We start from the raw sequence: 56,139 nt of genomic DNA, 5'->3' as shown, positions 1-56,139 counted from the left end.
ATTTTGATAACTACAATTCTAAAAGTATGAGCAATTCGTTTTCTATGGCGAAGAGCTATGTGTCAGCACTTTTGGGTAGGGCTATTGCCGATGGCTATATCAAGAGCCTCGACCAAAAAGTGAGCGATTTTTTTCCTGAATACAAAGAAGGTTTGGCGGCACAGCTCACCGTAGGCGACCTCTCTTCTATGGCGTCGGGTCTCGATTGGGACGAGTCGTACTACAACCCTTTTTCTATCACTACTCGCGCTTATTTTGACAAGGAATTTCGCGAGAAGATGTTGCACTTAAAAATTACATCACCTCCAGGGAAATCGTTTAAATACCTCAGTGGAAATACTTTCCTATTGGGAATGGTTTTAGAAAAAGCTACCGGCAAAACGCTTACCCAATACCTCACCGAAAGTCTTTGGCAACCAATGGGTTGTGAGAGTGATGCCCTTTGGCAATTGGATAGCGAGGAGAGCGGATTGGAAAAAGCGTATTGCTGTATTGCCTCTAATGCACGTGATTTTGCTCGTTTGGGGAAACTCTATCGCGACCACGGCAAGTGGAATGGCAAACAGTTGTTAGACTCCACTTTTGTAGCCACCTCAGTGCAACCGCGCTTTGCCGAGAGCCCGCAGTATGGTTATGGCTGGTGGTTGTTAGACTACAAAGGAATTCATTTCTTTATGATGCGCGGACACTTAGGGCAATATGTGATTGCCAATCTCACGGATGATGTTATCATTGTGCGCTTAGGACACCACACTGCCTCCAAACCTTCCGAAGAAATTATCTACCCTCAAGACATCTACGACTATATCGATGAGGCGTATAAGATGTTAGGGGTCAGGATTTAGGGGGTCAGGGGTCAGGTTTGTAGGGGCGTTTTACAAACGCCCACACCAATAAGTTTTGCAAACGCCCACACCAATAAAACCTTTCGGGCAGGGACTGCGATTTATTCACAATTTATTTTTGTTTGACTATAATTATGAAAGATTTACCTTTTGAAGAAGAAAAAGAATATATCGCGATGGTGGAGGCGAGTAAGTGCAGAACCTATATAGGTTTTATAGAGGCACTCAACGATGCCTTTTTCATTCATACCGGTCAGGAGCCTCATATCAATGATACGATGTGGCATATATTTTCATCGGATGTAGGGCATCGCAAGATAAAGATACTTTTTATGCGCAGTGGAGCCTTGAAAAAACTGACTGTTTATCACGAAATTACCGCCGATTTAGAACAGTGGAAACGCTATTGGGAAGCCGAAAATCCCAAAAACCAATTAGAATGGGAGTTTTGTTGAGGTAAGAGGTAAGAAGTAAGAGATATGTAGTTCCAAATTCGTGAAATTCTTTGGTTTTGGGCAAAAATAAAAAAATGGAAAGAAAATACAAAGCCAGTACTGCTTTAAGAGTCCTCTCTTTAGGAATTTTTCAACACGCTGTGAGTATTAAAAACGGGGTGTTGCGTACTACTTGTGGTTTTCTGTTTAGGATAAAACCTATCAAAATAGAGGATATTACTTATATAGAGTGTTATACTAAAAGAGTAAGGGTAAAAGGAGGGTATGTAAATAAAACCTATTATAAATTTGTTGTAAAAGGTGAAAAACATCGTTTGTTAAGGTTTTATCTGCTCGATGCCAAAGAAATGAAACAGCTACTAAAAGATATAAGGCAACTCAATCCTAAGGTTGAGTATTCTGTTGAAATACGGGCATTTATGAATACATATATTAAGCCCTATAAAATACATTTAGATTTTACTCCAGCCGACCAGAAACCCAAAGCAGAGTTATTAGCTAAAATGAGAAGACCTTTTATTTTGCAGCATCCTTCTGTGGATGTAGCTCATAATTGGCTGATGATTATTTTAGTTATGGCACCTATTTTCATAGGGTATTCAAGTACTTTAGGAATTTTGCTTGGATGTTTTGGAAACAGAACAAATTCTATGTTTATTCCTCCGATGGTAGCAAGTTTTTTTCCTCTTTTTAATGTGGGGATGGAGCTGTCTTTAGCTTTATATGGTTCTTCTGATGGCTGGCAAAAAATAAAGAAAAACCTTTACATAGCTGCTATTTGTCTCTTTTTAGGGCTGTTATTTGGATCATTAGGAGTTATAATCTAAAGTAAAAGTTTGTAAATTATCAATTGTCAATTGAAAAGATATAAAGCCAGTGCCGTTTTAAGAGTCCTCTCTTTAGGACTTTGTCGCGATGCGATTAGCATTGTGGCAGGGCGAATGCGCTCTACTTATGCCTTATTTAGCTTTAAACCAATGGAAGTAGAGAATATTACTACTATACGTTATAGAGAAGTAGAGCATTATGACAATGAAGGAGGAACTTTTGAAGTTACCTATTACGAGTTTTTAGAAAAAAAACGAAAAACCACGCTTGATTGTCTACTACGTGTTAGATGGCGATGAGATGCAACAATTGCTAAAAGACCTCAAAATACTGAATCCTAAGATTTATTACCCTCCTGAACTGCAGATGTTTATCAATACTCCTATTCAGCCCTATAAAATCCATTTTGATTTTAAACCTATCGACCAAAAAAATAAGGAAGAGCGCGAAGCAAAAGTAAGTTTGGAATTTCGCTTACAACACCCCTCAAAAGAAGTTGCTCATCTTTGGCTGACACTTTTGTTAGGTGCAATCCCTTTTTTTGTGATAATGCCATTTTGGATTTGGTGGGGACAAATATTTAAAGGGGGAAGTACCTGGATTTCATCGGTTTTTATAACACTTTCAATAGTTGCCTTTTCTATAGTGATGTTTCATTTAGGAATGGCTCTCTATGGTCTTTATGAAGGAAAACAAAAACTTTTGAAATACGTTTATATAGGTGGTTTTTGTTGGTTTTTTGCTTTGTTCTTAGAACTTCTAATATATTTTTTTTAGCAAAAAGGTGAAATTTGTAGGCTTTTAATAAAAATAGAATGAAAAAAGTATTATTATTCATAGTTTTAATTACTATTGCCAAAACTTATTCGCAAACCTCAACTGCGTGGCAATTGGTATGGGAAGACGATTTTAATCGCAAAGTTATCTTTTCAACGGCTGTATGGTCTAAAATCCCCCGTTGTGAAAAAATTGATTGGTGCAATACAATGAGCGATCACAAAAGTCTGTTTAAAATTAAAAAAGGTAACCTCATTTTGTCAGGCAAACCCAACCCACACCACAAAACCGACCCCAATCAGTACATTACCGGAGGTGTTTTTACCAAAGGCAAGATGTATTTTACTTTTGGGAGGATAGAAGTGCGCTGTAAGTTAGAGGGCGTACAAGGTTCTTGGCCTGCCATTTGGATGCTTCCCCAAAGTATTAAATGGCCTAAAGGAGGTGAGATTGATATTCTTGAGCGCCTCAACCACGATGCTTTTGTATACCAAACCGTACATTCGCCCTACACTCAAAAAGGCAATACGGAGTACCCTAAACACTCAGCAACAGCCCCCATTCGCCCAACTGACTACAATGTATATGCTGTAGAATGGGATAATGAAGCTGTACGTCTTTATGTAAACGATAGTCTTTCACTTACTTACCCACGCATACCCGAAAAAGAAACCGAAGGACAATATCCTTTCACACAAGAACCTTACTACCTGCTAATTGATATGCAACTTGGTGGTAGTTGGGTAGGAGATGTAAAACCCTTCAAAAAGCCCGTAAAAATGTACATAGATTGGGTGCGATATTACCAAAAAACTGATTGATTGTTATTGAGGTGTGAGAAAGTATCTGAAAAAAATTAAAAACGCCTTTGCCTCGCTACACTTTTTCAAAGGGGTGAACTACACGTACAGAAAATTTTAATAAGGTTTAATATATTGAAAATCAATGTTGTTTATATTGTATATTGTAGGGGCGTTTTGCAAACGCCTTTAAGAATGAGCCTATTTGGTCATTTGTTATTGGAAGAATTATCTGGCAGTTTGAAATTAATGGGATAAGCAAAGGTCACAGCAGTTGGGACGCCTTTCATTTTACCAGGGATAAGACAGGGTAAGCTATTAATAAGAAAAACGGCTTCTTCTTCCAATATTTCGTCAGTGCTACGTTTTCCTATTATGGTAACAGTGCCATCAGTATTGATACGAAAAACGATCATCGCTCTTCCTTCTATTCTTGCAGCAAGGGATTTTGGAGGATATTTTAAATGAATCTTTACATAGTTATCTAATTGCTTTTTAAAGCATTCAATTTGTCTGTCGTTAGGAACTTCTTTGCAGGCTTCAAACATAGGTTTTTCTTCTGCAATAGCAAATGGAATATCAATTGGAGGTTTTTCTTCTGAAGGAGTAGGAATCTCAATATGTTCTTCTTTGTCTGAAGGCACCACAATTTTAACTTGTGCATAGCCGTTGGCTACCACTATTAAGCATACTGCTAAAAAGATTTTTGATAAGAGTTTCATTGTTTATATATTTTCTCTCAAAAGCACAATAAATATGCCAAGATTTATTTGCAATTAGGTTTTTCTTTTATATAAAACAAAATGTATTAATCTCTAAAAAAAGCGGGTATATTGCAAAAAAATTAGCGCTATTCCAGAAAACTCCTTATCTTTGTCCCCTCTATAAAAATAAACGCCCGTCGTATATAATATGCAAGAACAAGAAACCCAAATATACGGCATTCGTGCCCTGATAGAAGCCCTTAAAGCAGGCAAAACCATTGATAAAGTCTTTTTGCAAAAAGGCTTACAAGGAGGCTTGTATAAAGAGTTAATGCCCCTACTGCAAGCAGCCCAAGTGCCTGTGCAATATGTCCCCGTTGAGAAACTCAACCGCCTTACCAAGAAAAACCACCAAGGGGTAGTGGCAAACCTTTCCCCCGTAGATTATCACAATTTTGAGGATTTGGTGATTTCGGTAACCGAAAGTGGAGCGACACCGCTTTTCCTCGTGTTAGACCACCTCTCGGATGTGCGCAACTTTGGGGCGATTATCCGCACGGCAGAGTGTACAGGCGTTTCGGGGATTATCATTCCTAAGCGCGGCAGTGTGAGCATCACTGCCGATACTGTCAAAACCTCGGCTGGGGCTGTGTTTCGCGTGCCTATCTGCAAGGTTGAAAACCTCGTAGATGCTGTGTATTACCTGCAAGGCAGTGGCATCAGGGTAGTGGCTGCGACCGAAAAAACAAACCAATTGCTATACGCTGAAGATTTTACCGTGCCTACCGCTATTGTGATGGGCGCTGAAGATGTGGGCGTATCGCCTGCTGTATTGAAGGTAGTAGATAGCAAAGCCAAATTGCCAATGGCAGGCGATATCAGTTCGCTAAACGTTTCGGTAGCTTGTGCCGTCTTCTTGTACGAAGTAGTAAAACAACGCCTCTAACCCCTATCCCCTAATTCCTATGAACCGCCAACAAACCCGAGGAGTTATACTGCTCCTCGTTCTTATCGTCGCGCTGCAATTCGCCTTTCGCAACTGTGAATTTCGCCATACTTTCACTCCCGTCGAAACTGCGTTGGGCTACCGCGAAATGGATTCGCTAAGGGCGCTCGCAACTGCCCTTAAAAAGGATACCATCTATCCTTTCAATCCTAATTTCATCACCGATTATAAAGGTTTCAAACTGGGACTCACTCCAGAGCAAATCGACCGTTTGCAAGCCTTTCGCGCACAGAATAGGTACGTAAATTCTGCTCGAGAATTCCAACAAGTAACGGGTGTTTCGGATAGTTTGCTCGCCAAAATTGCCCCTTCTTTCAAATTCCCCGACTGGGTGAACAATCGCAAAACAACTGCTTATAACTATCAGGATGCCTCATCTAAACATTTTCCCAAACAAGATATCAACACGGCTACTGCCGAAGCGCTGATGAAAATCTACGGCATAGGCGAAGGGTTTTCTAACCGTATTTTGAAATACCGCGACAAACTACACGGCTTTACCTATATCGACCAAGTGGCTGAGGTATACGGACTTGACAAAGAGGTCTACCAGCGTGTAGCCGAACGTTTTGAGGTACAAACCGCTCCCGTGATAGAGAAAAAGAATATCAATGCGCTCAATATGTATGAACTGAGCAAAATACCCTATGTGAAATACGGCGAAGGTAAAAAGATTGTAGGATTGCGATCAGAACTCGGTGCTATCAAATCTTTTGACGACCTTTTGCAAATCGAAGGTTTTGATAAAGAACGCATCGCCCGCTTGCAGTTGTATTTGTATATTGAATAGGCACTACATTTTGCCACTACACTTTGTCAAAGTCCTTGGACTTTGACAAAGTCTATCACAAAGTCTATCAGCATAAAACTAAAGAGGCAGCCCAACAATGAGCCACCTCTTTTAATTTTCAAATTTTCAAATTGCCTAATTGTGTAGCATATTTTTAGGGTCTAACACTTCATCTAATTTCTCTTTAGAGAGCAATCCGTGTTCTAATACCAAATCATAAACTGATTTACCTGTTTGTAAGGCTTCTTTGGCAATTTTGGTACTGTTCTTATAACCGATATGAGGGTTGAGAGCTGTTACAATACCAATGCTGTTTTTCACCATATTGAGGCACACCTCGCGGTTGGCAGTGATGCCTTCCACGCATTTAGTGCGCAAAGTATCGATAGCGCGTTCTAAGAATACGATTGATTCTATAATGCTTTGGCACAATACAGGCTCCATTACATTCAATTGTAACTGACCAGCCTCAGCAGCAAAAGTAACAGTAAGGTCGTTGCCTATCACCTTGTAGCACACTTGGTTCACTACTTCGGGGATTACAGGGTTTACTTTTCCTGGCATAATAGATGACCCTGGTTGCATAGCAGGAAGATTGATTTCGTTGAGTCCTGCACGAGGTCCTGAAGAGAGCAAACGCAAGTCGTTACAAATTTTAGAGAGTTTCACCGCCATACGTTTCAATGCCGATGAGTAAATCACATAAGACCCAGTATCAGGAGTAGCTTCTACGAGGTTGGCAGCGGTTACAAAAGCATCGCCAGTGAGTTTGGCTAAGTTCTCAGCACATAGTTTGGCATAGCCTTTAGGAGCGTTGAGCCCTGTACCGATAGCGGTTCCTCCCATATTAATTTCCAAGAAAAGATTGGCATTGCTTTGCAGGCGAGCGATTTCCTCTTCTAAGTTGGCTGCAAAAGCCTCAAATTCTTGACCGAGGGTCATAGGTACTGCATCTTGTAATTGGGTACGACCCATTTTAATTACATCGGCAAACTCTTGTCCTTTTTTGCGGAAAGCCTTGATGAGCAATTGCAATTTCTCAATAAGGGTCTTATTCATCATAATCACCGCCAATTTCACGGTGGTAGGGTAAGCATCATTAGTAGATTGCGATTGATTCACGTGGTCGTTAGGTGAGCAGTGTAAATAATCGCCTTTTTCATAGCCCATAAGCTCTAAAGCGCGGTTAGCAATCACTTCATTGGCATTCATATTCACCGAAGTACCTGCGCCCCCTTGAATCATATCCACCAAAAACTGACTGTCAAATTTCCCAGCAATCACTTCTTTACAAGCCTCGCTGATAGGTTTGAGGAGTGTATCGGGCAATAGTCCCAAAGCGTGATTAGTTTGAGCCGCAGCGAGTTTCACATAGCCGATAGCTTTTACAAAAGCAGGATAGTCACCCATTTTAGTACCGGTAATACGGAAGTTTTCAATAGCGCGTTGAGTTTGCACACCGTAATAAGCATCGGCGGGCACTTGCAAATCGCCGATAAGGTCTGATTCTGTTCTAAATTTTGTCATAATTATTTATTATTAGTCGTTAGAAATTAGGAAATAGGAATTAGAAAATCGCGGTAAAATTACGAAAGATTTCTGATATAAAAAAGAAAAAGAAGTATAAACTTTTGGTAATGAAAATCTATTGCCATACACTTAAATTAGGACATTAAACTATTTTTTATTACATTTGCCCCGATGATAGGTGTCAGGTTTCAGGTTTCAGCCTCGTCAGACTTGTCTGACCCGTCCGCCTCGTCCGATAAATCATAAACAACATTAAACATTATTTTTTAATCCCTCTTAACCAGATTGCCCCTCTCTCCTTGGGAGAGAGGGAACGGGAGAGAGGATAATACAAATTATATGAAAAAACTAATTTTTTTGGCACTCGTTGCCACAGCATTATGCGTTTCCTCTTGCGGGAAAGACGACGACAACGGCGGAGGTAGCACTTCGCTCACTGGGGATTGGTATGAATATGTGATTTTCAAAACCAACAATAACAATGATACGGCATGGAAATTTCCTAATACTTGTTCAGAGCAAACTCATTGGTCTATATCCGATAAAAAGATAAAGCACGAATGGTATGGACTTGACAATAGCAAAACCTGCCAACATACTTCTTCCTATTACGATTATACTTCCTCCAATGGTACATTTAATATGACCGTTGCCAATGATTCCCCTTATGGAACAAAAGGAAGTACTCTTTCTATAAAATATGAAATGAAAGGTAAAGAACTCATCATTCATTATAAATCAACATCTTATGATGTAACAAATGTCCTCCACAAAAAAGGAGAGGACTATAGTTATCTCGACCCTTTTATAGGAGTATGGAAAATGACCAAATATGTAGTGGGACAACAAGAATTTATTGTAAAGAATACTGAATGCTTATACGGTGAAATAGTAGCCCACTCTTTGGGAGCTACCCTATACTTTAATTATCCAGAAAATGGGCAATGTAATAAAACGATAAACACCTATGAGTGGGTAAAGGAAGGGGGCAAGTACTACAATGTGAGCAACCCTGCGAAAAAAACACTTTGGGACATCAATTTCTCCAACAATAACCGCTATATGACCTTTGCCATAGATGGCGATAACGGACGCACAGTAATGCACTTTACCAAAGTAAAATAGGTTTCAGACATCAGGTGTCAGGTCTCAGGGGTCTGACCTGTCCGCCTCGTCCGATAAATCATAAACAACATTCACTATTTTTATTTTGAAGTGATAAAAAACTATTTTTCAGTTGCTTTTGTGGTGAAATCTGTGGGAGAATTTAATCTATAGAAATCAATTGCACCAGTAGTAAATTTTAAAAGATAATTCAAAAAAATCCCCTTGCAGTAGCAACCGCAAGGGGATTTTTTAATTTTTAACTGTTAATTACTATTTTACTCCGTGCATCATCGCTTGAAGTTTCTTGTTGAGGAGTATCATTCCTAAACCGCAGAGGATTACAAATCCTGATACAGCAGCAAATACTACACTCGCACCGAGTTTTTCTACATAAGAAGCAATTACCCCTCCTATGGAGTTGGCAAAGAAGGCTGCCATCATCCAAACTCCCATCATAAGTCCTGCTAAGCGTGGAGGTGAAAGTTTAGTAACGGTGGAAAGTCCTACTGGCGATAAGCACAACTCACCGATGGTATGGGTGAGGTAAGTGAGTATCAACCACGCCAAGCTCGCTTTTACAGCAACATCTTTAGGGTCTACCCCTATAGCGCCACCGCGTTCGTACACAGCGCCAAGCATAAAGAAGAACCCTACCCCAAGAAGGATCATCCCTAATCCCATTTTGAAAGGTGTAGTGAGGCGTTGTCCCATTTTAGTACCCCAGAATGTTGCAAACACTGGAGCTAACAACACGATAAACAATGGGTTTACTGATTGGAACCAAGCGGTAGGAATTTCAAAACTACCTACCACACGGTTGATATAACTATCGGTGTAGAGGGTGAGTGATGAACCTGCTTGTTCAAAGCCTGCAAAGAAGAATATCGCAAAGAAGAAGTAGATAAAGATTACCGCAATGCGTTCTTTTTCTTCTTTAGTAAGTGGTTTATGTGCTTCAGCTTCTGAAAGTTCTACTGCTTTTTTGGTTGAGCCTTTGGCTTTCAAACCGAGGTCTCCTAAATATTTCTGTGCAAAGAAAATAAATATCAATTCACCGATGAGCATCCCTATAGCCGCTGCTCCAAAGCCGAATTTGTAACCGAACGACATTGCCACTTCACCTGTATTGGCATCAATAGCGGTTTTGGCAAAGATATTATCGGTGAGGAATCCGGTGATAAGAGGTGCCAAGAAAGCCCCTAAGTTGATACCCATATAGAAAATAGAGAAAGCTGAGTCAAGGCGTTTATCACCCGATTCATAGAGTCCTCCTACTAAGGCTGAAATGTTTGGTTTAAAGAACCCATTACCAATGATGAGCAGGAAGAGCCCTAAATAAAGTCCTGCGTGGCTCGTCCAAGCGAAGAGAGCTGCCTCACCCAAGAACATTATAAATCCTCCTAACAACACCGATTTGCGTTGTCCTAAGAAGTTATCGGCTATCCATCCGCCAATCAGTGGGGTGAAATAGGTAAGACCGGTCGCAAAACCATAAATCAAACTTGCGGTGGAAGGATCGAAAGCCAAACCGCCTTCAAGCCACGTTTTGGTGAGGTATAACATCAAAATACCGCGCATTCCATAGTAACTGAAACGCTCCCACATCCCTGTTAGGAACACCAAATAAAGCCCCTTAGGGTGCTTTTTCTTCTCATTTTCTACGTTTGTATCCATTTATTAATAAATTAAGGTTTGTTTATAAATTAATTTTTAATCCAATAAAGTTTTTCTTTTACAGATTGTCCCCCTTCGGGGGAACGGGGGCTTTGTTTATAAGTTTTGTTCAATAAAATTCGTCATTTTTGTGTATAACTGAAAGCGTGTGCTGCCGGTGTTGTCGTAAATACCGTGGTTCTTATCAGGATAGATGAGCCAATCGAAATCTTTTTGCAAACTCACTAAAGTTTCTATCAACACCATTGCGTTCTGTACGTGTACATTGTCGTCGGCACTACCGTGAATGAGCAGGTATTTTCCTTTGAGTTTGGCAGCGTGAAACAACGGTGAATTTTCGTCGTAACCCTTGGCATTCTCTTGGGGGGTACGCATAAAGCGCTCGGTGTAAATAGTGTCGTAAAAACGCCAATTGGTAACAGGGGCTACTGCTATTGCCATTTTGAATATATCGCCTTTTTGAAACAGACAGTTAGACGACATAAATCCACCAAAACTCCAACCCCATATTCCTATTCTGCTCTTGTCGATATAAGGATAATCGCCTACCAGCTGGGCGACATCAGCTTGGTCTTCAACTTCGTATTTACCCAGTTGCTGATAGGTACATTTCTTAAAATCTGCTCCTTTATAGCCAGTGCCACGACCGTCTACACATAGCACTATATAGCCTTTTTGGGTGAGCGATGCGTGCCAAAAGTCGTTCATATCCCACCATTGGTCGGCTACTTCTTGTGAGCCTGGTCCTGAGTATTGGTACATCAAGAGGGGGTATTGCTTTTTAGGGTCGAAATCCTTAGGTTTGAGCATATAAGCGTTGAAAGTACCTTTGGCAGTTTTCAGTTCCATAAACTCTTTTTCGGGCAAATTATAGGTTTTCAATCGCTGGGCGTATTCGGCATTGGTAACGATTTCTTTGAGTTGCTTGCCGCTTTTGGTGTCGTTCAGCGTATAACGTGGAGGTGTAGAGGCATTGGCAAAAGCGTGGATATACATAGTGAAATCCCCACTAAAGGTGCCTTTGTTCGTGCCTGCCTCAGTAGAAAGTGCGCGAGGGGCTTTGCCTTTGAGGCTCACAGCATAGAGTCCTCGGCGGGTAGAGCCTATTTGGGTAGATTGGTAGAACAATTGCTGTGTTTTAGGGTCGTAGCCATAAAAATCAGTTACTTCCCAGTTGCCACGAGTGAGCTGGCGCACTAATTTTCCTTTGGCATTACAATAGTAAAAATGGTTATGCCCGTCTTTGTCCGATTGGTAAATAAAACTATTATCGGGTAAAAATAGTATATCCTTGTTAATGCTTACATAAGTCGCGCTGGTTTCCTTCACTAAGGAAGTCGTTGCCTTCGTCTGGCTATTCACTTGTAAAAGTTGCCAATCGTTTTGGTGGCGGTTGAGGGTCTGCACTGTGAGTTTATGAGGGTCGTTTGTCCATTGCAAACGTGGGATATAATAAGCGTTGAGCGGTATTTCAGCCACCGATTTATCAGCCACAGTATAGATATGCAAACTCACCGCCGAATTGGCTTCCCCTGCTTTCGGATATTTGAAAGTATAAGGGGTAGGGTAGAGGTCGTAACCGTAGATATCCATTGAAAATTCGGGTACTTTGCGCTCATCCGAACGTATAAATGCTAACTGACTGCCATCGGCATTCCAAGCAAAGAGTTTCACAATCCCGAACTCTTCTTCATACACCCAATCGGCAGTGCCGTTGATAATAGCATTCTTTTGTCCGTCGGTAGTGATTTGGGTTTCTTCGCCAGTAGCGAGGTCGTATAAATACAAGTTGTTTTCGTATACAAAAGCCAATTGTTTGCCGTTAGGTGAAAAAGTAGGGACTTGTATGCGCTTGTCACTCACTTTTTTAAGGTCGCCAGTGGCGAGGTCGTACAGAAAATAATCGGCTATAAACGAATGGCGGTAGATGTCCTCTTTGCGAGTGGCGATAAGGAGTTTTTTCTCATCGGCTGAAAATTCATAACCTTCAATTCTACTCACTCTATCGTTAGCCTGAAACAGGGTTTGTACTTTGGTGAGAGTCGCAAAATCGTAGAGGTTGATTTCTTGAGCACGTTTTTCACGATTGTACTCTAACACAGTGTATTGAGGGGAGTGTTGCAACGCTTTGAGGTTGAACATACGCTCAGGGTAGAAAGTGCCCTTAGTCCAAATCTCTTGAAGTGTTTGGGCAGGCAATAGGTGATAAGTAGCAGGTAATAAGTAACAGATGATCAGGAGTGCGCAAAAGTACAAAGCCTTGCGCCCATATAAGTTTTTATGTAGTGTATATTTCGTCATTCGTAATTCGTCATTCGTAACTTGTTAAGGTATATTTCGTCATTCGTCATTCGTAACTCGTCATTCGTCATTCGTCATTCGTCATTCGTAACTCGTCATTCGTCATTCGTCATTCGTCATTCGTCATTCGTCATTCGTCATTCGTAACTGATTTGAGCCGTCAATATTAGGAATAATTTTTGAGATAGCAGCAATTTTTTGGTATCTTTTTTTCGGAAGAGGATTTTTAAAGCTGATTTTTAATGGATTACAAGTTTTGGATATATTGATAAAAAGTGCTATTTTTGTACTTCAAAACGAGCCGTCTTATCGCGACGGGTTAGATAAATTAATGAACGATGGGAACACTTACAATATATTTGAGTAAAAAGCAAAGTATTTTTCATACAATCGTATTTTTGTTACTTTCAGTAATGCCTTTGATTTTCTATATTATTACGTCCTATAGGTCAGAATATTTTTTTGAAAGAAAAAATATAGCAATAGGCTTACTAATGTTTTTCATAGCGTTTATATTTTTTAAGGCGTTAAAAGGAGAGTTCTTTTTTCTTCGATTAAAAAATCCCAAAATGATCTTCACTGATGAAGGTATTCTTTTTAATGAATATATTCAGGGAAAGGTGAAGTGGGAAGAGATTGCTCATATTAATTTTGGAAGGAGAGTTATGATGCGAAAGCCTTCTGAAAAATACAGTAGTATGATGATAGTTTTGAAAAATAAAGCTACGGTTAAGTTTAATAAATTTTCATCAACGCCTCTTGATAAACATTTTATAGAGATTGACACTGCGTTTTTCAAAGAGAATGTCAATGATGAAATAGAACGCATTATAGAATTTATTAGTACCCATTGCAGTAGGTACGAATGCTATAAAGTACCGCATCAAACAAAGTTTGTTTTCAAGTAAGGTCTCAAACTGCGAGCTCATAGCTTGTGTGCCTATATAGTACTCACTTTCCTTCTTTTGGCAATCTCAGTAAAAAATAGTACTTTTGTACCCCCTTTTAAACCTACTTTATAACATCTAAAATAATGAAATTCAATATAGTTTCCGATTTTGCCCCTACGGGCGACCAACCTCAGGCTATCGACCAGTTAGTAAAAGGTATTGAACGCGACGATAAGTACCAAGTGTTATTAGGCGTTACAGGCTCTGGAAAAACTTTTACTATTGCCAACGTGGTGGAACGCATCCAGCGCCCTACTCTTGTGTTGGCTCATAACAAAACGCTGGCTGCCCAGTTGTATTCTGAATTTAAGGCTTTCTTCCCCAATAACGCGGTGGAATACTTCGTCTCTTACTACGACTACTATCAGCCAGAAGCCTATATCCCCTCTACGGGTACTTATATCGAAAAAGACCTCTCTATCAACGATGAAATTGAAAAACTGCGCCTTAGTACAACTTCTGCTCTCTTGTCGGGCAGACGCGATGTATTGGTTGTGGCATCGGTGTCGTGTTTGTATGGTATCGGTAACCCTGTGGAATTCCAAAAGAACGTGATTACTCTCAAACAGGGTGATGTACTCCCTCGTACCAAGCTGATGCATCGATTGGTACAAAGTCTCTATGCCCGCACGACCGCCGAATTTAGGCACGGCAATTTCCGCATCAAAGGCGATGTGCTTGATGTCTTCCCAGGTTATGACGACAACGCTTTCCGCATTCACTTCTTTGGCGATGAAATTGAAGAAATAGAACAGTTTGACCCTACTACTAATCACGTGTTAGACCACTACGAGAGCCTCAATATCTACCCCGCTAATATGTTCGTTACCTCCCCCGATATTCTCCAAAAAGCAATATGGAACATTCAACAAGATTTGGTGAAACAGGTAGAGTTCTTTGAGGCATCGGGCAAACCCTTAGAGGCCAAACGGCTGAAAGAACGCACCGAGTTCGACCTTGAGATGATACGCGAATTGGGTTATTGTTCGGGTATTGAAAACTACTCCCGCTATTTAGACGGTAGAGAACCAGGCACTCGTCCGTTTTGCTTGATTGATTACTTCCCTAAAGATTTCTTGATGGTGATCGACGAGAGTCACGTAACTGTCTCACAAGTGCACGCGATGTATGGTGGCGACCGCAGTCGCAAGGAAAATTTGGTGGAATACGGATTCCGCTTGCCCGCTGCTATGGACAACCGTCCGCTGAAGTTCGAAGAGTTTGAAGCGCTGCAAAACCAAGTGATTTACGTGAGTGCCACCCCTGCCGACTATGAGCTCCAACAAACGCAAGGCGTGTACGTAGAGCAGGTGATTCGCCCCACAGGATTGCTCGACCCCGAAATAGAAGTGCGCCCCAGTCAAAATCAGATAGATGATTTGGTAGAAGAAATACAACTGCGCACCGAAAAAGACGAGCGTATATTGGTAACCACCCTCACCAAGCGAATGGCGGAAGAGCTTACCAAATACCTCACTCGCATTGGTATTAGGTGTCGTTACATTCACAGCGATGTAGATACATTAGAGCGTGTGGAGATTATGCAAGACCTCCGCAAAGGACTCTTTGATGTGCTCATAGGGGTAAACCTCCTCCGTGAGGGCTTAGACCTGCCCGAAGTATCGCTTGTCGCTATCCTCGATGCCGACAAAGAAGGCTTTTTGCGTTCTACGCGTTCGCTCACTCAAACCGTAGGACGGGCTGCCCGCAACGTAAATGGCAAGGCGATAATGTACGCCGATAAGATTACTGAGAGTATGCAGCGCACTATTGATGATACCAATTACCGCCGTGAAAAACAGATGAACTACAACAAAGCGCACAACATCACGCCTCAGCCTTTGCACAAGAAAATAGAGAACAGCCTCAGCAAGAGCCCTATAACCGAATTTCACTACGATCCTTCGTTTAAGGAACACATAGCTGCGGAAACTCAATCGGTATATTTATCGGCTAAGGAGTTGGAGAAGAAAATCAAGGAGACCCGCAAATTGATGGAAACCGCTGCCAAAGATCTCGATTTCGTAAAAGCTGCCCAATACCGCGATGAACTAAAGAAATTGCAGGAATTAGCAAATTAGAGAATTAGCAAATTAGAGAATTAGCAAATTAGAGAATTAGCGACTTGCTCCTTTGCCAAAGTTGATGACAACCTTTATAAATAAAGATTTTTCTTTCTGATGCTCTCTGAGTCTCTCCAAGATTCTCTTAGATTTTCTGAGATTTTCCGAGATTTTCCTGAATTAAAATGTTAAAAAAATTGCTAATCACAAATTGTTTTGTATATTTGCCCCCATCAATTAAAAACTAATAATACAATGAGAAAGACAATTTTGGCCTTAATGGCAACAGCAGCTATTGTAGCTTGCAGCAAAAGTGATGACAAGGAAGATGACCACATTAGTGGAAAATTCCCTACAAAAATCACACAAATTGTAGGAACAGAACGTGTTGTGCATACTTATGAAATGCAAGATGCTACTCATCCTAAAAAAGAAACAATTACTACTTATCAAGGTTCTTCTACTAAAGGAAAAGTAAAAACCCACGAATTTACTTATGACAGTAACAACCGCTTGATTTCTAAAGTAGACCCTACTGATGAGCCAAGTGTTTGGTATCTTAGTAACTTTTCTTACAATGCTAATGGAAAGTTAGAAAAAGAGGAAAGGGTTTTTGTTACACTTCCTTATATAATTAAAAATTACGAGTATGCCAATGGTAAATTGAGCAAAAAAGTAGAAAAACCTGCTAGTAATGGTGATGGGGATTATATTACTACTACTTTTGAGTATCCTACTACTAATATGGTGAGAGTTACTAAAACTTCTTATTCAGTAGATAAAGCTAAAAAAGGAGATGATATAAACGAATGGCACGTCTATACATTAGGTGCTAATGGCAATGTAGTAAAAGATGAGTACAGAACGGCTACTCATAACTACGAGACAACTTATGAGTATGATACTAAAATTAACCCTGAGTACGTTAGCTTTAGAGTACAAGCTACTCCCGATCATTTCGTAACCCTTACTCCTAACAATATCACAAAAAAAACAGTAATAACTACTGAACTTGCTAATTCAAAAGTTACTAAAGCCGTATATCGTTACGATATTCAGTATGATGGTGATTATCCTATCCAAATCAAAGTTTATTCAGTACCTGAAGATAAAACTGCTGGTGAAGCACTTGTCCAAACCACTGAATACACTTACTAAAAACATCTAAACCTCAATTAGAAAATATACTTTGCCAAAGGTAATAGCCCGTGTGGCTCGCACCTTTGGTAAAGTTTTTTATTGGCTATTAATTGCTAATCACAAATTGTTTTGTATATTTGCCACGAATAATTAAAAACTAATAATACAATGAGAAACATTTTATTTATATTATCCGCTTTTATCCTCTTTGCTTGTAAAAAGGACAAAGGTAATGATGAAAATGTAGTTACTATTCCTGCTTCTGATTATGAATTGAGTGCTGATGGACTCACCTTAGTAAAATGGAAAAACGAGAACACAGCAGTGCTCAATATGCAAGCAGATGCGGTACTTAGAAATGTAAAAACCATTGGTCTTCAGGCTTTTTCTCAACACAAAACCTTAGGAAGTATTACTCTACCTGAGGGACTGACAGGTATTGATAACATAGCTTTCTATAAAACTAAACTTAGAAGTATTGTTATTCCTAAAGGAGTACAAGTGATTGGTGCAGGTGCTTTTGCTGAAACTCCACTTACTTCTGTTCAGTTTTCAGAGGGACTTATTACCATTGATGATGAAGCGTTTTCTGAGTGCCAAATTCCTGTTCTCAACTTTCCAGAAAGCTTACAAGCCATTGGAAGGAGAACTTTTGAATCTAATAAAGTAATTGCTTCAGTTACTATTCCTAAGAACGTACTGAATGTTGCAGGTGCAGCTTTTGATTCTTGTGAAAAGTTAAGTAGTGTAACTTTTAAAGGACAAACTCCTCCAAGAATATCAATTATTTTTGGCTCAAAAATTAATTATGTAAAGCAAGATTATGAACCTATTGTAAAAGGACATATTTATGTACCTAAAGGAAGAGCAGAGGTGTATAAAAAAGCAGAAGGTTTCAAACCATATATCAATATTATTTCAGAAGAAGAATAAAAATTCTTCTATAACAATCTTATAAAAATACACTTTGCCAAAGGTAATAGCCCGTGTGGCTCGCACCTTTGGCAAAGTTTTTTGTTAGCTATTAATTGCTAATCACAAATTGTTTTGTATATTTGCCACCAAATAATTAAAAACTAATAATACAATGAAAAACATTTTATTTATATTATCCGCCTTTATGCTCTTTGCTTGTAAAGACGATGATAAAACAGGCAATTCAATCATCGGTGAGTGGCAAGCCGTAAAAATAGTAACAGGAGGAGTTGATATTCCTATTGACAATTGCACTGGTCAAACAAGACTCCTTATTACAGATGACCGTTTTACTTACTATAAACACTGGAAAAATGGAGATGATTGTAACTCTCAAATAGATGATTACAATTATGTTACTGAGGTAGGTGAAAAAGATAAAATAAGAAAGAAAGGTGATACAAGTCATTATTACACTTGTGTTTTAGAGAATGGTGGTTCTCGCCTTCGCGTTGTTTATTTTAGTGATTCATACGCTATCTTTAAACGGAAATAATATTTGGTAAATCTATAAAAAAGAGACGAATACTATTCGTCTCTTTTTTATTGTATAACACTTTGGGATATTAAAAAGGAGCTAAGAATTAAGAAAAACAAGTAAGAGAGATACAAATTTGGTAATTCATAAATTATTCGTACCTTTGCACTAACAAATGATGTTTTTAAAACAAATATCCGTCGTAAACTACAAGAACATACCCTCACAAACGTATGTCTTTAGCCCTACTATCAACTGTTTTGTAGGCGATAACGGCGTAGGAAAAACCAATCTCCTCGATGCTATTTATCACTTAGGAATGGCAAAGAGCTACTTCACTACAAGTGCCGTGCAGAACGTACGTCACGGTGAGGAGTTCTACCTCATTGAGGGGCAGTTCCAAAACGAAACCCGCGAAGAACAAATCGTTTGTAGCCTCAAAAAAGGTCAAAAAAAAGTGATGAAACACAACGGTAAAGCTTACGAACGCCTTGCCGACCATATAGGTAAATACCCTATGGTGATCATCTCCCCCTCCGATCGCGACTTGATAATAGAAGGTAGTGAAACCCGCCGTAAGTTTTTAGATAGTGTCATCTCGCAAACCGATAGAGCTTACTTAGAACTGCTTTTGCGTTACAACCGCACCCTCTTGCAACGCAATACCCTGCTAAAGCAAATGGCTGAAAATGGAGTATTTTCTGTAGAAACTCTCAGTATTTATGATGAGCAATTAGCCCCCTTAGGGCAGCACCTCTACGAAAAACGACGAGCCTTTATGGAAGAGTTTTTACCTGTTTTTAGTGAGCAATACGCCTATATATCAGGAGGAAAAGAACGTGTGAATTTGCAGTATGAAAGTCAGTTACACCAAAGCGATTTAGCAACGCTACTTCGCGAAAATACTCAGCGTGATCGCAGTGCACAATACACCACAACCGGTATTCATAAAGACGATTTGCTCTTTGAAATTGAAGGTTTCCCAATGAAAAAATACGGTAGCCAAGGGCAACAGAAGTCGTTTTTGATAGCCCTAAAGCTATCGCAATTTGAAGTTTTACAACAAGAATTAGGGATTACCCCCATAGTGCTTTTAGATGATATTTTTGATAAACTCGATGACACTCGCGTAACCCAATTAGTACAATTAGTAACTCAAAAACATTTCGGACAGTTGTTCATCACCGATACCCACTCACAACGCACTGAAGCAGTCGTAAAAAGCACTGGTTTAGCCTACGAGATGATTCAAGTAACCTAAAAGTAGGGGGCTGTCCGAAAAGTCTAAAAATCGCTTTTGCATCATAAACTTTGTCAAAGTCCCAAAACTTTGACAAAGTCTACAATACTGATAATCAACAACTTTTAGAGTGTGTTATGTAGGAAAGCCAGCGATAGCTGGGTATGTGCTGCAAACGCCCCCTCAAGAAAAACTTTTAGGACAGCCCCTCTAAAAACAAACTTAATATAAGAAATATCACAATTGTTAATTATAAATCGTTAATTGTTAATTGAAATATGAAACCCAATAACAAGAAAACCTCTACTGCTGCCGTTGCAGCACAACCCCAAAACACCCCTATCAAATGGTTAGCAACCTTCTTGCTCATCGCCTATGGCTATGTAACGGTAATCACCCCTAACTGGATGGCGTTCGACTCTAACGCTACTAAATTCTACACCTTTGCAATCCTCAACTTAGTAGTGGTTGCTCTCGTGTTTTTTATCAAAGAATTTAGAGAACGCACTCAGGTGCTCTTTGGCTTCTTTACCAATAAAATAGGGATTGCCTATAGCCTCATAATGGTAATGGCATTGCTCTCTTTTTCCAAGGCTATCAATACTGAAGAAGCTATCCTCCACTTCTTCAAAATATTCACCGCTTTCTCTGCTGCGTGGATGGTCTCTGCTTTGGTAATTTACTATAAAGAAGGAATTGTTGTCTTAGCCTTAGCAATGACGATTCTGCTTTGCTACGACTTCTTAGTGGCGATGGACGGTATTAAAGGGGTCATCAAAGGCACTGCTACCGATTTGGCTATCAAAGGTTCATATTCTAATAAAAACATCTTAGCTTCGGCTATATTCATCAAAATACCTTTTGCAGTATGGCTGTTCTACTTCCGCCGAGAAAACTATTTGCGTCTCATTGGAGCTGTCGGACTTACTTTAGGTACTTTGGCGGTCTTCTTTATGAGTACCCGTACCTTTTATTTGGCTACAATCCTCACTGTGGTGATTTTTGTGATCTATGGTGCAATCGATTTTTTCATCCTCAAACGTCGTGAAACAGGAGTAAAAGTACTGATACACGTAGGATTGGTAGTTATTGCTTTCGGTATTTTCTCATTTGTACAGAATTATTTATACCCTCAAGAAGTGCGACAAAGCACTAGTTTCGGTGCGCGTTTGGCTGAGGTGGCGAACCAAGAAAACCAAAGTAACAACTTGCGTAAAACCGCTTGGGTAATCACTGCTACCGATATGATTCCTAACGACCCATTACTTGGTGTGGGCATCGGTAACTGGAAAGTGCGCTTCTTGCAGTACGAAAACTCTTATAGCCCGCACTATATCTATATGTATAAAAACCACAACGACTTCTTAGAGCTTACCGCCGAAGTGGGTATCTTTGGAGGCTTGGCATTTGTGGCTATCTTCCTCTTAGCGGCTTTTTACTTTATCAAAGGTACTTATAAAAATAAAAATTCTGAACAGGAACAGTGGTTTTTCTTGCCACTCTTCGGGCTTTTTGCCTATTCGTTCGATGCCTTCTTTAACTTCCCTCAGGATCGCCCCGAAATTCAAGCACTCTTTGGTATCTACGTAGGGATAGCAGTAGGTTTGGCTGTATTGTACTTTGGGAAAAACAGCAAAGAACGCAAACTCCCTACACTTGCTATTGGCTTTATAGGTGCTATAGCTGTAGTGGCAATGGTATTAGGGGTAATTGTAGAAAGAATGTACTTCGATTCCTCTAAAATCCAACGTATGGTAAAAGAAGAACAACAAGGGGTACGCTCTCCTAAATCTCCTGCCGATTACCTTATACGTAACTATCCTCGTATCCCTAACCTCACCGCTGTTGCCGAACCTGTAGATGTGGAAAAAGCGCGCTACCTCATCGATGAAAAGAAATTTGATGAAGCTCGCAAAATCCTTTCTTCTATTCACTATCATCCTTACGATGCTCGCCCTGAGTATTTTATGGCAGTATCCTATTTTATGGAACCCGAAAAGAAATTAGATAGTATCTACAAATACGCTCACAAAGCCCGAATGATCAAACCTAATTTCTACGGTAGTTTGAACTTAGAAACTTTTGCACTCAACAATCTGGGGAAAGAACAAGAATCTATCAAATTGCTCAAACAGTTTTTGAGTTTAGAAAAAGATAGCATACAAAAAGAAGAACCTAAGTGGAAAAAACGTTTGAAAAGCATCTTCCACGTCGATGTTGATAGAGATGCTCGCTTGGCCAATCGCGGTGAAGTACAAGCTTGGAACTCTTTGGCATACCTATTGGAGAAAAATAACCAAATTCCCGAAGCACGCGCCGTGTTAGATACTGCTTTTGTGTATTTGCCTACCAATCAGGAAATCATCAACAATCGCAACAAAATTATTTCGCGTATGCAAGTAGAACAATTTGCTCCCCTCTACAGCGAGGCAATGCAGCTTTATTTGCAACAACGATATGCCGAGGCTATCCCTGTATTTACTAAATTCTTGGAAAAAGTACCCGCTCATATCGACGGACTTAAATACCGCGCTATTAGCTACTACAACACCCAGCAGTATCAACGCGCTATCAACGATATTGCCCAAATGGAACAACTCGGCATCGCTATAGATCCTGTGTTGAATAACTATCGCGCCTCTTGTTATTATATGTTGGGTGATAGAAACAATGCCAAAGTCTTTTTCCAAAAAGCTGCCGCCGAAGGCAATGCCGATGCTCAAAAGAATTTAAACACCCTTACCTTTTAAACATGTATAATGACTATCGATAACACTTATACTAAGCAAATTATCAATGATAAGGAACTCCAAGTGATGCTCCATCGCCTTGCTTGTGAACTGATTGAAAACCACAACAATTTTTCCGATACAGTTTTCATCGGTATACAACCCCGCGGCACTCACTTAGCCCAGCGCTTGGTGAGTCTGCTCGCCGAGGAATATAACCTACCCAATATTCCATTGGGGCTCTTGGATATCACTTTCTTCCGCGACGATTTTCGCCGTACGGGCAAACCCTTAGAGGCTAACTCTACCGCTATCGATTTCATCGTGGAAAACAAACGTGTGGTATTCATCGACGATGTGCTCTATACCGGCAGAAGTATCCGTGCAGCACTCAGTGCCGTACAAAGCTTTGGTCGCCCCTCTCAAATAGAACTCTTAGTGCTTATCGATAGACGCTTTAGCCGTCAACTGCCTATCCAGCCCGATTACAGCGGCAAGCAGGTAGACGCTATCAACAACGAACGTGTAATCGTGAATTGGAACGACAATTCCGTTCAGGTAATTAATAAGTAAAACTTTTTAACAAAGATGAAAAATATATTTATCACCGCTGCTTTATTGCTCACAGCCGCTACTTATGCACAAGTAACTATCAACCAAGAGAGCAATATCGCCGATGCTATGGAGTACAAAAAAGAAGTAGCCCGCAGCGAAAGTGCTTTCCAAGTGCAAATCTACAACGGTAACATCACCGAGGCAAACAAAGCCTTACTCGATGCTAAAAATAAATACAAACAATATCCTGCCTTGCTCACTTTCGAGTCTCCTAATTACAAAGTGCGCATCGGTAGTTTCCGCACACGCTTAGAAGCCGAAAAAAACTTGATAGAGATTAAAAAATCCTATCCTGCTGCTTTCGTGGTTGGCTTAAAATAATCTCTAATAGGGGAACGTTATGTTCAAGAAAAACAGCCTTCGCTTCCAGATATTCCTCAGTATGACCCTCCTCGTGCTGGTGTCTTTTGCTATCTTAGCCTTAGTGATGGTCAGCCAATACAAAAAACAAGCGTTGGAATATCACGACGAACGTCTTGTCGACAAGGAAAACCAAATAAAAATGCAAATACAGTACGTGTTTTCGCAAACCACTTTCCCTGTCGAAACTCCTTATATTCCCCTTATTTTCCGTGAAGATATCTATAGCATTGCCAATATCCAAAACCTGAATTTTGCCCTCTATGACCTCGATGGAGTGCTGCTCAAAAGCTCTAAAGCCTCTCTATCCCCCGATCAAGATGCGTTTTTCATTCCGCCTGCAGTACTACATCAGCTCTCAGCAACCCTCAACAAACGCTTGGTAGAACACCACGAGTTTGCAGGGCGCGGCTATCAAACTTCCTATAGTTATATCACCGATTTGCAGTTCAAGCCTATCGCTATTCTCAATATTCCTTATTTTGAGAACGATACCTTCAACGAGCGCGCTTTAGAAGGCTCGCTCTACAATTTGGCAATTGTCTATTTCTCACTCTTGGTGGTCGCACTCACGGTAGCTTACTTTATCTCTAAGTACATCACCAAATCGCTTAAAACCATTGAAAACCGATTAGAGAAAACGCGCTTGCTATCGCAGAATGAGAAAATCCTCCTCAAATCAGCACCTGCTGAAATTACCGAATTGGTAAATGCCTATAACGGAATGATTGACGAGATTGAGAATAGTAAAGCGCTCTTGGCACAATCGGAACGCGAACAAGCGTGGCGTGATATGGCAAAACAAGTAGCGCACGAAATCAAAAACCCGCTTACTCCTATGCGTCTTTCGGTACAGAGTTATCAGCGCAAAGCGAGCCGCGAACCTCAAACTACTGAACAAACCAACGAGTTTTGCGAATCACTCATCCAGCAAATTGATATCCTCAGCAATATCTCTACGGCTTTCTCAGCTCTTACGAATATGCCGGCTAAAAACGACGAAGAGTTTGATTTTGTGTCTGTTGTCAAGCGTACTTTGGATATTTTCAACACCGATGAAATTCACTTCACTCACTCTCACGATGAGATTATCGCTGTGTTCGATAAAGATCAATTAGGGCGCGTGGTAACCAATCTCGTGAAAAATGCTCTCCAAGCTACCGAAAATGAACCTTTCCCCGCAATAGAAGTAACGCTTACTAAAAGTGAGAAAGGTATTACTCTCACCGTAAAAGATAACGGTATAGGTATCTCCGATGCCGATAAAGAAAAAATATTTGAACCCAAATTCACTACCAAAACTAGCGGTAGTGGCTTAGGCTTAGCAATGGTAAAGAATATCGTGCTCTCGTACAATGGTAGCATTTCTTTTACCTCTCAAGTAGGCAAAGGCAGTGAATTTGTTATAACATTGGTACATTTTTTGAATAAGTAACGTATTAAACATTATATTTTTATGAAAAAACACATCTTTACATTAGGAGCTGCTGTGCTTTTGCTCGCCTCCTGCCAAAACAATCCTTCACAAACTGCTAACACTGTAGCAAGTGAAACTGCTACTATGATGGAGAATACTGCTGAAAAAGTAGAAGAAATGGTAACTCCTCAATTGTTAGCTACTTATGTAGGTACTCTTCCTGCTGCCGATTGCGGCGGAATGGCTACCGTTATCCATCTCTATGCCGATGACACCTATGTAAAACAAGAAAACTGTGCAAGTAAAAACTTCGAATCTAAAGAAGAAGGTAAAGTAGAACGCACTGATAAAGGTTTTACACTCGTTTCTAAAGCTGATAATCACAAATCTTTCTATATTACCAAAGGCGATAATATCGTACAAGTAGGTGAAGATGGTAAAGAACCTAAAATGGTAAAAGAATATACTCTTACCAAACAAATGTAAAACAAATTTACACTAAAACAAAGGCTATGCGATACTTTGCATAGCCTTTTTCGTGTTGTTTCAAAAAATATTTTAACAAAACTTTTGTAGTTCTCTTTTTTTATCTTACCTTTACCCCCCAATTAAAAAGTTCTTACGCTAACCTACCAATGGATTTAGTACGCCTCTTTGTCAAAAGAATATCATATAACCATTCTCAAAACGACGCTTTTGTGCTGATAATGCACGAATTAGAGTCCGATTTGAAGCTGCCTATCGTCATAGGCACCTTCGAGGCGCAAGCTATTGCTTTAGAGTTAGAGAGAAACATCATCCCACCGCGCCCCCTCACACACGACCTCTTCAAAAATTTAGCCGATACTTTCAGTATCCAAGTGCGACGCGTAGTGATTTACAAATTAGAGGAAGGCATTTTTTATTCTAATATGCTCTGTGCGCAAAATAACAAAGAACGCACTATCGATGCCCGTACCAGCGATGCTATTGCTATCGCATTGCGCTTCAACGCACCTATCTATACCTATAAAGAAATTGTAGAACGCGCAGGTATCTACATCCCTTTGCCTAACGAAGACAACAAAAAACAACCCGTGAGCCCGTCGTTAGACGATGTCGCCGACGATGAATCCCGCAATCGATATTCCAAATATTCACTTAGCGAACTTAAAAAAATGCTCAGTGAATGTGTGGAAAACGAAGATTACGAAATGGCTGCTCAAGTGAGAGACGAAATTTCAAAACGTGATAATACCTTTTAAAAACAATAATAGATGGAAGAAACAATTATGAAAGTAATCCCCAGTGAAGGATTTACAATGGAAAGCTTTGGACGTGGGGTGTTAGGAATGGTAGTGATTCTCTTTATAGCATTTCTATTTAGCAGTAACCGCCGCGCTATCAATTGGCGCACTGTAGGTATTGGCTTAAGTATACAACTACTGCTCGCTATAGGTATCCTCAAAGTAGGCTTCATTCAAAAAGCCTTTGATTTCGCTGGTAGTGTGTTCGTGTTGATATTGGATTTCACCAAAGCTGGTAGCCAGTTTTTATTAGGTAACCTGCTTGATACCAATACTTTTGGGTATATATTTGTATTCCAAGTACTACCTACTATTATCTTCTTTTCAGCGCTCACCTCTCTCTTGTTCTACTTAGGAGTTATTCAAATAGTAGTACGCGGAATGGCGTGGGCACTCTCTAAACTTCTCAATATTTCAGGAGCCGAAAGTCTTTCGGTTACAGGTAATATCTTCCTCGGTCAAACCGAAGCCCCTTTGATGATTAAGGCTTACCTCTCTAAAATGACCCGCTCCGAAATCCTCCTCGTGATGATAGGCGGTATGGCTACCGTAGCCGGTGGGGTAATGGCGGCTTATATACAATACCTCGGCGGTGATGACCCCGAAATGCGCTTGCTTTTCGCTCGTCACTTGTTAGCCGCCTCAGTAATGGCTGCTCCTGGAGCTATTGTAGTTTCCAAAATCCTCTGTCCACAAACCGAACAATTCTCTAACGATTCTCACGTATCAATGGAAAACGTGGGTTCTAACGTACTCGATGCTATCGCCAATGGTACTACCGAAGGACTCAAACTCGCTGCCAACGTAGCTGCTATGCTCCTCGTATTCGTTGCGATGATTGCGATGATTAACTATATTCTCCACTGGATGGGCTATGCTGGGGATCTCAATGGACTTATTGCTGCTAATACGCCTTATAAAGAAGGTCTTTCGCTTGAGATGATTCTCGGTACAATTTTCTCCCCCGTGATGTGGCTCATCGGGATTGCCAAAGAAGATGTGATGCTAATGGGGCAATTGCTCGGGGTAAAACTCGCTTCTTCAGAGTTTGTAGCCTACACTCAATTAGGTATCCTCAAAGATATGGCGAGTCAGCCTCACTTGATGTACAACAAATCAATAATGATAGCTACCTATATGCTCTGTGGTTTTGCCAATTTTGCCTCTATAGGTATCCAGATAGGCGGTATAGGCGCTTTAGCTCCTAACCAACGCAAAACCCTTTCAGAATTCGGACTCAAAGCAGTACTTGGCGGTTCGTTAGCCTCCCTAATGTCAGCCACCATCGCCGGAATGATAATAGGATAATTAAAAAATAATCAATGTGGCTCTCCAAAAAGCCTCGAAATCGCATTTGCGTCGCTACACTTTTCCAAACTCCTTGGATTTTGACAAAGTCTTAAAAATCTGATAATCAATTACTTTTGGGTATGTTGTGTACGGGCGTTTTGCAAACGCCTCACTATTTATTCGTAACCTATTTTTGTTTAACTATAAATATTAAAGATGTATGGTAAAGTTTATATTATTTTTCTTGTTATTGATTTCTTGTGAGAATAGAAAACAAATAAAAGAAGATTCAGTAATAAATATTGCAAAAGAGGAAAAAGAAAATAAAGAATTACAAACGTTCTTAAACTTAAAAAACAAAGATACTGTAAGAGAAAAGTTTGATTTTGAACTATTTGAAAAAGTGAAAAAAGTTTCGGAAGGTGTATATGTAAAGCCTAACGGAGATATGGTTGTATCAATGAATTGGTATGAAGGAGGAGATGCTTCTGATAAGTTCCTTGGAGGATATATTCGTGAAATAATAGGAAAACCTCCTTTTGTAACCATATTAAAAGAGTTTTATATTGATGGTTATATCAAAGAGAAAAAAACTCTTTTAGGTCAGTATTTACTAATTGGTACGTCAGAGTATTATGATAAATACGGCAAATTAACTCAGGTTAATGAAGAAAATACTTATGGGAAAATAAAACCTGCTGATGTTTTAAAGTTCATAGAAAAGCAAGGAGTCATCAATTTAAAAACGGGAAAAGGTTTTTTTGTAGGCGACCCTCTAAATGCTGAGTTAAGTTTTAATATTAGCTACGGAAAACCGCGAGATGCTACTACTGAAAACGATTATTATATAATAGGATTAAAATATAAAGGCGGAGAAGCAGAAACTGATCCTTCAGGAGGAGAACCCCCTAGTGCAAGTGATCTTATCTATTATATGAATAGCAAAACAGGAAGAGTTTACACACAGAAGGAATTTCTTAGTAAAGAAGAAAAAAACTAAAACCACCACCTTTTATATCTTGAGAATAAACTTTGGTAAAGTTTCTTGCCCGTCATAAGATTTGTCAAAGTCAAAAACTTTATAAATTCTATAAATCTGATAATCAAATGCTTTTATAGTATGTTGTGTACGGGCGTTTTGCAAACGCCCATACAAATAAAACTTTTTAGATACCACCCCTATTTATTGCTAACCTATTTTTGTTTAACTATAAAAAATAGATTTCAATTCTCCAAAAACGAGAAAAATTCTCCAAAAACTTTTTGCTAAAATATAAAAAACACTGATTATCAATATATAATAATTTTTGGAAACTAATTTCAATTCTCCAAAAACGAGAAAAATTCTCCAAAACCCCTATCCCCTAACCCCTATCCCCTAAATAAAATGAACACTTGGAACATCATCATCGAGGGCTTTAATAAAGCCGATATTACCAAACACGAAAGTATTTTCAGCCTCGGCAATGGGGCTATGGGAATGCGTGCTAATTTTGAAGAAGATTATACGGGCGATACTCTGCAAGGCAGTTATATCGGTGGTGTCTATTACCCCGATAAAACCCGAGTAGGCTGGTGGAAAAACGGCTATCCCGAGTACTTTGCCAAAGTGCTCAACGCCCCGAGTTGGATAGGGTTACACATCAAAATCAATGGAGAATTATTAGATTTGAACACTTGTCTTGAAGTGAAAAACTTCCGCCGCCAACTCAATATGAAAGAAGGTTGGTATGAGCGTTCATTCACTGCTATGCTCCCCAATCAGCAAGAAATACAAGTGAAAGTCTTGCGTTTCCTCTCCTTGCGCTACGATGAAATCGGTGCTTTGCGCTACGAAATCACCCCCCTCACTACCGAGGCTACTATAGAAATAGAAAGTTACTTAGACAGTGGTATTAAAAACAGTGATGCCAATTGGGATGAGCGTTTTTGGAATACCATAAGCATTGCTACTGCCGAAAATGCGGCTCATATACTTGCTGAAACTAAAAAGACAGGCTTTATGATACAAACCTTTATGCAAAACGATTTGTTTATAGACAATGAAGCCTTGTCAATCACTCCTAGAGAAAATAAGAAAGAGAATTATATAGGGTTGCAATATGAGCTAACAGCTAAGAAAAATCAGACTTTCCGCATTGAAAAATACGGAGGATATAGTAGAAGTAATGATTACTCAACTTTGACAAAGTCTAAAACTTTGTCAAAGTCTATTGCTCTTTTTGATAGTCTTTTAGAAAAACAAAAAGAAGATTGGGCTGCTATTTGGGAAACCTCTGATATTGTGATTGAAGGTGATGAAAAAGCCCAACAAGGTATCCGCTTTAATATCTTCCAACTCAACCAAACCTATTCTGGCAAATACGCACACCTCAATATAGGGCCTAAGGGCTTTACGGGTGAAAAGTATGGCGGTAGTACCTATTGGGATACCGAAGCCTATTGTTTGCCTTTTTATATGGCTACCAAAGGCGCTGAAGTAGCCCGCAACCTACTGATGTACCGCTACAACCAGCTGGATAAAGCGATTGAAAATGCCAAAAAACTCGGTTTTACCGGCGGAGCAGCGCTCTATCCTATGGTAACGATGAACGGCGAAGAGTGCCATAACGAGTGGGAAATCACCTTTGAAGAAATCCACCGCAACGGGGCGATTGCTTTTGCTATCTATAACTATACCCGCTATACCGGTGATGAGTCCTACCTCAAAGACTATGGAATAGAAGTGCTTATTGCTATTGCGCGTTTTTGGGCACAGAGAGTCTCTTTTTCTGAAGAAAAACAAAAATATGTAATCTTAGGGGTAACGGGTCCTAATGAGTACGAAAATAATATAAATAACAATTTTTATACGAATTACCTCGCCTCGTGGTGTCTGCGCTATGCTGCTGAGCAGGTAATAACATTGCAAAAAGAAGGTATTACAAAAGAAGAAACACAACAATGGCTACAGATAGCCCAAAATATCTATTTCCCTTATAGCGAAAAGTATGGAGTATACTTGCAACAAGACGGATTTTTGGATAAAGACCTCAAACCTGTGAGTGCTATTCCTGCTGGTGAGCGCCCGCTCAACCAACATTGGTCGTGGGATAGAATCCTCCGTTCACCTTACATCAAGCAAGCCGACACGCTGCAAGGTTTCTATTTCTTTGAAGACCATTTTACCAAAGAAGAACTCCAAAGGCACTACGAGTTTTACGAACCTTTCACGGTACACGAGTCCTCTTTATCACCTTGTGTACACAGTGTATTAGCTTCTGCCTTAGGTAAAACCGATGAGGCTTATACACTCTATCTCCGCACCGCCCGCCTCGATTTAGACGACTACAATAAAGAAGTTCACGAGGGATTACACATCACCTCAATGGCAGGTACTTGGCTCAGCATCGTCGAAGGATTTGCCGGTATGCGTGTAAAGAGCGGAAAATTACACTTTACCCCCCGCCTGCCCAAACACTGGAAAAGCCTTTCCTTTAAAGTTATTTTCCAAGAAGAAATCAAAGAGATAAAATTGTAATCATTTTATGTAGGGGTGTTTTGCAAACATCCACACAAATTGTTACTCACATACCCAGCTACACCAACTCGCAGGCTTTGTCTGTTACCTGTCACCTTGAATATCAATAATCCGCAGATGCTGTACTTCTTCTTTGAGATGTGCTACATCGGCTTCTAATGAGGCTATTTTCTGATAGTTAGTAACAGGGTCGAGAAACTCAAACGAAAGGTGCATCTTGCATTCCCAAATCTCTTTGATATCCTCTGCTGCTACCGATAGATGTGGAAAATCCCGATTGTCGGATTTACAATAGAGTGTTCCGTATTTTTCAAGGGTATTAGTAACGCGTTTTACGATAATCCCATCGTTTTGTGTTACTACCACGCACACCCTATTGCTGCTCAGTGCGAGCCAATCATCTACAAAGCGCCCTACCACATAACTGCTGTCCTGCAGGGTAGGGTACATTGAGAGTCCTTTTACCTGAAACATCCTATAAGTGCCATTGGTCATATTTGGCAAGCTGTAAGTAGGTAGTGATTCGATAAAAGTAACATCGTCGTAACCAGTGAGGTAACCCGCTTGTGCGCGTATAGGCACTAACGGAATACGCTCGTTATCGGCATCGTCAACCACTACTACTTTAGGCATCAACAATTTATTAGTTTTAGTCAAAGGTAAAGCAGGTTTGAGCATCTCACCTTTGCCCGTAATCAGCCATTCCAAACTCAGCTGAGGATACTTCTCTACCAGCGTATTGAGCTTGTCAATCCCTATATTTTTGGAAATACTATTCACATAGCCATTAGAAACCTCTATTGTCTTTTCAAAAGCCGAAATAGAGAGCCCCTCGTGGTCTATAAATTTTTTGATACGGTCTTTTACATTCATAATCAGTGAGAAAGATAAACAACTTTAAAGAAATTCTCTAAAATCACGGCAAAGATAAGAGGAAATTAGTAAATTAGCAAATTTGGAAATTAGCAAATTATTTGTACCTTTGCGGTTGTCTAGCCTAAAATAAAAAATTAAATGAACACATTACAACATCAGTTTTTAACAGATTATCAAGGAGTACCATTGTCAGTGGTGCTGCCTATTAGTGAATATAATGATTTAATGCATCTTGCTACTTTGTATTCAGAAACTGAAGAAGAGGTACATTTTTCAGAAGAAGAATTGAAAAGTATAGAAATCTCTCATCAACAAGCTAAAGAAGGAAAAACTATTAGCAGTGTCGAACTGCACCAAAGATTAAGAGCTAAATATGGAAATACGATGGACTGAAGAGGCTATTAAAAACTTAGAAAATACTCTTGATTTTTGGGATAAACACAATTATAGCAATGTTTATTCCAATAAAATTATAAGTGAGTTAAAACAAGTAGAGTTGGCTATAGCAGAAAATCCTTATTTTTTGACTAAATTTATAGAAAGTGTGAAATTGTATCAGCGACATTTTCTAAAGGGAAAGTTTTCACTTTATTATGATATTATAGAGGAAGAAAATATAGTGCTAGTTAAGTTTTTCCGTAGCTGTTCTCAAAAACCTTTGTAAAAACCTAATATTACAAAAAACTTTTCTCCCTCAAAAACAACCAGCATATCCTAAAAATATATATCTTTGCACTCTCTTTAAATACTATAACAACTTTTCACTATTCACTTTTCACTGAAAAATGAAACCTTTTTATTCTAAAATACTCCTCTTTGGTGAGTATGGTATTATTAAAAATTCTAAAGGACTCGCTATCCCTTATAACTTCTATAAAGGGACTCTAAAAATGCTATCCGATGTACAGGATGGTAAAGAAACTACTGCCAAAAAATCAAACGAAGCACTTCGCGAATTTGCTTCTTATTTGCAAACACTTACCGAAGAAGAAAATCCTATCGTCCGCTTTAATATAGAAAAACTCAACGCCGATATCGCTGCCGGTATGTACTTTGATAGCAGTATTCCGCAAGGCTATGGGGTAGGCAGCAGCGGAGCTTTGGTAGCTGCCATTTACAGCGAATACGCTATCGACCCCATCAGTGCGATGGATAATCTCACCCGCGAAAAACTACTGCAACTCAAAACGATTTTCGGACGTATGGAATCCTTCTTCCACGGCACTTCCTCTGGCTTAGACCCTCTCAATAGCTATCTCAGTTTACCCATACTCATCAATTCACACGACCATATCGAGCCTACCGGTATTCCCTCCCAAACTCCTAATGGCAAAGGCGCTGTTTTTTTGCTCGATAGTGGTGTGATAGGCGAAACTGCCCCAATGGTGCGTATCTTTATGGAGAATATGAAGAATGAAGCCTTCCAAAAAATGCTCAAAGAGGAATTTATCAAATATACCGATGCTTGTATCGACGATTTCCTCAAAGGGCGCTTCAAATCGCTTTTTGCCAATATCAAAAGCCTATCGGGGGTTGTACTCAATCACTTCAAACCGATGATTCCTAAAGAGTTCCATACTCTTTGGAAACAAGGTATCGATACGGGTGATTATTTCCTAAAACTCTGCGGCTCAGGGGGAGGAGGTTATATCTTAGGATTTACTGAAGACTTAGAGAAAGCCAAACGCGCTCTCGGCAACCATAAATTAGAAGTAGTATATCAATTTTAATAATGAGCGACACAATCAAACACGAGTGCGGGATTGCCCTAATCCGCCTGCTCAAACCTCTTGATTTTTATAAAGAAAAATATGGTACAGCCTTCTATGGCATCAATAAAATGTACCTGATGCTCGAAAAACAACACAACCGCGGACAAGATGGAGCAGGGCTTGCAAGTATCAAATTAGATATGCAACCTGGCGAACGCTACATCAGTAGGATACGCTCCAACGAGGCTCAACCCGTGCAAGACATCTTCACTCGCATCAACCAGCGCATCAACGAGGGGTTTAAAAACAACCCCGAACTGAAAGACGATGTAAGCCTCCAAAAACGAGAACTTCCTTACATAGGCGAAGTGATTATGGGGCACGTGCGCTATGGTACTTTTGGCAAAAATAGCATCGAGAATGTACACCCTTTCCTGCGTGAAAACAATTGGATGTACCGCAATCTCATTATGGCAGGCAACTTCAATATGACCAACGTAAACGAGCTCTTCCAAAACCTCGTACGCCTCGGGCAACACCCTAAAGACAAAACCGATACTGTGATTGTAATGGAGGGTATTGGTCATTTTTTAGATGATGAAGTTGAAGAACTCTATCGCAAACTCAAAGAAGAAGGTTATACCAAACAAGAAGCCTCTCCTTTCATCGCCGAACGATTGAATATAGAGCGCATCCTCAAACGCGCTGCCAAATATTGGGATGGTGGTTATGCAATGGAAGGAATGATAGGCAACGGCGATGCTTTTGTGCTTCGCGACCCCGCAGGTATACGCCCTGCTTTCTACTATCAAGATGAAGAAGTGGTGGTAGTAGCCTCCGAACGCCCTGCTATACAAACCGTTTTCAATGTAAAATACGAAAATATACGCGAACTCCCCCCTGGTAATGCGATTATCATTAAAAAAAGCGGAGAGACAGCTATCAAGGAAATTCTCACCCCCACAGTACGCAAGGCCTGTTCGTTTGAACGTATCTACTTTTCTCGTGGCAGCGACCGCGATATCTACCGCGAACGCAAAATGTTGGGCAAATTGCTCTTCCCTCGTGTCGCTCAAGCGATAAACCATAATCTAAAAGATACAGTTTTTGCCTATATCCCTAACACTGCCGAAACCTCTTACTTAGGACTTATAGAAGAAGCAGAACAGTACCTCAATGAGCAGAAAGCCAAACAGTTGGCAGTAGCCGAAAAATCCGAAATTCCTGCAATTCTATCTCAAAAAGTACGTACTGAGAAAGTAGCTATCAAAGATGTGAAACTGCGCACTTTCATCACCGAAGATAGCAGCCGCGATGACCTCGTGGCGCACGTATACGATATTACCTATGGCTCAGTACAAAAAGGCGATAATTTGGTGATTATAGACGATAGTATCGTGCGCGGAACAACCCTCAAGAAGAGTATTCTTAGTATATTAGGGCGTTTAGAGCCCAAGAAGATAATAATAGTGTCTTCAGCTCCTCAAATCCGCTATCCCGATTGTTATGGTATTGATATGGCACGTTTAGAAGATTTGGTAGCCTTTCAAGCGGCTTTAGCTTTGCATAAAGAACGCGGTACGTATCACATTATAAAAGAAGTATATGAAAAGTGTCTCACCCAAGTAGCTCTAAGTGATGACAAGGTAGTGAATTACGTAAAAGAAGTGTATGCCCCTTTCACCGATGAAGAAATTTCGGATAAAATAAGAGATTTGCTCTTGCCAAAGGACTTTACCTCAGAAGTGGAAGTGATATTCCAAACGGTAGACAGTTTGCATAAAGCCTGCCCCGAGAACCTCGGTGATTGGTATTTCACCGGTGATTATCCCACCGATGGCGGTAATCGCGTTGTAAATCGCGCCTTTATCAATTTCTACGAAGGCAATAAAGAACGCGCTTATTGACTCTAAAATAAGTCCTCGTTTAATTATTTTTTGTAGTTTCAGAAAAAAATACCTACTTTTGCAACGTAAGACAATAAAACAACTTTAATTATGACTACAGAACTCATACAATTATACGATACCGTAAGTGAAAAAATAGGAAAAGAAGGAGCTACAGCTTTAGCTAATTATATTACTAAATTCACTAATGAACGCTTGAATGAGAATTTTGATAATTTAGTAAGTAAAACAGAATTTCATCAAGAAGTAGCTGAAATAAGAATGGATATAGCCAATGTAAGAACAGAGGTTAAGAATGTCCATTCAGAACTCAAACAAGATATAGCTGAATTACGTGCCGAAATAGCTAATGTCCGTTCAGAACTCAAACAAGATATAGCTGAATTACGTGCCGAAATAGCTAATGTCCGTTCAGAATTCAAACAAGATATAACGGAATTACGTGCCGAAATAACTAATGTGCGTTCAGAACTCAAACAAGATATAGCAGAAGTACGTACTGAAATAGCAGAAGTACGTACTGAAATAGCTAATGTCCGTTCAGAACTTAAACAAGATATTGCTGAAATACGCAATGATATGACAATATTAAGAACAGACTTGCAAAATGAACTTAAAGAAGGCTTTTCAAAAATGAATCGTATTTTTATTCAATGGCTTATAGGTTTCTTTACTTCATTAGTAATTCTTATTTTAACGTTATACTTCAATAGATAAAAAGCTTATTTCATATAAAAAACTCCCCTTGCAATTTTTGTTGCAAGGGGAGGTTTTTATTTTAGTTTGTTCAGACCATTCTACGACCATAACAGAGCTTCCTTTTCTCGTTCTGCTAATACAAGTGTTTCCATAAAAAAACTTTTTTATTTAATGGTAAAAGTACGAATAATTATTGTATCATTTCCCAAAGTTTGTCTTTCAGTTGCTGGATGCCTTTGCCTGCTACTGATGAGATGAACAAGAAAGGCGTATCGCCCAATCCTGCGGCTACTTCTTGACGAATGGCTTCAGTGAGCTCGTCGTCGAGCATATCTGCTTTTGAAATGGCTATGAGGCGGTCTTTATCTAATAGTTCAGGGTTGTATTCTTTGAGTTCGTTGAGTAGGATATGGTATTCGGCTACTATATCGGGGCTATCGGCAGGAATGAGGAATAGCAATACCGAGTTGCGCTCTATATGTCGCAAGAAGTAATGCCCTAAACCTCTGCCCTCGGCAGCACCCTCTATAATCCCAGGGATATCGGCTACTACAAACGATTGGTAATCGCGGTTTTGCACAATACCCAAGTTGGGTTTGAGGGTTGTGAATGGATAATCGCCTATTTTTGGCTTAGCAGAAGTAATTATCGATAGCAATGTAGATTTGCCTGCATTGGGAAAGCCTACAAAACCTACATCGGCTAATACTTTTAACTCTAAAAGTAACTCACGTTCTTCACCAGGGAGACCTGGTTGGGCGTAGCGTGGGGTTTGGTTAGTAGCTGTGCGGAAATGCCAATTACCTAACCCTCCTTTGCCACCGCGCAAAGCGATGACCTCTTGTCCGTCTTCAGTAATTTCAAAGAGTACTTCTTCGGTTTCAGCATCTTTAACAATGGTTCCTAAGGGGACTTCTAAAGTGATATCTTTACCGTCGGCACCAAAACTGCGATTAGCACCTCCTGCTTCACCGTGTTCGGCGCGGAAGTGCTGTTGGAACTTGAAGTGTATGAGTGTCCAAAGGTGTTTATTGCCACGCAAGATGATATGCCCTCCGCGACCGCCATCGCCTCCATCAGGACCTCCTTTGGGTACGAATTTTTCGCGGTGTAGGTGCATAGAGCCGGCGCCTCCTTTGCCAGAGGCAGCGTATATCTTTACGTAGTCGGTGAAATTGCCTTCGGTCATTGTAGATTATTCAGCTTTGAGTTTATCGATAGTGTCGGAGAGGCGGGTGGTAATTTCTTCGATAGTACCAATACCATTGATAGGGTGGTATTTGCCTTGTGCTTGGTAGAAAGCGATAAGGGGGGCAGTTTTTTCGTTGTATTCGGTGAAGCGGTTGCGAATTTTTTCTTCGTCTTGGTCATCGGTGCGACCGCTCACTTTACCGCGTTCCAACAATCGTTTGATGAGCACCTCATCATCAGCTTCTAAGGCGAGGGTGCCGTGAATGCGCATTCCTTTAGAAGTTAAGAAAGCGTCGAGCGCTTCGGCTTGTGCGATGGTACGAGGGAATCCGTCGAAAATAAAGCCTTCAGCATTAGGGTTCTTTTCAACTTCTTCTTGTAACATTTGTATGGTTACTTCATCGGGTACGAGGTCGCCTTTATCCATATACGATTGGGCGAGTTTGCCGAGTTTTGTTTGGTTTTTAATATTATAGCGGAAAATATCTCCGGTAGAGATGTGTACTAAGTTGTATTTGTCTTTCAAGAATGCGGCTTGGGTGCCTTTGCCAGCCCCTGGTTTGCCGAAAAGTACTAAATTTGTCATCGTTAATGAAGTGTTTAATTGATATACTTGGGGTAGATTGCGCCCTATCTCATCGAAATCTAAGCCGTATCCTACGATAAAGCGGTTAGGGATAGGTTTGCCAACATAGTCTATTTTGAGGTCTTTTTTATAGGCATCAGGTTTGAAGAAAAGGGTAGCGATGCGGAAAGATTTTACCTTTTGGTTTTCAAACAGTCGGTAAATTTCTTCTAAGGTATTACCAGTGTCGATAATATCCTCCAAAATTACTACATCGCGACCTTCCACAGGGGTAGAAAGCCCGATGAGTTGGTGTATTTTGCCAGTGGACTGGGTGCCCTCATAAGACGCCATTTTCACGAAAGATATTTCACATTCGCCTTTGTAGTGTCTTACAAAATCGGCGGCAAACATAAAAGAGCCGTTGAGCACGGCAATGAATACGGGACACGACTCTTGTAGGTCTTGATAGACCTCGCTTGCCATACGTTCGGCAATTTGGTTGAGCTGCTCGGCTGAGACGTAGGGCTCAAAGGTTTTATCGTGTATTTTAATCAGTTCCATCGTTTAGGTGTTATGTTTAGTTGTTAGGAGATTAGATGATCCTATTAAGTATTTTTGTAGAATCTTCTTTTTGGTGTAAAAAAGCATAGACTAATACAGTTTTTGTTTCTTCAAAAATAACATAATGTATTGCTATTTTATATCTTTTAGTGTATAGTACTCTACTATTTTTGTATTTTTCAGGACGTATAAAAGGCATAGACTTAAGGTAGTCTAAGTTTTTTTGCACTTCATCAAAAACTTTATTGCCTAATCCTTCAGAATGTACATTGTATCTTATAATAATCCATTTAAGTTCTAATTCAGCCTCTGAAAGGAAAATTAGATTGTATTCCAAGTTCATCTCTTATACTTCTTTTTAGTTCTTCATACGTTATAAAGTCTTCAGGGTGGTTTTTGTATTTTTCAATACGTTCATCTAAAATGTGTTTGTGTGCTTCAGGAATTTCTTCTTCCTCATCCTCAATAGCTCTTTCGCGCAGGAATCGATACTCTTCAATAGGAAGGACAGCTAATATATCATTCCCTTGAAAATCTTTTATGTATTGTACGGTTGAGTCCATAACAAACTATTTAAATTATTGAAAGAAAGTGCAAAGGTAATCATTTTTAATAAATGCACAATAATTGTGCCTAATAATTGTAGGGACAGCAATTTCACCGATAAATCTTATCAGCAATAAAATAGGTGTCTGTTAGCTTTTGTCAATTTTCTTTAATAAAGAATTATCATACATCTCTCATACTGTTAAATATATTTTTACTAATTTTGTCGCTATAATCTCAGTTATCACCTATATCTTTTTTTATAAAGAAAATGAAATAACATCATAATGAAGAATCATATCAAATATTTAGTATTAGCATTGCTTTTGTTGGGTTGCAAAAACTACAAGAGCCTTACAACGCAAATAGATAAAAATAAAGCGATACCTTACAATCAGTATTCGCAAGAATTTCAAGCGTGGGAAGCTACGAAAAATATAAAGTTAGAAGATGCTTACCAAATACACTTAGGTTATGCTGCCAAAAATCAAGATAAGATAAAACTTAAATCGACAAAAGGATACCCATTATACTATGTTTATGATGATTATTATATATTTTCAACCGTAACATATATTCATAAAATCGGTATTTTTAATTGTACAGGCATTTGGGTCAATGCAAATACGGGAGAAGTTAATTATGTTGAAGTCGATAAAGACCAAAATTTTCATACAGACCCGAATATTTGGCTAACTTCCTATAATGGCAACAAGCACAACGAGGAATAAAAAAACATTGATTACTTGCTAGGAGAAATAAAAACATCATAATGATAATTTGTATGAAATATTTAATATTATGAGATCTCAATTTCTGTTTGATAAATTCACAAACTATTTCTTTTTGACTATTAAAAATGATTGTTATAATTACTGGAGCTTCACACACAGGTAAGACTTTTTTAGCTCAAAAACTATTAGAAAAATATAAATACCCATATCTATCAATAGATCACTTAAAAATGGGATTAATTCGCAGTGGTTATACTAAACTTACCTTAGAAAATGATAAAGCACTTACAGATTATATGTGGCCTATTATTCGTGAAATGATTAAAACAGCCATAGAAAACAAACAAAATCTTATCATTGAAGGAGCATATATTCCTTTTGACTGGGAGAAAGATTTTACAAAAAAATATCTCGAGGATATTAAATGTTATTGTCTTGTAATGAGTGAAAACTATATTAAAACCCACTTTGATGATATAAAGAAATATGCAAATGCCATAGAAAAGCGTTTAGATGATGATTGGTGTACAATGGAAAGTGTTTTAGATGATAATGCACAGTTTTTAGCTCTTGCAAAGAAACACAACACTAATTTTATACTGATTGATGATAAATATAAAGTAAATATCGAGCTATGATGAACTATAAAATTTTTGTTTTGGAGAGACTTAGAGAGGCAGAGAAACGGTATAGTTATTTGCTAATGGTGCGACGGGCGACTAACAGCAAGTAGCTGAGGGCGCCTACTCCTATACATATTGCCATTGCAAATACCATTGGGCGCTCGGAGGTGATGGCGAAAAGCGAGAGCACTGCCCCTACTACCGAACCGATACCAAAACGCAACATTCCTGTGAGTGAATTGGCGGTACCCGCTACTTCGGGGTACATATCCAAAATGGCGGCATTGGCACTGCTGGACACTACCGATACCAAACCTACAAACATTGAAACTCCTGCCACGGTAGCCCATAATCCCAAATGGAAAATACCACATATCACCAGCCACGCTCCTGCAATGAGTTGGATAGTAAGCCCCAAGCGCAAGGATTTTTCTACGCCTATTTTGGTGACAAATTTGCCATTGAGCGAGGTTGCCGTCATCATTACAATTACATTGAGAAGGAAAAAGTATCCAAAATGCTGAGGGGCTACCCCAAAGAGTTTGGTGTACACGATAGAGCCCGTGGTGATAAAGCAAAACATCCCCGAATAGGAAAGCGAATTGCAGAAAATATACCCCAATACCTTTTTATTGCTGAGGAGCTTGCCGTAAATGCGCAAGGTATTGCCTATTTTCAAAGGAACACGCTTGAGTTTAGGAAGCGTTTCAGGGATTTTATAACTCACTAAGAGCGCCGCCAAGAGTCCTAAAACCATCAGCACGTAGAAGATGATATGCCAATGAAACCAGTCGGTGAGATGACCGCCCAATACGGGGGCGATGAGCGGGGCTATCATCGTGACAATCATAATCATCGACATTTGGCGGGCAAACTCATTTTTGGTGAAAAGGTCGCGCAAGAGCGCACCCGTTACTACTGCTGGCGAGGCTCCAAAAAAGCCTTGTACAAAGCGGAGTATATAAAAATGATGGATATGGTGAATTTGCGTAATCGCCAACGACACCAATGCTGAGGTGATAATCCCGATGAGAATGATAGGTTTGCGCCCATAACTATCGGAAAGAGGTCCCCAGAAGAGTTGCCCAAAAGCAAACCCAAGGGTAAAGAGCGCTAAGGTTTGAGATATCATCTCTTCGGATACGTTCAAATCGTTAGCAATCTTCACAAAAGCAGGAAGGTACATATCGATAGCCAGCGGGGTGAGCATCGATAGGAGTCCCATAATGAGGATAAACAGTAGGTCGGGTTTTGAGTCTTTGAGTTCTTCGGGTTCTAACACTATTTCTTCGGGTCTTTAATACGTTCTATTTCCTTTACAATTTCTTGGTAGTGTAGATGGTTAATAGATGAAGCAGGTTCTTTGGCGAGCGCTTGTTTGGCGAAAGCCTCAATCATATCTAAATGTTGTAAGGCAAAGAGGCGCACATCGGATACTTGTTGTATGCTCGCAGCTTTGCTGTTTTTAGCGTCGGCAGGTGCATTGATGAGCTTATCGATTTGAGAGAGGTACAAGCGTTCGATACCACGGCGATAAGTGTTTTGGCGTGCATCGGAGTTGTTGAGGGGTTTCCATACCGCTTTGAATACATCTTGCAGATATTCGTTTAGCGGATAAGGATTTTTGGAGGTGAGCGATTGGTTATAAAGGGTGTAGAGGGTTGGCTCTCCTAAAAGTACACTCAGGGTAAGGTTTTGCATACTGATGATGTTCTTATCGGGGGTTGCTCCTGTTTTTTCTACTATTTCCTGAGGATATAACCACAAAGGCGCTTCAAAAAGTTCTTTATCTAAATAGTTAATAGCTTCTTTTACCTTCTCTTTGGGCACTTCTTTATAAACTTCTTTCTCACCAATGATGCCCACATATCTATTGCCAATGTGTTTGAGCACGTGTTTTAAATAGCGGAAATACTGCATATAGGCAGCGGTTTGCATTTCGTCGAGATGCTCGTATTTGTCGTTAGGCTGTTTAGTCCATTCAGGGAGGTGTTGCACGATGTAGCGGAGGTTTTTCAATCCGTAGGTGTTGGCTTTCATCACGTTGTCCGAAAGGTCTTCGGTTTGTGCGCGAGGGTCTTCATCTTTGCCTTCCCCTCCGAACCACAATCGCGGATTGGCTTTGAGTTTTTGGGTAACCATTTCGGCAAGCGCCTCTTGTTCAGCATACTCGTCTTTATATTTGTTGCCATAATAGCGATATCCCCATTCAATTGCCCATTTGTCGTAAATGCCTATGCGCGGATAGAGTCCTTTGCTACTGATATTGTCTTCGGGCTGTGCCACATAGTTAAAACGCGCATAGTCCATAATAGAAGCGGTATGTCCATTGGCTTCTACCCATTTTTTGTCGCGGAGTTTTTCTACAGGCGTCTGACTGCTGGCGCCCATATTGTGGCGCAAACCTAAGCAGTGACCTATTTCGTGAGAGGAGACAAAGCGCACGAGGTCGCCCATTAGTTCCTCGTTGAACTCCATAGTACGAGCGCGTTTATCCACAGCGCCTGCCTGAATCATATACCACTGGTTGAGGAGTTTCATCACGTTGTGATACCAACCCACGTGGCATTCTATAATTTCACCACTGCGAGGGTCGGCGATGTTAGGTCCGTAGGCATTACTTATTTCTGAAGGGAGGTAGCGAATTACGTTGAAGCGGGCATCTTCTAAGCTCATTGAAGGGTCGTTAGGCCAAGGTTTTGCGACGATAGCCTCTTTGAATCCCGCTTGTTCAAAAGCAACATTCCAATCGTTTACACCTAAAATGAGGTATTTTTGCCATTGTTTAGGCGTAGCAGGGTCTATATAGAAAACGATTTGCTTTTTGGGGCGTACTAACTGACCACTGAGATATTTTTTGACGTCTTCTTTGCGAGGTTCTAAGCGGAAACGGTGTATGTAATATTCAGTTTCGGTGCGTTGTTGCTGGTCGCTAAACTTGATGTATCGGGTAGCGAAAAAGCCTACACGAGGGTCGAAGAGGCGTTTTTGCATAGGAGTTTTAGGCAAGAGCACCATAGAGATATTCAGTTCTAAGGTAATAGCCCCCACCTTGTTTGCCGAAGGAATGGTACTAGGCGAAGCGTTGAACGTTTTGAGAGCATTGACCTCTACGTTGATAGGATAAGGACGTATATCGTCTACAAAAGAACGATCGGTAGCGATAGCGCCTATTTTCATTTGGGTTTTTGCATTCGATGAAAAAGAGGTAACACTGTTGTCTTGCTTGAAGAAATCGGTGATGTCGATGAGCTGTGCTTTGGTTTTGGGGTTGCGCCCGATAACGGTGAACGATGCCACTACAGGATTAGCGCTCGAATTGGCGACTGCTACCGAGATATTATCGTCGGTACCGGCTTCTTGCAGATTTAGAAACGAACGCAAGAGGAGTGTTTTATCGCCTTTCTGCTCGAAATAGACAGTTTGTTCATTCACTTTTTCGCCTGCATAGAGTCCGAAGTTGTGAGGGGCTGCTTTGAGGCGCGTTACGCATAGCAAATAGCGATTGAGGAGGGAATCGGGGACTTCAAAGTACCATTTCTCTTCAATCTTGCGGATTGTAAAGAGTCCGTTGCGCTCTATACCTCCTTTTTTGATGAGTTTAGCGTACTCTTCGGCGCGTTTTTGCTCAGGAGTCTTTTCGGGTTTTTCGGTAGTATCGGTTTTGGTTGCCGCTTTGGTAATAGTGTCTTTCACTGTGGGAGTTTGCTGAGCGAAAACATAGGAGCTCATTCCCAATAGTAGTGTATATAATATATATTTCTTCATATCGTTATAAAAATCAATCTAATTTTATTTCTTCACCTTCGTATTCCTTTCCGTTGTACTTTAGGTATTTTATTTCTACTCGTTTTTCAGAGATTTCATCCTTACAGTCGCTATCACTAACTTTTGTTGTAAAGGTAACTCTATTTTTGATATTGAAATAGCCATTAGTTTTTTCGGTTTCCATTATGAACATAGAATCAAATATGTATTCATAGCCTTCGCAGTAATTAAAGTCACCTCTTGAAGCACTAAGTATATAATTGTTCAATACCTTTTTGAGTGTTTTTCCTTTCGGCAGAAACAAACTAAAATATTCCTCACCAGCAGGGTTAGGTCGGCTTTGGTTATGAGTAAACACACGAATACCAAAAGCGCGTTCACCTTCTGAAAGAATAAACTTTGCGGTATCAATAGCAATGCCATTTATTACAAAAGCATCGGAGACCCATTCACTTAAACCTTTGTAAAAACAGCTTATTTTTTGTTCTTTTATATTGAAAAGAACGATGTAAGCATCAATCCAACCATCGTCTTCAGTTCCATTTTTGACAGGGAAGACCATTACCATTGTATTGTTGTCATAAGGCAATATTCTCTCGTTGTATAAGTCGGTATCTATTTTTGACTTAGGTATAGAAAGGGCTTTTATCACCTTTTCAAAAACTTTAGGGTCTTTTTGAGCTTTGAGGCTAAAAGCACAACAAGTGCATAGAAAAAAGGTTAGAAAATATTTCATTTTTTTGATATTATAGTCAGACAAAAATAGATTGCGTTTTAGAGGGCGTTTGCAAAGAGTTTTATTGATGCAGGCATTTTAGAGCGGGCGTTTGCAAAACGCCCCTACACAACATACCTCATTCGTCATTCATCATTAGCAATTCCGCCACATCATAGACTTTTATTTGGGTTTCTTTTTCTTTGGTTTTTACACCATCGGTCATCATCGTATTGCAAAACGGACAAGCGGTAGCGATGATATCGGGGCGCACTTCAAGGGCTTGCTCGGTGCGCAATACGTTGATTTCTTTATCTCCTTTTTCCGATTCTTTGAAGAGTTGTGCGCCTCCTGCTCCACAGCACATTGCGCGGGCTTTGCACTTTTTCATCTCTACCAAATCGGCTTCTAAAGAGGTGAGCAGTTCGCGGGGGGCGTTGTACACTTTGTTGGCTCTGCCAAGGTAGCAGGGGTCGTGAAAAGTGATGCGCTTGCCTTTGAAGGTGCCACTTTCTATAGTGAGTCTGCCCTCATCGATAAGGGTTTTGAGTAACTCAGTGTGGTGCATTACTTCGTAATTCCCGCCCAGCGCAGGGTATTCGTTTTTGATAGTGTTGAAACAGTGCGGACAGGTGGTTACTATTTTGGTTACCTGATAGTTGTTGAGTACCTCGATATTCATCATTGCCTGCATCTGGAAGAGAAATTCGTTGCCAGCACGCTTGGCAGGGTCGCCGGTGCAGCTCTCTTCGGTGCCGAGTACGGCAAAGCGCACCCCTGCTTTTTGCAAGAGGTGGGCAAAGGCTCTGATGATGCGTTTAGCTCTGTCGTCAAAACTACCAGCACAGCCTACCCAGAAGAGTACTTCGGGGGTTTCGCCACGAGCTGAGAGTTCTGCCATTGTTGGAATCATAATAATCTAATTTGGTGCGAGCCGCACGGGTTGTAATTTGGTAATTTGGCACGAGCTATAAGCTCGCGCCAGCGAAAGGGTGTAGGTTATTTTACGATTACTAAATCGCCATCTACAAAACCTACGGTTATATGTTGTACGTTAAAAAGTTTGATACTGTTTTCGGCTACTATTTCTTTAAGGATTTCGGTAATCATTGAGAGGGCTTGTTCCCAATGTACTTCTTCAGGGATTTCTTCTAAAGGTAAAAAACAGTCATCGGGTACAAAATCGTCATCACAAGCCCAATCGGGGTCTTCATCATCATACCAAGAAGAACCTATAAGCTCCAATTCGTAAGGTTCGGAGATGTTGAAATTCAGTGCGACAATATCACTAGGTAAGGTTTCTTGACGATCTATGCCAAGTAACCATTTTTTAATCTTGTTTTTAACAGTTTCTTTCATTTTATGGTGTTATTAGAGATTTATAGGACGAGTCAGACGGGGTCAGACGAGTCGGACAAAATAGAGGCTGTCCTAAAAGTTTTTCTTGAGGGGCGTTTGCAAAACGCCCGTACATAACATACTTCAAAAATTATTGATAATTAGAGCAATCAACTTTGCTAAAGGTCGTAGCACGATGATAGGACGAGTCAGACGAGTCGGACAGAATAGGCACGAGCTACAAATTTGCGCCAGTAAAAGCGGCTCGCACTAATCGTTAAACACTTCTACGGTTTCTTCTCTGAGGACAAAATCGGTGAATTTGCCTTTGTAGCGCGTGGCTTTTACGATGTGATTGTCTATCCAATGATAGTTGCCTCCGCGGGGTTTGCCAAAGATGATGCCGTGATACTTAAAGCCGTGCTTTTTGAGCCATTGCTCAGTAACTTCGCGGTGTGCTTCGGTGCGTGAAGTGAAAAAGTAAATCACGTGACCTTCGTCATACCATTTGTTTACTTGTGCTAAGGCATCGGGGAATACTTCGGCAGTAGGCATTCGCTCAGGTTCTTCATTAGGGATGTCCTCTCCTACCGTGCCATCAATGTCGATGAGGTAGTTTTTTACTCCCTCTGGCAATATAGGATTTTTATTGCCTTGAGCATCTTCTTTTAAGGTGAATTTTTCAGTCATAATATTTGAATTAGCAAATTGTTACGGTATCCATTTCTTTTCAAAGTTAGGTTTGCGTTTTTCGAGGAAGGCATCGCGTCCTTCTTTGGCTTCATCGGTCATATATGCCAAACGGGTAGCTTCACCTGCAAATACTTGTTGTCCTACCATACCGTCATCGGTGAGGTTCATAGCGAATTTCAGCATTTTGATAGAAGTAGGCGATTTAGCCATTATCTCTTGCGCCCACTCAAAAGCGGTGACTTCGAGCTCGTCGTGAGGGACTACGGCATTTACCATTCCCATCTCGAAAGCCTCTTGCGCTGAATAATTGCGCCCTAAGAAGAAGATTTCGCGGGCTTTCTTCTGTCCGACCATTTTGGCGAGATAAGCCGACCCATAACCGGCATCAAAACTGGTTACATCGGCATCGGTTTGTTTGAAGATTGCGTGTTCTTTGCTCGCGAGGGTAAGGTCGCACACTACGTGCAATGAGTGTCCGCCACCCACTGCCCAACCGGGTACTACTGCTATCACCACCTTGGGCATAAAGCGAATAAGGCGTTGCACTTCGAGGATGTTGAGGCGGTGGTAACCATCGTCGCCTACATACCCCTGATGACCACGTGCTTTTTGGTCGCCACCACTGCAAAAACTCCATACGCCATCTTTAGGTGAAGGTCCTTCGGCAGAGAGTAATACGGCGCCTATGTTGATGTCTTCATAAGCATCTTTGAAGGCATCGAGGAGTTCAGAAGTGGTTTTAGGGCGAAAAGCGTTGCGTACTTCAGGACGATTGAAGGCGATACGCGCTACGCCATCGCATTTTTTATACGTAATATCTTCGTATTCTTTTACGGTTATCCAATTCATATAAGTGAAAAGTGAAAAATGAAAAGTGAAAAATTATTTAGGGGGCAAAGGTAGTAATAATTTGTCAATTAGCCAATTTGTAGATTGTCAATTATTTTGTACCTTTGTCCAAAAATAAGAAGTATTATGAACTCAATTGTATTACAAGCAACGATTAATGAAGCCGATTATCCTATTTTTTTAGGTTTGTTTGAGAAGTTCAAGGTAAAAACCGTTCTTTTAAAGAAAAAAGTGGGGAAGAAGACTTATCCCATTGAAACAGCGATTCCTAATGAAGAAACGCACGCTGCTTTTATGGAAGTAAAGGAAAAGGGACACCTTATGAAGGGATATACTGATGTTAGAGAACTTTTTAAAGATATAAATAATGAATAGCTGTAGTTTTGATGATGAAAAAGTGATTGATTATCAGATTCATAGACTTTGTTAAAGTTTTAGGACTTTGACAAAGTGTAGCGACCCTCCGCTGGCGTGAGCTTACAGTTTGTGCCCAATTCAAAATTCAAAATTCACCTGAAAAATTATATCTTAAACCCTTTCAAAGACTTCTGTTGCTTACCCTGTGAGTCGAAATTCTCAGGAGAGAGCCATTGCTCAAGGGCGCGTTTGTTAGCTTCCCATTCCTTATCTATCATAGCAAACCAAGCGGTGTCGCGCGAACGCCCTTTGTAAACCACTGCCTGCCTAAATGTACCCTCATATACAAAGCCCAAGCGCTCCGCAGCACGACGCGAAGGTGCATTAAGGCTGTCACACTTCCATTCGTAACGCCTGTATTGAAGGACTTCAAACACATATTTTGCCAACAAATACTGCGCCTCTGTAGCCATACGCGTACGCTGCAAAGCCGGCGAATAGTTCACCCACCCCACTTCTATCACTCTGTTTTTAGGGTCTATACGCATTAGAGCGAGCGTACCTACTGCTTTTCGCGTTTGCTTATCTACAATCGTCAGGAAATAAGGGTCGGTAGAGGCTTCCTGCTTGGTGAGTAAAGCGTGTAACTCCTCTTTGTTCTTTGCAGGAGCTATGGATAAATAAGTCCAATCGGGCATTACGGCATTGGCTTCCAAATAGAAATCACTCAAATCGTCTAAATGTTTGGCTACCGAAAGAGGTTCCAACAGACAATAATTTCCCTCTAAAAGGGTTATATGAGGGGTTTCTCCTACTGAAAAATTAGGTAATGCCTCCCCTATGGGTTGATTGTATTGGTTTGTGATCATAAAATTAATATCTTTTATAGGCTATTTTTGCCAATCTATCTTATATAGAAAATCTTTCATTGTCATTATCTCTGTTTCTCCAAAAGGATTTAGCACTAACAAGTCATTATCTTCTGTAATCAGATAGTCCGCAGAAGCATCTCTTGCTAAACAAAGCAAAAAGTTATCCTTTTCATCTCGGCACGAAATAATATTATCAGTAGTAACTTCTACAAAATCGGCTACTTCTTCTATCATCTCTACCAATTCGCTAAGTTCTTCCAAAGGAAAAAATCTACGAAACTTAGGACGCTGAGCAACTTCTACAAACTCCCCCACTAACTCACTACTGAAAATAAGTTGTATCCTCTCCTGAAAAAGAAGCTTATCTATCACGGAATAATCTCGAGAAATAAGAAACCTAATCCATAGATTGGTATCTATAATTACTCTTTTACTTCTTTTCTTCATAACGTTTTGCCCTTACTTTTTCTACTTCCTTGGTAATTTCCTCCAAAGAGGGTGCATTGGCTTCATTTTTCTTACGAAAACGCTCTATTACTTGTAGAAAAGGATTGCTTTTTCTATCCTTAATGGCTATTAATTGTAAATCCGCGAGGTTTTTTAATAATTCCTCCGCTTTAGGATTGAGTATATCTATCGTTAAAACACTCATTGTTATATTGTTTTTGTTAGTAAAAAATATTCATTAACACATTAGATAATCGGTTGATACGCTAAGCATTTGTCTACTACTTCCTCTACGGTGGGGTCGTAGGAGGAAATATCCATAGTGCGGGCGTTGTAGTTTTCCGGATAGAAGAATAACGAACTGCCCTCGGGGTGAGGTACATTGCGATCGAAGCGCTCCATTAGCTCCTCTTGGCGATCGTCATCGGTTTCTTCTATGATTTGGTTCCCTAATTGTATGAGTTCTTCTCGGGTCATTTGGTAAAAAAATAAGTTTTTATACTATTTAGAGGCAATCGTTCTCAGTGCCTTTTTTACAATATACTTGGTTTCCTTGGTAGTACTTTCGCGCTCCCAACGCTCACAAAGGGCTGTTACGAAATCGGGGCGGGTTTTGCTGGCATCGTTCAGCCAATTACCTACACTATCTTGCACATACTTTGCTTTATCGGACTTCAATTTGTCTAATATAGGCAAATACAGTTCAGGTTTTTCTTTTAAGGCTTCTATATGAGCACACCAAACACCCCGCGGACGCAAGGCTTCTGTACTAAACCTGCGGATATTTTCATCTTTGCTTTCTGCCCAATGAGAGAGAAAAGCGATTGAAAAGTCTAAATGCTCGCTCATTTCGGGGCGTAATGCCATCCAAATAATCTCACGAACGCCAAAATGATTATCGGCTACCAAAGGTTTTAGTTTGTGTAGCTTATCTTCTAAAGGGATTTCGGTATGCAAAGCCACCAAATAACAAGCATAACAGCGTACCGAATCGGATAAATGCGTACTGATTTGCTTAAACAAAGGCTCATAAAGGTCAGTATTTGCATATTTTTTGTATAACAATGCACCTATGAGCTTAATTGTATTCATTGTAGAAGGTTTCTTTTGCTGATGGATTTGGCAAACCAACTCTTCAATGATATTTTTATCAATCCCCAAAGCAGGAAAAACAGATTTTACCAACTGTGAATGATCTACAGCCAGCCATTCGGTAAGGTTTACCGTTTCTATACGCCCCGCATTTAATAGCGAAAGCACTTCGGAAGGTATATCTACTGCCTTTTGAGCCCCTTTTCTGTTTTTGATGTCTTCGGTCATAAAATTAATTTGTCAATTAGTAAATTAGAAAATTAGCAAATTCTTATGGAGTGATAGTAACTATTTTTCCCTCACGGCGCACCACAATCTTTTGATGATTCTTGCGTTTTTGAGCAATCATTCGCTCATAAGCAAGGTCTAAACCCTTTAAAAGTTTATCTTTTAGACCCTCTTTCTTAGTTATTTTATCTTTCATAATTATTTTTCATTAAGTTAAACTTGTCGTTGTTATAAATTATAATACCCTTATGCTTTTCCTTTTGAGCTATTAGTTCCTTTCTTCCCTCTGAATTATCAAATATATAACAAATATCTACCATATCAATATAGATAGCAAAGAGATTGACAATCCCGTTATGATACCTTCTTTCAATAGTTTCTGAGGGAATGCTATGCCCTCCTTCAGCAACGCGCTGAGCGACCCGCTTTTTAGCCATATTGGGCGAGTCCAGCCAAAAGAACAATAGGGTAACCTCATAGCCATTGGCTTGCGCCCATTCTATTTTTTGCCTATAGCTTTTAGTAGCCAAAGTAGTTTCGAAGGCAAAAGTTTCTCCTTTTTGTAATAGTTCGTCCATACGAGCGAGCATTATTCTACCGGCTTGTATAGCTACGCTTTCAGGCTGGAAAGGCGATAGCCCCTTAGCGATCTCGTCGGCATTGATAAACTCTTTGCAGTCGAGTACTTCGGGCAAAATGGTAAAGGAAGCGGTGGTTTTTCCCGCGCCATTACAACCTGCTATGATATAGAGGTGTTTCTTATTACTCATCTGTCATCTCATAAAACCAATTTAAGAAAGGGTCATCGGTTGCTTCGTCGTCCATACTATGAGGGGTTACCACTTCTAATCCTATTGCGGGGATAGTGGTATGAAACGTATTTTGCACCCACTCTTGGTATTGTGTATTGGGGTGGACGAACATTTCGTTCTTATCACTGTTAGGAGGGAGTGGATAATACTCGTCCCAACAAATTTCATCATAGCCAATGGCTAAAAGACGCAAGAAATCCAAGGCGTTTTTCACCAATATACAGGTCATCATAGAGCCTGAACCCGACCCGATATGCACGATTTGGGTACGCCCTTCATCGTCGAGCCACAAGGCACATTCCGAACCATCGGCACCATTGCGTGCAAAGACGAGCAAACGGCGCTTTATCTTCTCGGCGTGCTGTTTGTATTGTATTTCTAATAGCTCATTACGATAGGATTCTTCATCTACATTGAAAGTAATAATGGTACCTCCTTCTCGCTCATCATCTGTCCAGCTTTCTTCTAATTTATCCCACGGATATAGATAGCCATAACGCACGCCATCTCTGTCCTCATAATAACCATTGTCCTCTATCCACTGATAGAGTTGGCGGAGTTCTTCGGGGATTTGCATTCCCTCAGGGAGGGCATTTTCTAATTGTTGTAATAAAATATTTTTCATTTTTCTTTACGATTCATACATCATCGCATCATACCAACCTTCAAAATCATCATTTAAGCCATTATCCTCTGAGCTCATTGGTACAAAAATATCTATTCCTTTTGTGCGAATAGATACTTTATTGAAATTCAATTGCTTTTTTACCACTTCCCAGTTGCCTGCCTCTTCAACCGTATTCACACAACGGACTATTTGGGTTGTTCCTCTGTAGTCCAACCACAAAGCTACCATAGAACCATTGTATATATTTTCGGCTATTTGCAAAAAACGCTGAGCAGCATCGTCGGCATTCTTACCAAAAGAAATGGTTAAGAGTTCTTTACGAAAGTTTTCTTCTTCCATATAAAAGGCAATATCGATATCTACGTTTATGTCATCTAAGTACTTATTCCTAAAAGGATTTTTAGGATATAGATATCCGTAACGTACACCATCGTCTCTGTCCTCATAATAGCCGTTATCTTCTATCCACTGATAGAGTTGGCGGAGTTCTTCGGGGATTTGCATTCCTGTGGGAAGTGCGTTTTCTAATTGTTGCAATAAAATGTTGGGCATAATTTGTTGTTATTTCTCCTTAAAGATATCTAATACTTTATCTCTCACTAATGGAAATTCAATATATCCTCCTCGGTCGAGAAAGTGTTTCCCTTGTGGAAGACGAATAAACTCACAATTGAGCAAGCGAGAGAGATTATCACTTAGCTGAGTGGGTACTATATCGTCATCTATAGCCGAAATAACCACTGCTTTACCTACCATTGGTAACCGCTTGAAACTTGAAAACTTCTCTACAAATGGGTTTAAGCTCTCGAAATTGGGTACTGGTTCATAAAAACCCGATACAAGTACGATACCTTTAGGTTCTTTTTTGCTCTCCAATAGGAAATCCAGAGTAGTAATCGTACCCAAGCTATGCGCTACTATTACTGTTTGAGGTGTTACATTCACCTGTTTTTTAAGTGTTGCTATCCAATCATCAACGTTTGGATTATCAGGAGAAGGCATTGCAATACGATAAGCTTTAATTTTATGCTTTTTTAATTCTTCTTCTAACCACTTAAACCAATGATTATCGGGTGTGGCGCCATATCCGTGTACTATATACACTTGTTTTTCCATTTTTTTAGTATTTTTATTCTGTGCATAACTTAGAGAAAAGACACTTAAAACTAATATTAATAATATATTTTTCATATAAATTATTTATTTAATAGCAATTTTTGACTTTTTTCTACGCTTTCATTTTAGTAAAGTGTAAAGCAATATATTAAAAAACCTTCCTCTAATAAATTTCAAAGGAGAATATAGAGAAACTAACACAACAAAACTTTCTATTTCTTAGTTGCTCGTTTAGGTTTTTCAAGCGTTTTTATTTCATTACCTAAAACGGTAATTACTTGATTGTTGGAAATAGGTCGCAAATCTACTTTCTGTGAATATTCGTTTACTATTTTTTGAGTAACTTCCTTGAAAGGAAAGTTCAAATAATGAGGTAAAAAATAAAAATCTACCAAATGTAATCCTGAATATTCTGTGAGTTCAGGAGCTTTTTTGGTCTCGTCCATATCACTCACAAATTCAATAGTAGGAGAAGCAATGATAGAACCTGCCGAAGTACCTATGTACAACTTTCCGTTATTAATTTGCTCTATAAGTAGCTTGTCAGCTCCTTTCTTTTTTAGTTCTTGCATTAGGTAGAATGTATTCCCTCCAGAGATAAAAATATAATCATTTCGTTCTAATGCTGTGGTTATTTCTTCGGTAGTAGCGGTAGAAACTTCTAATTCTTCTATGATAAGCCCTAATTTTTCAAAGGCTTTTCTATCGTCATCTACATAAAAACGCACTTTTTCTACCAAACTTGCTGTTGGAATAAACACGATTTTCTTTCCATTTACTGGTTCTCCTGCAAAATCTTCAAACAATTTTGCTACTGAACTGAATGATGAGGTTAAAAATAATTTTTTCATTTGTGTTAATTATCCTAATTTTTTGGCGTCGTCTAAAACAAGTGTTTTTATTTCATCACCTAAAACGGTAATTACTTGATTGTTGGAAATAGGTCGCAAATCTATTCTCTGTGAATAGTCATTTACTACTTTTTGAGAAGCTTCCTTGTAAGGGAAATTCAGATAGTGAGGTAAAAGGTAAAAATCTACCAAATGTAATCCTGAATAATCAGTGAGTTCAGGGGCTTTTTTTGTTTCGTCCATATCACTAACAAATTCAACAGTAGGAGAGGCAATGACAGAACCTGCTGAAGTACCTATGTACAACTTTCCATTATTAATTTGTTCAATAAGTAGTTTGTCGGCTCCTTTCTTTTTTAGTTCCTGCATTAGGTAGAAAGTATTTCCTCCAGAGATAAAAATATAATCATTTCGCTCTAATGTTGTAGCTATTTCTTCGGTAGTAGCGGTAGAAACTTCTAATTCTTCTATGATAAGACCTAATTTTTCAAAGGCTTTTCTATCGTCATCGACATAAAAACGCACTTCTTCTACCAAACTTGCTGTTGGAATAAATGCTAGTTTCTTTCCTTTTACGGGTTCACCTGCAAAATCTTCAAATAATTTTGCTACTGAACTGAATGATGAGGTTAAAAATAATTTTTTCATTTGTGTTAATTATTGTTATTGGACGGTAGAGGCACGAGCTACAAGCTCGCGCCAGCGAGGGGCTGTTATTGGATAATTCAGACGGGGCTGACCTGTCGGACGAGTCGGACGAGGGAGACATGAGCTGTTTGATTGATAGGGCGAATTGCCTCACATACTCTGCTTCGCAGACTTTGCCCCTACACATACCACAAAAACGATGTTACGAATAATCAAAAGTGAATAGCACGATACGGCTCACAGGTTCATACAGCATAATGATACCATCTATATGCCCCTTACACCAATCATAACTTGCTGTATCTGCAATAAAATAAAATGGATTTCCTTGGTATGAAATTTTAATCCAATCAGGTGAGGGTTGTCTTTCATACTCCAATTGCATATCGAAAGCCTTTGGATACTCACCATCATCAATAGAGCCTTGCCAATTTCCACTCCATATATCTCCACCTAAATTGTTCAAATAATTTACTCTATTAGGTTTGCCTTGATATTCGGGATAATTAGTATCTACTAAGGTACCGTATTTTATTATGTTTTTCTTGCTTTGCTCATAGGACTCCACCATTTCTTGAAGTTCTTTCTCTTCTTTAGAATCGAAATCCCAGTTATGATATTTAGTTCTTTCAAAAAATCCTTCGTTTCCTAAGAACTCAAACTTGTTATCATCGGTGAGTTTGAACGTTACCCAGTTAGGGGCAGTGTATTCATTGTGATATTCGGTAGTGTTTCCCCCCATATATCCTATATTCGCCTCAAAAGGGCATAACATATACACTTTTTGTCCCGCCCAATCGGGGTTGATTTCTGCCAAATCGATACTCATCAGGGGCAGAAAATGCTTTTTGAGCCATTGTTGGTCTTTCGTAAAGATGTCTTCTGCCTTTGGGAACGCCTGTAAATGGTCGTTCAATTCTTGAATGTTTTCTCTTGATTGCATAATGTTTTTATATTGTTATCCCAATTTCTTGGCATCGGCTAAAAACTGTGCTAAGCCGCTATCGGTAAGGGGATGTTTGAGGAGGCCGGTGATAGCCGAAAGAGGTGCGGTAATCACATCAGCACCTATTTTAGCACATTCGAGAATGTGCATTGTGTGGCGTACAGAGGCTGCAAGGATTTGTGTCTCAAAGTTATAGTTGTCGTAGATGAGGCGTATTTCTTCGATGAGAGAAAGTCCGTCGGCAGAGATATCATCAAGTCTGCCAATGAAAGGCGATACATAAGTAGCACCTGCTTTGGCTGCCAAAAGCGCTTGACCTGCTGAGAATACGAGAGTGCAGTTGGTGCGAATGCCCTTATCGGTGAAGTATTTAATAGCTTTGATACCGTCTTTAATCATCGGTACTTTTACTACGATTTGAGGGTGAAGGGCAGCGAGTTCTTCGCCTTCGCGCACAATGCCTTCGAAATCAGTGGCAATCA

62 protein-coding genes (2 of these 62 only partly in view) are annotated in these 56,139 nt (G+C 39.9%); 32 read left to right on the top strand and 30 right to left on the bottom strand.

Annotated elements, in window-relative coordinates:
- The 6 genes from JMN12_RS02800 to JMN12_RS02775 all read left to right on the top strand — a co-directional run.
- Positions 1–845, top strand: partial view of a serine hydrolase domain-containing protein gene (locus JMN12_RS02800; protein ID WP_203136931.1) — the 3' portion only. The gene continues 310 nt to the left of window position 1, outside the view; only the last 845 of its 1,155 coding nucleotides appear in the window; its start codon lies beyond the left edge, outside the window; the stop codon is at positions 843–845.
- A 134-nt stretch (positions 846–979) separates the two neighbouring features.
- Complete coding sequence (locus JMN12_RS02795) at positions 980–1,300, top strand: hypothetical protein (RefSeq protein ID WP_203136929.1); 321 nt, start codon at positions 980–982, stop codon at positions 1,298–1,300.
- A 74-nt stretch (positions 1,301–1,374) separates the two neighbouring features.
- Positions 1,375–2,127 carry a hypothetical protein gene (locus JMN12_RS02790; RefSeq protein WP_203136927.1) on the top strand — a complete coding sequence of 251 codons (753 nt, stop codon included), beginning with the start codon at positions 1,375–1,377 and terminating at the stop codon, positions 2,125–2,127.
- Positions 2,128–2,157: 30 nt separating this feature from the next.
- Complete coding sequence (locus JMN12_RS02785; RefSeq protein WP_203136925.1) at positions 2,158–2,427, top strand: hypothetical protein; 270 nt, start codon at positions 2,158–2,160, stop codon at positions 2,425–2,427.
- A complete protein-coding gene (locus JMN12_RS02780) occupies positions 2,396–2,905 on the top strand; it encodes a hypothetical protein (protein ID WP_203136923.1) in 510 nt (169 codons plus the stop codon). The genes JMN12_RS02785 and JMN12_RS02780 overlap by 32 nt, the downstream gene beginning before the upstream one ends.
- A 38-nt stretch (positions 2,906–2,943) precedes the next feature.
- Positions 2,944–3,726, top strand: coding sequence for a glycoside hydrolase family 16 protein (locus JMN12_RS02775; protein ID WP_203136921.1), 783 nt, complete (start codon positions 2,944–2,946; stop codon positions 3,724–3,726).
- 188 nt (positions 3,727–3,914) lie between these two features.
- Here JMN12_RS02775 and JMN12_RS02770 read toward each other — a convergent pair whose 3' ends face one another.
- The gene (locus tag JMN12_RS02770; protein ID WP_203136911.1) at positions 3,915–4,427 is read right to left on the bottom strand and encodes a TonB family protein; all 513 of its coding nucleotides are present in this window, start codon (positions 4,425–4,427) and stop codon (positions 3,915–3,917) included.
- Positions 4,428–4,617: 190 nt separating this feature from the next.
- Between JMN12_RS02770 and rlmB the strand changes: the two genes are divergently transcribed.
- Positions 4,618–5,355 carry a 23S rRNA (guanosine(2251)-2'-O)-methyltransferase RlmB gene (rlmB, locus tag JMN12_RS02765; RefSeq protein WP_203136909.1) on the top strand — a complete coding sequence of 246 codons (738 nt, stop codon included), beginning with the start codon at positions 4,618–4,620 and terminating at the stop codon, positions 5,353–5,355.
- A gap of 19 nt (positions 5,356–5,374) precedes the next feature.
- Positions 5,375–6,205, top strand: coding sequence for a helix-hairpin-helix domain-containing protein (locus tag JMN12_RS02760; protein ID WP_203136903.1), 831 nt, complete (start codon positions 5,375–5,377; stop codon positions 6,203–6,205).
- Between the two features lie 135 nt (positions 6,206–6,340).
- Here the strand turns inward: JMN12_RS02760 and aspA are convergent, their stop codons facing one another.
- Positions 6,341–7,732: an aspartate ammonia-lyase gene (aspA, locus tag JMN12_RS02755; protein WP_198465729.1), complete on the bottom strand. Its 1,392-nt coding sequence runs from the start codon at positions 7,730–7,732 to the stop codon at positions 6,341–6,343.
- 342 nt (positions 7,733–8,074) lie between these two features.
- On the opposite strand from aspA, the gene JMN12_RS02750 reads away from it, so the two are divergent.
- Complete coding sequence (locus JMN12_RS02750) at positions 8,075–8,860, top strand: hypothetical protein (RefSeq protein WP_203136888.1); 786 nt, start codon at positions 8,075–8,077, stop codon at positions 8,858–8,860.
- A 252-nt stretch (positions 8,861–9,112) separates the two neighbouring features.
- Here JMN12_RS02750 and JMN12_RS02745 read toward each other — a convergent pair whose 3' ends face one another.
- Positions 9,113–10,516 carry a peptide MFS transporter gene (locus JMN12_RS02745; RefSeq protein ID WP_088593010.1) on the bottom strand — a complete coding sequence of 468 codons (1,404 nt, stop codon included), beginning with the start codon at positions 10,514–10,516 and terminating at the stop codon, positions 9,113–9,115.
- Positions 10,517–10,612: 96 nt separating this feature from the next.
- Positions 10,613–12,817 (bottom strand): S9 family peptidase, encoded by a 2,205-nt coding sequence (locus JMN12_RS02740; protein WP_203136886.1) that lies wholly within the window; start codon positions 12,815–12,817, stop codon positions 10,613–10,615.
- Between the two features lie 338 nt (positions 12,818–13,155).
- Here JMN12_RS02740 and JMN12_RS02735 point away from each other — a divergent pair, with 338 nt between their 5' ends.
- The 15 genes from JMN12_RS02735 (at position 13,156) to JMN12_RS02665 (ending at position 30,880) form a co-directional block, all read left to right on the top strand.
- Entirely contained in the window at positions 13,156–13,725 is a 570-nt protein-coding gene (locus tag JMN12_RS02735; RefSeq protein WP_203136884.1) for a hypothetical protein, read from the top strand.
- Positions 13,726–13,850: 125 nt separating this feature from the next.
- Complete coding sequence (gene uvrB, locus JMN12_RS02730) at positions 13,851–15,848, top strand: excinuclease ABC subunit UvrB (protein ID WP_203136881.1); 1,998 nt, start codon at positions 13,851–13,853, stop codon at positions 15,846–15,848.
- Between the two features lie 237 nt (positions 15,849–16,085).
- Positions 16,086–16,988 carry a peptidoglycan-binding LysM gene (locus tag JMN12_RS02725; RefSeq protein ID WP_203082349.1) on the top strand — a complete coding sequence of 301 codons (903 nt, stop codon included), beginning with the start codon at positions 16,086–16,088 and terminating at the stop codon, positions 16,986–16,988.
- Between the two features lie 150 nt (positions 16,989–17,138).
- The gene (locus JMN12_RS02720) at positions 17,139–17,903 is read left to right on the top strand and encodes a leucine-rich repeat domain-containing protein (RefSeq protein WP_009412732.1); all 765 of its coding nucleotides are present in this window, start codon (positions 17,139–17,141) and stop codon (positions 17,901–17,903) included.
- A 154-nt stretch (positions 17,904–18,057) separates the two neighbouring features.
- Complete coding sequence (locus JMN12_RS02715; RefSeq protein ID WP_009412731.1) at positions 18,058–18,441, top strand: lipocalin family protein; 384 nt, start codon at positions 18,058–18,060, stop codon at positions 18,439–18,441.
- A gap of 160 nt (positions 18,442–18,601) precedes the next feature.
- Positions 18,602–19,684, top strand: coding sequence for a DNA replication/repair protein RecF (recF, locus tag JMN12_RS02710; protein WP_203082350.1), 1,083 nt, complete (start codon positions 18,602–18,604; stop codon positions 19,682–19,684).
- Between the two features lie 257 nt (positions 19,685–19,941).
- Complete coding sequence (locus tag JMN12_RS02705; RefSeq protein WP_009412729.1) at positions 19,942–22,413, top strand: O-antigen ligase family protein; 2,472 nt, start codon at positions 19,942–19,944, stop codon at positions 22,411–22,413.
- Positions 22,414–22,422: 9 nt separating this feature from the next.
- On the top strand, positions 22,423–22,965 hold the full coding sequence (gene pyrR / locus JMN12_RS02700; RefSeq protein ID WP_203136879.1) for a bifunctional pyr operon transcriptional regulator/uracil phosphoribosyltransferase PyrR: 543 nt from the start codon (positions 22,423–22,425) through the stop codon (positions 22,963–22,965).
- Between the two features lie 15 nt (positions 22,966–22,980).
- A complete protein-coding gene (locus JMN12_RS02695; RefSeq protein WP_009412727.1) occupies positions 22,981–23,328 on the top strand; it encodes an SPOR domain-containing protein in 348 nt (115 codons plus the stop codon).
- A 19-nt stretch (positions 23,329–23,347) separates the two neighbouring features.
- A complete protein-coding gene (locus tag JMN12_RS02690; protein WP_203136877.1) occupies positions 23,348–24,802 on the top strand; it encodes a sensor histidine kinase in 1,455 nt (484 codons plus the stop codon).
- 21 nt (positions 24,803–24,823) lie between these two features.
- The gene (locus JMN12_RS02685; RefSeq protein ID WP_088592999.1) at positions 24,824–25,270 is read left to right on the top strand and encodes a copper resistance protein NlpE N-terminal domain-containing protein; all 447 of its coding nucleotides are present in this window, start codon (positions 24,824–24,826) and stop codon (positions 25,268–25,270) included.
- Positions 25,271–25,419: 149 nt separating this feature from the next.
- Positions 25,420–26,028, top strand: a complete 609-nt coding sequence (locus tag JMN12_RS02680; protein ID WP_088592998.1) for a bifunctional nuclease family protein — start codon at positions 25,420–25,422, stop codon at positions 26,026–26,028.
- A 12-nt stretch (positions 26,029–26,040) separates the two neighbouring features.
- Entirely contained in the window at positions 26,041–27,378 is a 1,338-nt protein-coding gene (locus tag JMN12_RS02675) for a NupC/NupG family nucleoside CNT transporter (protein ID WP_203136875.1), read from the top strand.
- A gap of 202 nt (positions 27,379–27,580) precedes the next feature.
- Positions 27,581–28,360 (top strand): hypothetical protein, encoded by a 780-nt coding sequence (locus JMN12_RS02670; RefSeq protein WP_203136857.1) that lies wholly within the window; start codon positions 27,581–27,583, stop codon positions 28,358–28,360.
- A 387-nt stretch (positions 28,361–28,747) separates the two neighbouring features.
- On the top strand, positions 28,748–30,880 hold the full coding sequence (locus JMN12_RS02665) for a family 65 glycosyl hydrolase domain-containing protein (RefSeq protein WP_203136855.1): 2,133 nt from the start codon (positions 28,748–28,750) through the stop codon (positions 30,878–30,880).
- Between the two features lie 84 nt (positions 30,881–30,964).
- Here the strand turns inward: JMN12_RS02665 and JMN12_RS02660 are convergent, their stop codons facing one another.
- Complete coding sequence (locus JMN12_RS02660) at positions 30,965–31,753, bottom strand: S24 family peptidase (RefSeq protein ID WP_203136843.1); 789 nt, start codon at positions 31,751–31,753, stop codon at positions 30,965–30,967.
- 141 nt (positions 31,754–31,894) lie between these two features.
- On the opposite strand from JMN12_RS02660, the gene JMN12_RS02655 reads away from it, so the two are divergent.
- From JMN12_RS02655 to JMN12_RS02635, 5 genes are all read left to right on the top strand, one after another.
- The gene (locus JMN12_RS02655; protein ID WP_088592994.1) at positions 31,895–32,149 is read left to right on the top strand and encodes a hypothetical protein; all 255 of its coding nucleotides are present in this window, start codon (positions 31,895–31,897) and stop codon (positions 32,147–32,149) included.
- On the top strand, positions 32,130–32,420 hold the full coding sequence (locus JMN12_RS02650; RefSeq protein ID WP_088592993.1) for a type II toxin-antitoxin system RelE/ParE family toxin: 291 nt from the start codon (positions 32,130–32,132) through the stop codon (positions 32,418–32,420). The genes JMN12_RS02655 and JMN12_RS02650 overlap by 20 nt, the downstream gene beginning before the upstream one ends.
- 121 nt (positions 32,421–32,541) lie before the next feature.
- Positions 32,542–33,486 carry a mevalonate kinase gene (locus JMN12_RS02645; protein WP_203136841.1) on the top strand — a complete coding sequence of 315 codons (945 nt, stop codon included), beginning with the start codon at positions 32,542–32,544 and terminating at the stop codon, positions 33,484–33,486.
- Positions 33,487–33,488: 2 nt separating this feature from the next.
- Positions 33,489–35,375 carry an amidophosphoribosyltransferase gene (locus JMN12_RS02640; protein ID WP_088592991.1) on the top strand — a complete coding sequence of 629 codons (1,887 nt, stop codon included), beginning with the start codon at positions 33,489–33,491 and terminating at the stop codon, positions 35,373–35,375.
- 90 nt (positions 35,376–35,465) lie between these two features.
- Positions 35,466–36,092, top strand: a complete 627-nt coding sequence (locus JMN12_RS02635) for a coiled-coil domain-containing protein (protein ID WP_203080858.1) — start codon at positions 35,466–35,468, stop codon at positions 36,090–36,092.
- A gap of 172 nt (positions 36,093–36,264) precedes the next feature.
- On the opposite strand, the gene obgE is transcribed toward JMN12_RS02635, so the two are convergent.
- The 4 genes from obgE to JMN12_RS02615 are packed head-to-tail and all read right to left on the bottom strand — an operon-like array spanning position 36,265 to position 38,957.
- The gene (gene obgE / locus JMN12_RS02630) at positions 36,265–37,263 is read right to left on the bottom strand and encodes a GTPase ObgE (RefSeq protein ID WP_203092945.1); all 999 of its coding nucleotides are present in this window, start codon (positions 37,261–37,263) and stop codon (positions 36,265–36,267) included.
- Between the two features lie 6 nt (positions 37,264–37,269).
- On the bottom strand, positions 37,270–38,394 hold the full coding sequence (locus tag JMN12_RS02625; protein WP_088592984.1) for an adenylate kinase: 1,125 nt from the start codon (positions 38,392–38,394) through the stop codon (positions 37,270–37,272).
- A 31-nt stretch (positions 38,395–38,425) separates the two neighbouring features.
- Positions 38,426–38,737 (bottom strand): type II toxin-antitoxin system RelE/ParE family toxin, encoded by a 312-nt coding sequence (locus JMN12_RS02620; protein ID WP_126371448.1) that lies wholly within the window; start codon positions 38,735–38,737, stop codon positions 38,426–38,428.
- A complete protein-coding gene (locus JMN12_RS02615) occupies positions 38,697–38,957 on the bottom strand; it encodes an addiction module protein (protein WP_198473116.1) in 261 nt (86 codons plus the stop codon). Before JMN12_RS02615 ends, JMN12_RS02620 begins: the two co-directional genes overlap by 41 nt.
- Before the next feature lie 270 nt (positions 38,958–39,227).
- Here JMN12_RS02615 and JMN12_RS02610 point away from each other — a divergent pair, with 270 nt between their 5' ends.
- Complete coding sequence (locus tag JMN12_RS02610; RefSeq protein WP_203092947.1) at positions 39,228–39,671, top strand: hypothetical protein; 444 nt, start codon at positions 39,228–39,230, stop codon at positions 39,669–39,671.
- Between the two features lie 128 nt (positions 39,672–39,799).
- Complete coding sequence (locus tag JMN12_RS02605; RefSeq protein WP_203092948.1) at positions 39,800–40,312, top strand: zeta toxin family protein; 513 nt, start codon at positions 39,800–39,802, stop codon at positions 40,310–40,312.
- 55 nt (positions 40,313–40,367) lie between these two features.
- On the opposite strand, the gene JMN12_RS02600 is transcribed toward JMN12_RS02605, so the two are convergent.
- The 7 genes from JMN12_RS02600 to JMN12_RS02570 all read right to left on the bottom strand — a co-directional run bounded on the left by JMN12_RS02600 (position 40,368) and on the right by JMN12_RS02570 (position 47,660).
- Positions 40,368–41,579, bottom strand: a complete 1,212-nt coding sequence (locus JMN12_RS02600) for a Bcr/CflA family multidrug efflux MFS transporter (RefSeq protein ID WP_203092949.1) — start codon at positions 41,577–41,579, stop codon at positions 40,368–40,370.
- The gene (locus tag JMN12_RS02595) at positions 41,579–44,065 is read right to left on the bottom strand and encodes a zinc-dependent metalloprotease (RefSeq protein WP_203136832.1); all 2,487 of its coding nucleotides are present in this window, start codon (positions 44,063–44,065) and stop codon (positions 41,579–41,581) included. The genes JMN12_RS02600 and JMN12_RS02595 overlap by 1 nt, the downstream gene beginning before the upstream one ends.
- 13 nt (positions 44,066–44,078) lie before the next feature.
- Positions 44,079–44,801 carry a hypothetical protein gene (locus JMN12_RS02590; protein ID WP_034555136.1) on the bottom strand — a complete coding sequence of 241 codons (723 nt, stop codon included), beginning with the start codon at positions 44,799–44,801 and terminating at the stop codon, positions 44,079–44,081.
- A 118-nt stretch (positions 44,802–44,919) separates the two neighbouring features.
- Positions 44,920–45,693 carry a (Fe-S)-binding protein gene (locus tag JMN12_RS02585; protein ID WP_002681950.1) on the bottom strand — a complete coding sequence of 258 codons (774 nt, stop codon included), beginning with the start codon at positions 45,691–45,693 and terminating at the stop codon, positions 44,920–44,922.
- An 86-nt stretch (positions 45,694–45,779) separates the two neighbouring features.
- Positions 45,780–46,139 (bottom strand): hypothetical protein, encoded by a 360-nt coding sequence (locus tag JMN12_RS02580; RefSeq protein WP_203136831.1) that lies wholly within the window; start codon positions 46,137–46,139, stop codon positions 45,780–45,782.
- Positions 46,140–46,388: 249 nt separating this feature from the next.
- On the bottom strand, positions 46,389–46,808 hold the full coding sequence (locus JMN12_RS02575) for a phosphoheptose isomerase (RefSeq protein WP_203136829.1): 420 nt from the start codon (positions 46,806–46,808) through the stop codon (positions 46,389–46,391).
- 21 nt (positions 46,809–46,829) lie between these two features.
- Entirely contained in the window at positions 46,830–47,660 is an 831-nt protein-coding gene (locus JMN12_RS02570; RefSeq protein ID WP_203136826.1) for a 1,4-dihydroxy-2-naphthoyl-CoA synthase, read from the bottom strand.
- Between the two features lie 126 nt (positions 47,661–47,786).
- Between JMN12_RS02570 and JMN12_RS02565 the strand changes: the two genes are divergently transcribed.
- Complete coding sequence (locus JMN12_RS02565; protein ID WP_009750680.1) at positions 47,787–48,035, top strand: hypothetical protein; 249 nt, start codon at positions 47,787–47,789, stop codon at positions 48,033–48,035.
- Positions 48,036–48,181: 146 nt separating this feature from the next.
- Here JMN12_RS02565 and JMN12_RS02560 read toward each other — a convergent pair whose 3' ends face one another.
- From JMN12_RS02560 to fsa, 14 genes are all read right to left on the bottom strand, one after another.
- Entirely contained in the window at positions 48,182–48,886 is a 705-nt protein-coding gene (locus JMN12_RS02560) for a GNAT family N-acetyltransferase (protein WP_203136818.1), read from the bottom strand.
- A 21-nt stretch (positions 48,887–48,907) separates the two neighbouring features.
- Complete coding sequence (locus JMN12_RS02555; RefSeq protein WP_203136817.1) at positions 48,908–49,336, bottom strand: putative toxin-antitoxin system toxin component, PIN family; 429 nt, start codon at positions 49,334–49,336, stop codon at positions 48,908–48,910.
- Positions 49,320–49,541, bottom strand: a complete 222-nt coding sequence (locus JMN12_RS02550; protein ID WP_095910491.1) for a hypothetical protein — start codon at positions 49,539–49,541, stop codon at positions 49,320–49,322. The genes JMN12_RS02555 and JMN12_RS02550 overlap by 17 nt, the downstream gene beginning before the upstream one ends.
- A 41-nt stretch (positions 49,542–49,582) precedes the next feature.
- Positions 49,583–49,813 carry a bacteriocin immunity protein gene (locus JMN12_RS02545; protein WP_002665645.1) on the bottom strand — a complete coding sequence of 77 codons (231 nt, stop codon included), beginning with the start codon at positions 49,811–49,813 and terminating at the stop codon, positions 49,583–49,585.
- Positions 49,814–49,837: 24 nt separating this feature from the next.
- Positions 49,838–50,656, bottom strand: a complete 819-nt coding sequence (locus tag JMN12_RS02540; protein ID WP_203136806.1) for a DNA alkylation repair protein — start codon at positions 50,654–50,656, stop codon at positions 49,838–49,840.
- Positions 50,657–50,699: 43 nt separating this feature from the next.
- The gene (locus JMN12_RS02535) at positions 50,700–50,852 is read right to left on the bottom strand and encodes a hypothetical protein (RefSeq protein ID WP_203136805.1); all 153 of its coding nucleotides are present in this window, start codon (positions 50,850–50,852) and stop codon (positions 50,700–50,702) included.
- Entirely contained in the window at positions 50,842–51,426 is a 585-nt protein-coding gene (locus JMN12_RS02530) for a zeta toxin family protein (RefSeq protein WP_203136803.1), read from the bottom strand. The genes JMN12_RS02535 and JMN12_RS02530 overlap by 11 nt, the downstream gene beginning before the upstream one ends.
- Positions 51,419–52,093, bottom strand: a complete 675-nt coding sequence (locus tag JMN12_RS02525) for an SMI1/KNR4 family protein (protein ID WP_203136801.1) — start codon at positions 52,091–52,093, stop codon at positions 51,419–51,421. The genes JMN12_RS02530 and JMN12_RS02525 overlap by 8 nt, the downstream gene beginning before the upstream one ends.
- Positions 52,094–52,099: 6 nt before the next feature.
- Positions 52,100–52,648: a hypothetical protein gene (locus JMN12_RS02520; protein WP_203136799.1), complete on the bottom strand. Its 549-nt coding sequence runs from the start codon at positions 52,646–52,648 to the stop codon at positions 52,100–52,102.
- Between the two features lie 9 nt (positions 52,649–52,657).
- Positions 52,658–53,287: an RBBP9/YdeN family alpha/beta hydrolase gene (locus tag JMN12_RS02515; protein ID WP_203136797.1), complete on the bottom strand. Its 630-nt coding sequence runs from the start codon at positions 53,285–53,287 to the stop codon at positions 52,658–52,660.
- A gap of 137 nt (positions 53,288–53,424) precedes the next feature.
- Positions 53,425–54,063, bottom strand: a complete 639-nt coding sequence (locus JMN12_RS02510) for a Type 1 glutamine amidotransferase-like domain-containing protein (RefSeq protein WP_203136795.1) — start codon at positions 54,061–54,063, stop codon at positions 53,425–53,427.
- Between the two features lie 9 nt (positions 54,064–54,072).
- Positions 54,073–54,711, bottom strand: coding sequence for a Type 1 glutamine amidotransferase-like domain-containing protein (locus JMN12_RS02505; RefSeq protein ID WP_203136786.1), 639 nt, complete (start codon positions 54,709–54,711; stop codon positions 54,073–54,075).
- A 202-nt stretch (positions 54,712–54,913) separates the two neighbouring features.
- Positions 54,914–55,654 carry a hypothetical protein gene (locus tag JMN12_RS02500; RefSeq protein ID WP_203136781.1) on the bottom strand — a complete coding sequence of 247 codons (741 nt, stop codon included), beginning with the start codon at positions 55,652–55,654 and terminating at the stop codon, positions 54,914–54,916.
- Positions 55,655–55,669: 15 nt separating this feature from the next.
- Positions 55,670–56,139 carry the 3' portion of a fructose-6-phosphate aldolase gene (gene fsa, locus JMN12_RS02495; RefSeq protein WP_002682363.1) on the bottom strand. The gene runs 184 nt beyond the window's last position, so only the last 470 of its 654 coding nucleotides appear in the window; the start codon falls outside the window, past its right edge; its stop codon occupies positions 55,670–55,672.

Source organism: Capnocytophaga genosp. AHN8471 (genome assembly GCF_016806945.1).
Classification (GTDB): domain Bacteria; phylum Bacteroidota; class Bacteroidia; order Flavobacteriales; family Flavobacteriaceae; genus Capnocytophaga; species Capnocytophaga periodontitidis.
This window is presented reverse-complemented; position numbering and strand designations above follow the sequence as displayed.

Excerpts from the sequence above, each read along its gene's own strand:
- JMN12_RS02545 (WP_002665645.1), bottom strand. The coding sequence starts at position 49,813 with ATGACCCGAGAAGAACTCATACAATTAGGGAACCAAATCATAGAAGAA.
- JMN12_RS02575 (WP_203136829.1), bottom strand. The coding sequence starts at position 46,808 with ATGACTGAAAAATTCACCTTAAAAGAAGATGCTCAAGGCAATAAAAAT.
- JMN12_RS02655 (WP_088592994.1), top strand. The coding sequence starts at position 31,895 with ATGAACACATTACAACATCAGTTTTTAACAGATTATCAAGGAGTACCA.
- JMN12_RS02610 (WP_203092947.1), top strand. The coding sequence starts at position 39,228 with ATGAAGAATCATATCAAATATTTAGTATTAGCATTGCTTTTGTTGGGT.
- JMN12_RS02625 (WP_088592984.1), bottom strand. The coding sequence starts at position 38,394 with ATGGAACTGATTAAAATACACGATAAAACCTTTGAGCCCTACGTCTCA.
- JMN12_RS02640 (WP_088592991.1), top strand. The coding sequence starts at position 33,489 with ATGAGCGACACAATCAAACACGAGTGCGGGATTGCCCTAATCCGCCTG.
- aspA (WP_198465729.1), bottom strand. The coding sequence starts at position 7,732 with ATGACAAAATTTAGAACAGAATCAGACCTTATCGGCGATTTGCAAGTG.
- JMN12_RS02550 (WP_095910491.1), bottom strand. The coding sequence starts at position 49,541 with ATGAGTGTTTTAACGATAGATATACTCAATCCTAAAGCGGAGGAATTA.
- pyrR (WP_203136879.1), top strand. The coding sequence starts at position 22,423 with ATGACTATCGATAACACTTATACTAAGCAAATTATCAATGATAAGGAA.
- recF (WP_203082350.1), top strand. The coding sequence starts at position 18,602 with ATGTTTTTAAAACAAATATCCGTCGTAAACTACAAGAACATACCCTCA.
- JMN12_RS02740 (WP_203136886.1), bottom strand. The coding sequence starts at position 12,817 with ATGACGAAATATACACTACATAAAAACTTATATGGGCGCAAGGCTTTG.
- JMN12_RS02775 (WP_203136921.1), top strand. The coding sequence starts at position 2,944 with ATGAAAAAAGTATTATTATTCATAGTTTTAATTACTATTGCCAAAACT.
- JMN12_RS02675 (WP_203136875.1), top strand. The coding sequence starts at position 26,041 with ATGGAAGAAACAATTATGAAAGTAATCCCCAGTGAAGGATTTACAATG.
- JMN12_RS02745 (WP_088593010.1), bottom strand. The coding sequence starts at position 10,516 with ATGGATACAAACGTAGAAAATGAGAAGAAAAAGCACCCTAAGGGGCTT.
- JMN12_RS02570 (WP_203136826.1), bottom strand. The coding sequence starts at position 47,660 with ATGAATTGGATAACCGTAAAAGAATACGAAGATATTACGTATAAAAAA.
- JMN12_RS02555 (WP_203136817.1), bottom strand. The coding sequence starts at position 49,336 with ATGAAGAAAAGAAGTAAAAGAGTAATTATAGATACCAATCTATGGATT.
- JMN12_RS02585 (WP_002681950.1), bottom strand. The coding sequence starts at position 45,693 with ATGATTCCAACAATGGCAGAACTCTCAGCTCGTGGCGAAACCCCCGAA.
- JMN12_RS02725 (WP_203082349.1), top strand. The coding sequence starts at position 16,086 with ATGAGAAAGACAATTTTGGCCTTAATGGCAACAGCAGCTATTGTAGCT.
- JMN12_RS02605 (WP_203092948.1), top strand. The coding sequence starts at position 39,800 with ATGATTGTTATAATTACTGGAGCTTCACACACAGGTAAGACTTTTTTA.
- JMN12_RS02645 (WP_203136841.1), top strand. The coding sequence starts at position 32,542 with ATGAAACCTTTTTATTCTAAAATACTCCTCTTTGGTGAGTATGGTATT.
- JMN12_RS02510 (WP_203136795.1), bottom strand. The coding sequence starts at position 54,063 with ATGAAAAAATTATTTTTAACCTCATCATTCAGTTCAGTAGCAAAATTG.
- JMN12_RS02505 (WP_203136786.1), bottom strand. The coding sequence starts at position 54,711 with ATGAAAAAATTATTTTTAACCTCATCATTCAGTTCAGTAGCAAAATTA.
- JMN12_RS02635 (WP_203080858.1), top strand. The coding sequence starts at position 35,466 with ATGACTACAGAACTCATACAATTATACGATACCGTAAGTGAAAAAATA.
- JMN12_RS02515 (WP_203136797.1), bottom strand. The coding sequence starts at position 53,287 with ATGAAAAATATATTATTAATATTAGTTTTAAGTGTCTTTTCTCTAAGT.
- JMN12_RS02795 (WP_203136929.1), top strand. The coding sequence starts at position 980 with ATGAAAGATTTACCTTTTGAAGAAGAAAAAGAATATATCGCGATGGTG.
- JMN12_RS02770 (WP_203136911.1), bottom strand. The coding sequence starts at position 4,427 with ATGAAACTCTTATCAAAAATCTTTTTAGCAGTATGCTTAATAGTGGTA.
- JMN12_RS02685 (WP_088592999.1), top strand. The coding sequence starts at position 24,824 with ATGAAAAAACACATCTTTACATTAGGAGCTGCTGTGCTTTTGCTCGCC.
- JMN12_RS02500 (WP_203136781.1), bottom strand. The coding sequence starts at position 55,654 with ATGCAATCAAGAGAAAACATTCAAGAATTGAACGACCATTTACAGGCG.
- JMN12_RS02650 (WP_088592993.1), top strand. The coding sequence starts at position 32,130 with ATGGAAATACGATGGACTGAAGAGGCTATTAAAAACTTAGAAAATACT.
- JMN12_RS02565 (WP_009750680.1), top strand. The coding sequence starts at position 47,787 with ATGAACTCAATTGTATTACAAGCAACGATTAATGAAGCCGATTATCCT.
- JMN12_RS02665 (WP_203136855.1), top strand. The coding sequence starts at position 28,748 with ATGAACACTTGGAACATCATCATCGAGGGCTTTAATAAAGCCGATATT.
- obgE (WP_203092945.1), bottom strand. The coding sequence starts at position 37,263 with ATGACCGAAGGCAATTTCACCGACTACGTAAAGATATACGCTGCCTCT.
- rlmB (WP_203136909.1), top strand. The coding sequence starts at position 4,618 with ATGCAAGAACAAGAAACCCAAATATACGGCATTCGTGCCCTGATAGAA.
- JMN12_RS02560 (WP_203136818.1), bottom strand. The coding sequence starts at position 48,886 with ATGATCACAAACCAATACAATCAACCCATAGGGGAGGCATTACCTAAT.
- JMN12_RS02735 (WP_203136884.1), top strand. The coding sequence starts at position 13,156 with ATGGGAACACTTACAATATATTTGAGTAAAAAGCAAAGTATTTTTCAT.
- JMN12_RS02615 (WP_198473116.1), bottom strand. The coding sequence starts at position 38,957 with ATGGACTCAACCGTACAATACATAAAAGATTTTCAAGGGAATGATATA.
- JMN12_RS02595 (WP_203136832.1), bottom strand. The coding sequence starts at position 44,065 with ATGAAGAAATATATATTATATACACTACTATTGGGAATGAGCTCCTAT.
- JMN12_RS02750 (WP_203136888.1), top strand. The coding sequence starts at position 8,075 with ATGAAAAAACTAATTTTTTTGGCACTCGTTGCCACAGCATTATGCGTT.
- JMN12_RS02520 (WP_203136799.1), bottom strand. The coding sequence starts at position 52,648 with ATGCCCAACATTTTATTGCAACAATTAGAAAACGCACTTCCCACAGGA.
- JMN12_RS02790 (WP_203136927.1), top strand. The coding sequence starts at position 1,375 with ATGGAAAGAAAATACAAAGCCAGTACTGCTTTAAGAGTCCTCTCTTTA.
- JMN12_RS02680 (WP_088592998.1), top strand. The coding sequence starts at position 25,420 with ATGGATTTAGTACGCCTCTTTGTCAAAAGAATATCATATAACCATTCT.
- JMN12_RS02690 (WP_203136877.1), top strand. The coding sequence starts at position 23,348 with ATGTTCAAGAAAAACAGCCTTCGCTTCCAGATATTCCTCAGTATGACC.
- JMN12_RS02590 (WP_034555136.1), bottom strand. The coding sequence starts at position 44,801 with ATGAAATATTTTCTAACCTTTTTTCTATGCACTTGTTGTGCTTTTAGC.
- uvrB (WP_203136881.1), top strand. The coding sequence starts at position 13,851 with ATGAAATTCAATATAGTTTCCGATTTTGCCCCTACGGGCGACCAACCT.
- JMN12_RS02670 (WP_203136857.1), top strand. The coding sequence starts at position 27,581 with ATGGTAAAGTTTATATTATTTTTCTTGTTATTGATTTCTTGTGAGAAT.
- JMN12_RS02580 (WP_203136831.1), bottom strand. The coding sequence starts at position 46,139 with ATGAAAGAAACTGTTAAAAACAAGATTAAAAAATGGTTACTTGGCATA.
- JMN12_RS02715 (WP_009412731.1), top strand. The coding sequence starts at position 18,058 with ATGAAAAACATTTTATTTATATTATCCGCCTTTATGCTCTTTGCTTGT.
- JMN12_RS02525 (WP_203136801.1), bottom strand. The coding sequence starts at position 52,093 with ATGAAAAATATTTTATTACAACAATTAGAAAATGCCCTCCCTGAGGGA.
- JMN12_RS02705 (WP_009412729.1), top strand. The coding sequence starts at position 19,942 with ATGAAACCCAATAACAAGAAAACCTCTACTGCTGCCGTTGCAGCACAA.
- JMN12_RS02530 (WP_203136803.1), bottom strand. The coding sequence starts at position 51,426 with ATGAGTAATAAGAAACACCTCTATATCATAGCAGGTTGTAATGGCGCG.
- JMN12_RS02695 (WP_009412727.1), top strand. The coding sequence starts at position 22,981 with ATGAAAAATATATTTATCACCGCTGCTTTATTGCTCACAGCCGCTACT.
- JMN12_RS02760 (WP_203136903.1), top strand. The coding sequence starts at position 5,375 with ATGAACCGCCAACAAACCCGAGGAGTTATACTGCTCCTCGTTCTTATC.
- JMN12_RS02620 (WP_126371448.1), bottom strand. The coding sequence starts at position 38,737 with ATGAACTTGGAATACAATCTAATTTTCCTTTCAGAGGCTGAATTAGAA.
- JMN12_RS02660 (WP_203136843.1), bottom strand. The coding sequence starts at position 31,753 with ATGAATGTAAAAGACCGTATCAAAAAATTTATAGACCACGAGGGGCTC.
- JMN12_RS02720 (WP_009412732.1), top strand. The coding sequence starts at position 17,139 with ATGAGAAACATTTTATTTATATTATCCGCTTTTATCCTCTTTGCTTGT.
- JMN12_RS02535 (WP_203136805.1), bottom strand. The coding sequence starts at position 50,852 with ATGAAAGATAAAATAACTAAGAAAGAGGGTCTAAAAGATAAACTTTTA.
- JMN12_RS02540 (WP_203136806.1), bottom strand. The coding sequence starts at position 50,656 with ATGACCGAAGACATCAAAAACAGAAAAGGGGCTCAAAAGGCAGTAGAT.